Source organism: Providencia sp. PROV268 (assembly GCF_028477805.1).
Classification (GTDB): domain Bacteria; phylum Pseudomonadota; class Gammaproteobacteria; order Enterobacterales; family Enterobacteriaceae; genus Providencia; species Providencia stuartii.
In genome coordinates this window covers 1-57,671 of record NZ_JAMPLW010000025.1, presented here as the reverse complement: position 1 = coordinate 57,671, position 57,671 = coordinate 1, and the positions used below count along the sequence as shown (strand labels likewise).

Below are 57,671 nucleotides of genomic sequence, written 5' to 3'. Positions count from 1 at the left end.
GACTATGTAATAATCCTATATCATTGACAATACTCGGAAAATTCTCATGCGCAATTGCTTCTCCACCAAGCATAATAATAAATGTTTTGCCGCGGTGGGCATTGATATAAGGAACCGAATGGCGAAACTCATCTACCAATTCGGTGCTGCGCTCTTTCATAACCACCCTCTTAACTGAATTTTTATTCGCTATTAATGTATTTTTATTCTTTTTAGCGATAAATATCAAGCAAAATATAGGATAAGACTTGTAACATTTTTATTATTTGGGTTTACATATCTCTATATTTAAATGTGTATTCTTGATGACAGTATGCGAATGATTCGCTAGAGTTTATGTTTCTGGCCTCTATTTGGCTTTTGTTCTAAAATCACCTGATATTCAGTTTTAGGTTCGGAATTATTGATGAGTCACCCAGATCACTGTCCATCTAAACGCCGCCTTTTACAAGGAGCGGCAGCGGTTATGTTGCTTAGTGTCAGCCCATTTGGCTTTGCTGCGAATACAAATGTGATCGCAGTACGTATCTGGCCTGCATCAAGTTATACGCGCGTGACGCTAGAATCGAGTGCTCCATTAAAATATCGCCAGTTGGTACTGCATAACCCTGAACGCATCGTTATCGATTTGGAAGGGGTACAGCTGAACAACATTCTGAAGCAGATGGGAACTCAAATCCAATCTCGCGACCCGCATTTAAAATTAGTACGGGTCGGGCAGTTTGATCCAAAAACAGTGCGTCTTGTTTTTGAAGTCAAAAATAAAGTCAGCCCACAGATTTTTACTATCGCGCCCGTTGCTGAATTTAAAAACCGTTTGGTGTTAGATTTCTATCCGGGTAAAGGGGTAGAAACATCGGACGATCCATTGCTTGCCTTATTGGAAGATTATAATAAAGGCGATTTAGAAGAGAAAATGCCTGCTCAGGCGAAGAAACCGGGTAAAGCAGGTCGAGATCGCCCCATTATTATTATGATTGACCCAGGGCATGGGGGGGAAGATCCCGGCGCAATGGGGAAATACAAAACGCGAGAAAAAGATGTGGTTTTACAAATCGCTCGCCGTTTGAAAGCGTTAATCGATAAAGATCCCAAAATGCGTGCCTATATGACTCGTAACGAGGATGTATTTATTCCATTGAAGGTTAGGGTCGCTAAGGCTCGAAAAATGCAGGCAGACTTGTTTGTTTCGATTCACGCTGATGCCTTTACCAATCGCTCAGCTCACGGTTCATCTGTGTTTGCCTTATCGACTAAAGGTGCCACCAGTAATACCGCTCGTTACCTCGCTCAGACACAGAACGAGGCTGACTTAATTGGTGGGGTGAGCAAAAGTGGTGATGTTTACCTTGACCATACCATGCTTGATTTAGTGCAAACAGCAACCATTAATGACAGCCTCAAATTTGGTGATGAGGTTTTAAAGCGCATGGGCAAAGTCAATCGGCTACATAAAAATAAAGTTGATCAGGCAGGCTTTGCGGTATTGAAGGCGCCGGAGATCCCTTCAATCTTGGTTGAAACAGCCTTTATCAGTAACTTAGAAGAAGAGCGTAAATTGAAAACCGCGAAGTTCCAGCAGCAGATGGCGGAATCTATCTTCCAAGGGATTAAAGCCTATTTTCGTAATGGCGGCGAATTAGCGATTAGAAATTAGCCGCTAGAATAAAATCGATAAATTAGAAAAGGTGACTGGCTGAAAAGTGAGTTGCCTTTTTTATTATTGCATTGATTTAATAGGAAAAATAAGAATTGGTTGCGGGGGCCGGATTTGAACCAACGACCTTCGGGTTATGAGCCCGACGAGCTACCAAGCTGCTCCACCCCGCGACTGAAGAGGTAAATATAACAGGGGATATTGGTTGCGGGAGCCGGATTTGAACCGACGACCTTCGGGTTATGAGCCCGACGAGCTACCAGGCTGCTCCATCCCGCGCCTGAAATATTTTTGATACTAATTTGAAGATTGGTTGCGGGGGCCGGATTTGAACCGACGACCTTCGGGTTATGAGCCCGACGAGCTACCAAGCTGCTCCACCCCGCGTCCGATAGCGGGCACTATACTCGGGATGAGATCTGATGCAAGTTTTTTTGTGTATTTTTTTCAAATTTCCGCATAGATAGAACAAAATATACACTTAGTGGTCAAATATTAATCATTTTAATGGGGCGGTGAGATTGATTAACAGGCAATAGGCTAAATCCTTTTTTTAGAGTCGATGATAAAAAATAAATGTGAATTATCCATTGCGGGGAAAAATAATAACCAGTAATAAGTCCACAATTTGTACGGCGATAGGAGAGTAAGTATTTTTAGCCGTTTCATTCTTTATGTGGGTTTGCTATTGTGCGCTTCATATTGGATTGGAGTGGGCGATATAACATGAAATTATGGCAAAAATGGTGTGTAGCAGGTGCGTTTGTATCTTTACTTGTTGGCTGTCAATCTCACCCGACAGATCAAGGGCAGCAGTATAAAGATGGACGTTTAAAGCAAGATCTTCAGCAAGTAAGCCAAGTAAATGTTCAAGGGCGCCCAATCAATTCACAAGATTTTTATCGGCAAGTTAATGAAATCAAGAATGCGTCACCGCGTTTGTTTCAAGGTAACAATGATACCTATCATGCGATTGAAAACTGGCTAGTTGCAGGGGGAGATCCTAAAAAACTGGCGAGTTTCAACTTAACCGCCTTTCAAATGGAAGGGGTGGATAATTATGGTAACGTACAATTTACTGGGTATTACACGCCGGTTATCCAAGCTCGCCGTACCAAACAGGGGGAATTTCAGCACCCACTTTATGCAATGCCACCTAAAGGGAAAAAACGCCTCCCCAGCCGAGCCGCGATATACAATGGTGCTTTAAGCGATAAACTCATTCTAGCCTACAGTAACTCCGCCATGGATAACTTTATGATGGAAGTTCAAGGTAGCGGCTATGTGGATTTTGGTGATGGTAGCCCGCTGAATTTCTTTGGTTATGCGGGGAAAAATGGGCATGCTTATAAGAGCATAGGTAAAGTGCTTGTCGATCGTGGTGAAGTGCCGTTAGAGAAAATGTCACTGCAAGCGATCCACGATTGGGCGAATAGCCATAGCGAACAAGAAGTGCGCGAATTACTCGAACAAAATGCTTCCTTTGTTTTCTTCAAACCACAATCATTTGTTCCTGTCAGAGGCGCTAGTGCAGTACCGTTAATTGCTAAAGCATCAGTCGCATCGGATAAAACACTTATTCCGCCAGGCACAGCGCTATTAGCAGAAATACCTGTACTTGATAATGCAGGGAAATTTACGGGACGCTATGAAATGCGTATGATGATTGCCCTAGATGTTGGTGGTGCAATTAAAGGACATCATTTCGATATCTATCATGGAACAGGTCATGAAGCAGGTAGAATGGCCGGTTTTTATAATCATTACGGAAGAGTGTGGGTGTTGAAAAAGAGCCAGCCACTTTTCGGTCATATGTAGTTATTAAGGTTACTATTTACTATGCAAACTAAGCTTTCAGATGCTTGGATGCAGCGTTTTGCTGGGATCGGACGTCTTTATGGACAGCAAGCGCTATCACTTTTTGCTCGTTCTCATATTTGTGTTATTGGGATTGGGGGCGTCGGCGTTTGGGCTGCGGAAGCACTCGCACGGACGGGAATAGGGCAGATTACCCTGATTGATATGGATGATATCTGTATCACTAATACCAATCGTCAGTTACATGCACTTAAATCCACAGTGGGTCAGCCAAAAGTTGAAGTCATGAAAGCACGGATTTTAGAAATAAATCCTGAATGCGTTGTGAATATCGTGGATGATTTTGTGAGCGTAGATAATGTGGCTGAGCTGCTCTCTACGGGGTTTGATTATGTTATTGATGCCATCGATAGTGTCAGGCCGAAGGCGGCTCTGTTGGCCTACTGTCGGCGTTATAAAATCCCCGTTGTAACGACAGGGGGCGCAGGAGGGCAAATCGACCCAACTCAGATCCAAGTAACAGACTTAGCGAAAACGATCCAAGATCCCCTTGCCGCAAAATTACGTGAGCGCCTGAAATCCGATTTTAATGTTGTTAAAAATAGCAAAGGTAAATTAGGCATAGACTGCGTATTTTCAACAGAGCAATTAGTTTATCCGCAAAGTGATGGCTCCGTCTGTGCGGCTAAAAGTACCGCTGACGGCTCTAAAAGAATGGATTGCGCTTCAGGCTTTGGGGCGGCAACGATGGTGACAGCAAGTTTTGGTTTTATTGCAGTATCACATGCTCTGAAGAAGATGGTCGCAAAATTAGAGCGGGAAAATTCGCTCAAAAGCTGAGGCTATTTTCATAGCCTCTAGTACATTATTCGGCAGGTGTCATTTCGCTGGCAAAGTTGCGAATAGTCGTTATTAATGCGGCTATTCCATTTTGTCGTGATTCACTGAGTTGGCCAGATAACCCAGTTCTATTCAAAATATCCTCAAAATCGACAGCGAGGATCGCTTGGCTATTTTTTTGTTCCACTGCGGCTAATAAAATCGCAAATAGCCCTTTAACAACGCGTCCTTCACTATCGCCATAAAAATGAAATGTTTGGTCATCGTTGAGTCTTGCACCAATCCACACTCTGTTTTCGCAACCTTTCACTTCCTGAGTCTGCTGCTTTTGCTCATCAGTCAGAGTCGGTAGTTGACGAGCGAGTTGGATAAGCAAGCGATATTTATCTTCCCACGCTTTTTGTGCTGAAAATTGTTCAATAATCTCTTCAATTTTCAGCGTCGTACCGAAAGGGTGTGGAACAAATGTCGATATTATTGAAGTCATTCGGCTTCCTTATTCATCATTCAGTATTGAGAGTGCAAATTTTACTGCGTTAATAAATTTATCAATATCTTGCTGATCATTGTAAGGCATGACAGAGATGCGTAAGCAGCCTGTAATAGCAATTGCATCCATTAATGGTTGCGTACAATGTTGCCCATAGCGTAATGCAATTTTTTGTTCAGTCAACAATAGGCCCAAATCGCTATGATGTATGCCAGCGAAATTAAAGGAAAGTAGCGGAGTATTAGGCTGGCTATAGCAGATAAACCCCTCTAATTTGCTGAGTTCTTCGTATGCGTAGTGGATGAGTGAACAACAATAGGCCTCAGATTGGTGTAAATCGATGTGAGATAACCAGTCAAGAGTGGCCGAAAAGGCAATGACGCCAGCGATATTTGGTGTGCCAGCTTCAAAACAATAAGGAACAGGAGCGGGAGTAAAGCCCTCAAAATTAACTTCTGATAACATTTTACCGCCACCATGCCATGGTGACATCGCAGCCAACAACTGTGGTTTGCCATAGCAAACGCCAAGCCCAGTTGGGCCATATAATTTATGGGCGGAGAAAGCATAAAAATCGATATTCAAAGCGGTGACATCAATTGGGGCATGTACCACACCTTGTGCGCCATCAACGACAACGAGCGCCCCAGCCGCATGAGCTAGTGACGTTACTGCTGCTAAATTTGGTTGATAGCCAGTTACGTTTGACATCTGGGTGATAGCGATCACTTTGCTACGTGGATTAAGTAGCGGCTTAAGGCTTTCAATATCGAGGGTGTAGTGTTGAGTGACAGGCCATTTGACAATTTTTGCACCAGTTTGCTGTGCAAGAATCAGCCAAGGTAATAAATTAGAGTGGTGTTCTAATTCGCTAACAATAATTTCATCATTTGCTGTTAAATGATTTCTAAAATAACTTTGGGCAATAAGGTTAATGGACTCGGTGGTTCCTCGGGTCCAAATAATGGTATTTTCACTCTCTGCATTAATCAATTTCGCGACACGTTTCCTGCCTTGTTCATAATTTTCAGTAATTCGTAACGACTCTGGAGATTGACCTCGATAAACTGAACTGCCAGAGTGACGGTAATAGTTATCTGCGGCTTCAATCATTGAGTTTGGTTTTAAGGCTGTTGCTGCACTATCAAGATGAATCGTTTGAGAATTGATAGCTGGAAATTGTTTTCGAAATTGTGTTGCAGAAAAATGGTACATTATATGTGTTCTTTATCTAAATATTTGGCGTTTGGTTTGTAATCATAATTATTGATGATATTCTCGATTTATTCATCGAAATCTTTTGTTACATTTAATTTTACCGCTGGTTTTTATTAGAGCTTTAGAAAAAATTAGGGAAATGATTATGCCTTTTACTGCATATTGCAATCATTTTTCTTTTGTCTTTTCGGTGATCTCATCTTTGGATGGGGAAAATTCAAGAATTATCTTAAATATTTAACTGATAATATTTTTTGTAAACTGGTTAAAACCTGTCTTGAAAATGTTATTTGCAATTGTTAGGCAAAAAAAAGCACCGCAATTAAAGCGGTGCATCATAAAATCACTATGGACAGACAGGGTAAATGTACAGGAAGTGAAAAAAAACAGTAGCTAAAGCTACAAAGTCTGGCATTCCCAGACAACTTGCAAACACAACATCACAACCACAAAGCCAAAAGTTTCAAAGTAACTAAACTCTGTAACTTTTCGTTCCGGCTTAGGAAGTGTGCATACTATAGGTATTTACTGGCGTATCCTCAATGGACAATTTATAATGCTTCGGATGAGAAAAACTAATGCGTATAACCCTATCAAGTAGAAGTGATTATGTCTAAAAGATTACCGCCACTTAATGCGTTAAGAGTGTTTGATGCTGCCGCTCGTCATTTAAGTTTTACTAAAGCGGCGGAAGAGTTGTTTGTGACCCAAGCCGCTGTGAGTCACCAAATGAAAAGTTTGGAAGATTTCCTCGGGTTAAAGTTATTTCGTCGGCGCAATCGTTCTTTGCTGTTAACAGAAGAAGGTCAAAGTTATTATCTTGATATTAAAGAAATATTTTCTTCTATTAATGAGGCGACAAGGAAATTACAGGCGCGAAGTGCTAAGGGAGCATTAACGGTTAGTTTATCCCCTAGTTTTGCAATACAGTGGCTTGTCCCGCGTCTTTCTAGCTTTAACCAAGCTTATCCGGGGATTGATGTTCGTATTCAGGCCGTTGATAGGGAAGAAGATAAATTAGCGGATGATGTTGATGTGGCTATTTTCTATGGGCGAGGAAATTGGTCTGGTCTAAGGACGGATAGGCTGTATGCTGAATATTTAATGCCAGTTTGTTCTCCGTTATTATTAACGGGGGCGCATCAATTAAAGCAGCCTGAAGACTTAGTCAATCATACGTTATTACATGATTCTTCTCGTCGGGATTGGCAAGCTTATATTCGCCAATTAGAATTGCACAATATTATCAATGTACAACAAGGCCCTATTTTTAGTCATAGTGCTATGGTCATTCAAGCCGCAGTACATGGTCAGGGTGTCGCTTTAACAAATAATGTTATGGCAAAAAATGAAATTGATGCAGGTCGTTTGGTTTGCCCATTCAACGAGGTATTGGTGAGTAAAAACGCGTTTTACCTTGTTTGTCAGGAAAACCAAGCTGATTTGGGAAAAATAGCTGCATTTCGTCAATGGATCTTGACTCAAGCAGCAAGCGAGCAAGAAAAACTGGGGTTTATTACGGGTGACCAAGATATGGCGCTTATTCAGTAATCATATATACCCGTTATTTTTCAAGTTGCAGTTGGTTGCATAGATAGGTAAAACGGCACTCAGTTTATCGTGTTTATCGGGATTTTAAATTAACCCCTTGATGCAACTGGGATTATTTAGGGTATGGTTAATAAAAGGTGTTACTGTGAATAGTCGTTTGATGTTAATTTTTGCTGGGATTAGTGGCTTTTTTACTGTGGCTTTTGGTGCCATTGGCTCTCATGCGCTTTCGTCGATTATGAGTGCTCATCAGATGGAATGGATTGAAATCGGTTTGCGGTATCAGATGCTACATACAGTAGCTTTAATGGTGCTAGGGGCGATTTTATTGCGTAAAGTGGTTCTATGGTTTTACTGGTGTGGCGTTTTTTTCGCCGTAGGCATACTTCTTTTCAGTGGTAGCCTTTATTGTATGGCCTTGTTACAGGTAAAATACTTTTCCTATTTTACGCCAATAGGGGGAGTTTGTTTTCTTATTGGCTGGCTGTTGGTCGTTATCGGCGCTATGCGTCTAAGGAAACCGGCGTTACGCCATGAGTAATAAAATTGCATTATATTGCCGTCCAGGCTTTGAAAAAGAGTGTGCGGCCGAAATTACAGATAAAGCTGGGCAAAAAGAGGTTTATGGTTTTGCGCGCGTCAAAGAAAATAGCGGTTATGTTATTTTTGAATGCTATCAAGCTGAAGATGCCGATAAACTTGCCCGCGAGCTACCTTTTCGTGAGCTGATTTTTGCTCGTCAAATGTTTGTGGTTGGGGAACTGCTTAAAGATTTACCTCCAGAAGATCGTGTTACCCCCATTGTGAATGCGCTGAGCCAGCAGGTTGAACGAGCAGGCGATCTTCGCGTTGAAGTTGCTGATACTAATGAAAGCAAAGAGTTGATGAAATTTTGCCGTAAATTTACGGTGCCTTTGCGTAATGCTTTACGACAAGAAAAAGTTTTACTGGCTAAAGAGAATTTCAAACGTCCGGTTATCCATGTTTTCTTTATTGCTTCAGGCTGTTGTTATACCGGATATTCTTACAGTTCGAATAGCTCGCCATTTTATATGGGGATCCCTCGGCTTAAGTTTCCATCGGATGCACCTAGTCGCTCAACATTGAAATTAGAAGAGGCATTTCACATATTTATCCCTTACGATGAGTGGGATGAGCGGCTAGCAAGCGGTATGAATGCGGTGGATCTTGGTGCATGTCCGGGGGGATGGACCTACCAATTAGTTAAGCGCAGTATGATGGTTCATGCCGTGGATAATGGTCCGATGGCGCAAAGCTTGATGGACACGGGGCAAGTTAGGCACCATCAAGTCGATGGTTTTAAATTCGAGCCAAATACGAAAAATATTACTTGGTTGGTGTGTGATATGGTTGAAAAACCGGCGAAAGTCGCTGCGTTAATCACGGAGTGGCTATTGCATGGGTGGTGCCGTGAAACCATTTTCAACTTAAAGCTACCGATGAAAAAGCGCTATGAGGAAGTGTCTCATATCCTTGAAAAGATGCGTACACAATTGGCAGAAAATGGCATCAATGTGCGGATCCAAGCGAAACAGCTGTACCATGACCGCGAAGAAATTACCGTTCATGTACAACGTATTTGGTCTGCTTATGCACCAATACGCGACTAAATCTGATATTTAGTAAGAACATATCATATAGCAAAAACTGCTTCCTAAACGCTGGTTAACAGTGAATGAAGAGGCAGTTTTTTATTGCTTATGGTTTGGGGTGATAGCGCAATTGGTTCAGGTTCCCTTGCAACTGAATATCTGTTCTTAAGGTTGCAATATCGCGGCAAACTTTTGCTATATCAAACTGACCAATAAGCTTTTTTCTCCATTTTTCATCAACGCTATCTAAATGAGCAAATAAGTTCTCAATGGAGTGGTATTGTTGTAGCAGTTGTGTGGCACTTTTAGCACCAATTCCCGCGACACCAGGCACTTTACTGCTGCTGATCCCCGCTAACCCCCAGTAATCAGGTAATTGGCAAGGTTTTACGCCAAATTCTTTTTCGATAAAAGGCACATCTAACCAGCGTTTTTGAAAATAGTCGCGAATACGAATTGAAGGCGACAGTAGTTGGCAATAGCCTTTATCAGTAGAAACGATAGTGACAGTTTGCCCTGCATCGGCGATTTTCTTGGCTAAAGTTGCCGCTAAATCATCCGCTTCGTCACCACTTGATTGCCAGCAGTGGACGCCTTTTGCATCGAATTGTTTGACTAATGAAGGTAGCTCAGCATATAAATTTTCAGGCATGGGCTGACGGCCTGCTTTATAGTCAGGCAGTTTTTCATGCCGCCAGCTATTGTGCCTACCTTCCTCATCGAATACTGCAACAATATGGGTCGGTGAGGTGTGAGAGATAAGCTGTGCTACCGCAGATAAGCAGGCATCGCCGCAAGGACTGCCTTGTACGGCGTGTATGCGGCGAATTAAATTAAGTGCATCAATTATCAGTAAGTGGATCATAAAATTTACGCCATCCTTGGCCTCATTATATTATTTCACTATTTCGTAGCAAGGCTCATAGGCTGTTCCACCCGGCAGTTTCATTCGATGTTGGTCGACAAAACCGCGCAGTAGAATATCCATGCGTTGCATAATTTCTTTATCACCATGAATTTTAAACGGGCCATACTGTTCAATAGCCTTCATACCGACTTCTTTCACGTTACCCGCAACGATACCAGAGAAGGCTCTTCTAAGATCAGAGGCCAGTTTTTCTGGTGATTGACCTGGATACAGATTCAGTGACGCCATATTTTCATGAGTCGGCTCGAAAGGATGCTGTAATTCAGGGTTGATCTTAATTGACCAGTTAAAGCTATAAGCATCGCCTGTGCTACGACGGTTGTCTTTCACCAATGGCATGTGTTTTTTCATTACACGAGCGACTTCTTGGGGATCATCAATGATGATTTGATAGTGTTTGCTGGCTTCTTCACCAAGTGTATGACGAATAAAATCATCTAACACAGAGAAGTACTCGGCACTTTCTTTTGGCCCCGTTAAAACCAATGGCAATACTTGTTCGCTATTTTCAGGATCCATCAAAATGCCTAGCAAATAGAGAAGCTCTTCTGCTGTACCGACGCCCCCAGGGAAAATAATGATCCCATGCGCTAAGCGAACGAACGCTTCAAGGCGCTTTTCGATATCAGGCATGATGATAAGCTCATTGACTAAAGGGTTAGGTGGCTCAGCAGCAATGATAGATGGCTCTGTTAGGCCGATAAAACGGCTATTTTTATAGCGTTGTTGAGCATGGCCAACAGCCGCCCCTTTCATTGGGGCTTCCATGGCTCCGGGGCCACAACCTGTGCAGATATTTAGCTCTCTTAAACCAAGCTCATTACCGACTTTACGGCCATATAGGTACTCGGTTTCGTTGATAGAGTGACCACCCCAGCAAACAATCATGCTTGGATCTTCATCAAGATGCAGTGTACGCGCGTTACGTAATATAGAGAAAATGACGTTAGTTAGGTGAGTGCCATTTCCCAGATCTAAATGCATTTTTTGCTCTGCATTGATGATTTGAGCATGAACAAAGAGGATATCACGCAGTACCGCAAACAGGTTTGCTTGTATAGAACGGATGATTTTACCATCGACAAAAGCATCTTGAGGTGGGTTAATTAGCTCAAGTTTGACACCGCGCTCACGTCGTAATACGTTGATATCGAAGTCAGTATGCTTATCCAATAAATCTTTACTGTTGTCTGTTAAGCTCCCTGAATTTAAAACCGCTAATGAGCAGTTTCTGAACAAGCGATACAAATGACTGCTTGCGGTACGCTTTAACATATCAACTTCAAGTTGAGATAAGAGATCCATGGATCCTAATGGACTTATATGAGTAATCAAGTAACTCTCCTTTATCCCAAAGGGATCTTGATATACTCGCCATACTTCAAGTTACGGCGTCATTGACTCAGTTTACTTTCGCACTATAGGCATCGTTATTTCTGCCTTGCTACGACTGGTCTACCGGTCGCCTTGCTGTACCTCGAACTATTTAGAGTATATAAAATTATATCAATTAACTTAATTAAGGTGCTTATTGCCGTGCTAAACGTCCTATTTCAGGCGTAAATTGGGTATTACTACGCCATGGATTGATATCAAGACCACCACGGCGCGTATAGCGTGCGTAAACACTGAGTTGTTCAGGCTTACACAGTTGTGTTATATCATTAAAAATACGTTCGACGCATTGTTCATGGAATTCGTTATGATGACGGAAAGAGACCAAATAGCGCAGCAGTGCTTCACGGTTGATCTTCGGGCCACGATAACGAATTTGTACTGACCCCCAATCGGGTTGGTTAGTAATCAAACAATTCGACTTTAATAAATGGCTAACTAGTGTTTCTTCTACGTTTTCATTTTCCGTGCTATTTGCGAGATAATCACGACTAAATTCATATTGATTGATCTCGATATCCTGTTCATCAATACAAATCCCTTCAAATTGGCAAATCGCTTGCTGTGAAAACTCATCAAGTTTATGGAGTGTAACGCTAACTTTTCCATTAGCACAATTGCTTAAGTCGTTTTGCAAAACACTTCGCACATTTTCCCATGAATCATAGCGAGTTTGGTTAAAACTATTTAGGTAGAGTTTAAAACTTTTTGATTCGATCAAGTTTTCACTTTGTGCATCGACATGGACTGAACCAATAGCGACTTGCGGAACACCTTTCTTGTTGAGCCAAGATAGCTCGTATAAGGTCCAAATATCAGCCCCATGAAACGGTAGGTTATCAGCGTGAATATCTAACGGATCTCTATTTAAGCTGCGCGGAACGGCTTGGAGTAGCCTTGGGTCATATTGATCATAATATGCCGTTTTTTTTCCTAGTGTGAGATTATCCAAAGCAGGGTTATTTTGATAGTGTGACATAGTGATCCTTAAACTTCATGTACTAAAAGCACGCGATACCATAAAACGGCTGAAAATGAGAGCAATTCATTCATCGGTTAACTTCTGTCATAATATCATTTATTAATGATATTGCCGCCATTTCAGTTCACTCAATCTAAAGTTATTAAATCATTATGAATACAACCGTTTCTGAAGCGCTTACTCAATTTACTCAACAATATGTGACCAAATGGAAGGAGCAAACAGGTCTATCGCCTGCTTCCTGTGACCTATATGGCATTCCGTCTCCTTGTGTCATTCGGACGGGGGAAAATTGGGTTTATTGGGAGCCACAAGCCTTCCCAATAGCAGATAAAAACTTAAATAAAGTAGCGACAGCATTGGATATTGAATTACAGCCGATGATCCATCCTTTTTATACCACTCAGCTTGCGGGGGATATGAAGGCTCAATTTGAAGGTCATCTATTGAATTTGGTTCAAGTGTGGAGCGAAGAGGATTTTATCCGTTTGCAAGAAAATTTAATTGGTCATCTAGTTACCCAAAAGCGTTTAAAACTATCACCAACATTATTTATAGCAACATTAGAATCTGATTTAGAAATGATTTCGTTATGTAATTTAACGGGAGAAATTATTTTAGAAAAATTTGGTAGTAAGGAAAAACGCGTGTTAGCGCCTAATCTTATCCATTTTATTCAAGAGTTAACCCCAGTAGTAGAACCGCTTGAGTAAGATATTGCTGATAGAAGCTGTAGGAAATAGCTTACAAATCAATTAAGAAATAAACCTTAATTTTCTTAATTTATCTAAGTGAGCATTATTTAACATTTAATTTCATGTAGTTACTATCAATCTCTTAAATTGAAGGTTTAAGGCTGTTTTTAAGTTTATTGCACTAGGTTGTTTCATTAGTGTTTTTAATACATTCTTAAACGACTGAATGAGGGAGCAGTGAGTTTGCTGCTTTATCAGTAAACAGAGGTCATGGATGGCAAAGTGGCGCATGTCGCTGACTTTAATCTGTTTATTAGCGACAGGATGTCGAACGGCAGGAGGTCGTTTTTGCAGGATGCTTTAACACCCTTTAAAACATGAGATAAGCCAGTCAACCCTCTTGTTGGCTGGCTTCTTTTTCACTTAGTGTTGCGTTCGTGTCTTTTGATGTGGGTCGGTAGAATATTGCGTTAATGCGTTTAACACACTTTGATACATGGCTTCTCTTAGAGACTCACGCTTACGGAACGCAGAGCGGTGTTGGCTTTTGACCGATTCGATATTACGAACAGGCTCTGTTAAAGGCAAGTGATACCAGCCATCCGCGGAAACCGTACCATTACACTCTTGCCAAAAATTATCGTAGCTTGATTTCAAATGTTGGCGCTTAATATGGCAATGGTTTGAAATACCCATAATAGATGTACAGTGGAAAAAAGCGGCAACTGCATAAATAGATGACATCAATAAATTTTTAGGTCGCATCCCATGCATTTGCTTCGTAATGGACTTCACTTGTTCGGTACTTTGTTCAGTAGCAGGCCCCTGTAAAGAACAGATATAAAGTTGGCCCTCAGTACCAAACGAAAAGCTCATTAAATAGATATCATCCCCTGTTTCGTTTAGCAGGTGTAAGGTGAGGTCACCTTCGCGTGGATATTGGGAGTAAACAAGCCTTAATTGCGCATAATCTCCCGATTTTAATTCGATATCTGCAACTTTTAACCCTTGGCGATCAATAGAAAACATTGCTTTGATAGCATCCGTCGAAAATGTTTTTTCGATGAGTTCTAGGGTGTGACTCGCGGTGAGTAATTTTTGTTTTCCGTTCCACTCGCGATGCAAATACTTATTTAAGGGGCGTTCAGCAAAATCAGGAATATTATTTAATTCCTTAGACATGCGGGCACTGGTGTAGCTTTCACACATGGATTGAAATTGCTGATAAGGTTTAGACGGGAGTTTGGCAATACGGACTTGTCGTTTTAAATGGTCATAGCTGTTGTTAATAGACTGCCAAAATTTATTTTGTTTACGCCACTGCTTTAATAATCCCATATATAAACCATACTTGATTGTTGAGTGTTTTTTATTCAGTAAAGTGAAAAGCGTCTGATATTACTCTTATTAACTACAACAAAAGGTAAATAAACTTTAAATAAACTTATAAAAGTGCTTGCGGCAAGATGGATTACGTGAAAGTAACTAGGATTTTGTGTGGGAAATTATTTTGGTTGTTCTACACCCCATATTTACGACAGAATTAATGAAGGATATGCCGTATATTTCGAATTAAGTTTATTAAGTAGGTTTTTATATGAATATTGAACAGCGCATCATGGAAAAGCTTCGTCATATTGAAGAGGAAATGAGAGCGAAGGCACTTTGGCGTGAATTACCACCTAGCCCTGAAGCTTTTGAAAGTACAGAGCCTTTTTCAATTGATACGATGGAAGCAACAGAGTGGTTACAATGGGTACTTATCCCTCGTTTACAAGCACTCATTGAGCAAGGCGCTGTTTTACCCGGAGCTTTTGCTATAGCCCCTTATTTTGAAGAAGTTTATAAGAATGATGAGGAAGGGCAATATCATTTATTGTTGATTCACCTTCGTGAATTAGATGATTTTTTCAGTACTCAGTTGGGTAGGTAGCTCATTGATGTTAGAGATTATTTATCAAGATGAGTATATGGTTGCTGTTAATAAGCCTGCCGGTATGTTGGTGCATCGCAGCTGGTTAGACAGCAAGGAAACTGTGTTTGTTATGCAAACATTACGAGACCAAATTGGTCAATTTGTTTATCCAATCCATCGTCTTGATAGGCCAACATCGGGTGTGTTGTTGTTTGCACTATCCAGTGATGTGGCGAGGCAATTAGCGGCGCAGTTTGAATCTCATCAAATAGAAAAAATCTACCATGCGGTGGTTCGTGGCTATGTTGAAGCGCCTCAAACCATTGATTATCCATTACTTGAGCAGTTGGACAAAATTGCGGATAAACATGCGACCAGAGAGCCAGCATTGCAAGAGTGTGTTACACATTGCCAGCCAATCGCTCAAGTTGAGTGCTCAGTCGCAATTGGGCGTTATCCAACATCTCGGTTTAGTTTACTAGAATTGAAACCAGAAACAGGGCGCAAACATCAGTTACGACGTCATATGTCGCACATTCGTCACCCCATTATTGGCGATAGTAAACACGGTGATTTACGTCAAAACCGCGGTGTAAGCCAACATTTTGCCGTTTCACGGCTAATGTTGCATGCCAGCCAGCTAGTATTAGATCATCCCATTTCAGGGGAGCGTATCTCTCTGATTGCACAATGGGATGAGTCATGGTTGTCATTGGTAAATCAGTTTGGGTGGCAGCATATCGCCAGCAAATTGGGGATGGGAGAATTCAATTCATCACTGTAGTTGGGTCAATAGGAGGTGTTCGTGTCAAAAATTGGTATTTTTGTGGGAACAGTTTATGGTAATTCCTTAGCGGTGGCTGAATCTGCTCAGGAAATATTGGAGCAACTCGGCCATGAGGTCACGATTTTTGATGAGCCAATGCTCAGTGACTGGCAGCAATATAATGCGGGTGAAGGGGGCGCCTTAGTCATCACTTCCTCTACAGGGCAAGGGGATTTACCCGATACGATTGCTCCACTATTTTATGAAATTCAAGATGTTGTTGGTTATCAACCTGAATTACGTTACGGGTTAATCGCTTTAGGTGATAGCAGCTACGAAAATTTTTGTGGGGCAGGAAAGCGTTTTGATGAGTTATTAACTGAACAATCGGGAACACGGATTGGTGAGGTTTTGTTCATTGACGCGATAGAAGAAGATGTACCCGAAGAATATGCGAAGCCTTGGATACAATCTTGGGGTGAGCAACTGTAAATTTCTGCACCGTGAATAGGATTCGCGGTGCAGTAAAGAAAATAAGAGCGGTATTTTAAAACTATTTACGGGTTAATTTTTCAAGGTCAGCTTCAATTTCAGCGATTTTGTTTGAGACCACATGCTCAAGATGACGTAGGTCATCCAAAATTTTGTGTTTCAAATCAATATCACTTGTATCGTTTTGGCAAATTTGATCTAGTTCTTCAATAGCGTAACGTAGGTTGGAGTTGATCTCATTAATTTCTTTGAAATTATTGCTACCATCTGCCGCGGCTACAGTTTTGCGTTGGCGTGGATATTTAAATTTTACACTTTTCGCAAAGAATTCCCCTTTATCTTTGCGAAAATAGATTTTTAAAATATCGTTATTTGCTTCTTGGCGTAGCGTATAACGGTCAATATCTTGAGGGTTGCTAATACCTAAACTTTTTAGATTATCGTACATGTTGTTCACCGAGTTATAGGAAACCGAAATTTGTAGAGGCACAGAGCCGTTAGCATATGCCAGCAGAAACAGTATTATTCTATTTTTGGCAGGAATTAAAAACACGCGCATTAAAGCGAATAACACTTAGCGATGCTATTAATCTGTGTTTTAAAAAGGCAAAAAATAAAATCATACAGTTTATATTCTCGAAAGCCCGACAATAGCTAAACTTATATATTATGCGCGAAATGAGGAAATTGACAAACCCCTCATCATAAGAAAAAGAGGTCTATCATTTTTAGATTGGGTAGAGAACGTGTTTTATCTCTAGCCGAGCGAGGATGTGGGATTAGTCAATGCTTCTTAATAGCTCATTAATACCGACTTTTCCACGGGTTTTGTCATCGACCTTTTTAACAATCACGGCACAATAAAGGCTGTAGCTACCGTCTTTCGATGGCAGATTACCCGATACAACCACAGAGCCCGCTGGCACACGTCCATAGTGGATCTCACCAGTTTCGCGGTCATAAATTTTTGTGCTTTGACCAATATAAACCCCCATTGAAATGACAGACCCTTCTTCAATAATAACGCCTTCAACAATTTCTGAACGGGCGCCAATAAAGCAGTTGTCTTCAATGATGGTTGGGTTAGCTTGTAGTGGTTCAAGTACGCCACCAATACCAACTCCGCCGGATAAATGCACATTTTTACCGATTTGGGCACAAGAGCCTACCGTCGCCCATGTGTCTACCATGGTGCCTTCATCAATATAAGCACCAATGTTGACATAAGAAGGCATCAAAACACTGTTTTTAGCGATATATGCCCCTTGGCGAACAGCCGCGGGTGGAACAACACGGAAGCCTTCGCGTTCAAAGCGAGCCTGATCGTAATCCGCAAATTTCATGGGAACTTTATCAAAATAACGGCTTTCAGCCCCTTCGATTAACTGATTATCGTGAATGCGGAAGGAGAGTAATACTGCTTTTTTCAACCATTGATGTGTTACCCAAACCCCTGAAATTTTTTCAGCAACACGCAGTTTACCACTATCAAGTAGGGTAATGGTTTCTGTCACTGCTTGGCGAACGGCGGGGGTCACTGTGGATGGTGTGATAGCCGCTCTATCTTCAAATGCTTGTTCAATGATGGCTTGTAATTGCTGCATTGATTAATTTTCCCCTTTAAGGACCAGTAATAATATTGCTTATAAAACCTAACATTTATCCTTCGAGTTGAGGGTTTCTGTCAACCTTTCTGATAACTCTTGTTGCATTTTTTTATCGAGCGCTTTGTGATTTTTATCTGCAAGGACGAAAAAATCTTCCACTTTCTCGCCAATTGTGGTGATCCGTGCACCATGTAACGAGATTTCCATCTGAGCGAGCACATGCCCAACCCGTGCTAATAACCCCGGTTGATCGAGAGCAAAGAGCTCCATATAGCTACGGCGCTCATTGGTTGAGCGTAAAAAATTCACTTTGGTAGGAACGGTAAAATGGCGTAGTTTTGACGGTAGGGTGCGAGCCTGAGGAAGTGAGATCGCAGGTTGTTGTACCGCGTGTAGCAGGCTATGGCGGATCTGCTCATATCTATCTTTTGATAATGGCGTGCCATTCGGTTCTAACACCACAAAGGTATCCATTGCCATGTTGTCTTTGTTGGTGAAAATCTGTGCACTGTGGATACTCAGGTTGCGCCTATCAAGCTCCCCAGCCACGGCCGCAAATAAGTGTGGCTTATCGGGGCACCAAATAAAAATTTCGGTTCCACCGTGTTTTGGCTGTGTGCTGATCAACACGAGAGGCTGCTCAAGATCATGTTTTAATAGGTTACAGGCATGCCAAGCTAATTGAGAAGGCGTGTGACGCAAAAAATAGTCTGCATGACAGCGAGACCATAATTGGTTTAATTTTTCTTCATTGATTGAAGATTGGCGTAATAACGCTAACGCTTGGTGGCGATGATGGCGGATACGTTCTCGTAAATCAGGAGTACTTTGCATTCCTTGGTTGAGTTGATGTTCAGTAGATAAAAACAGTTCTCGAATTAGGCTCTGCTTCCAACTATTCCAAAGCGTACTGTTAGTTGCACAAATATCGGCAACAGTTAAACACATCAAATAGTTTAGCCGCGTCACTGTTTTGACCTCGAGGGCAAATTGTTTGATGACATCGGGGTCTTGAATGTCGCGACGTTGTGCCGTAACTGACATTAATAAATGGCTTTTTACTAACCAAGAGGCTAACTCAGCTTCCTTGAGCGGCAAATCATGTTGCAGAGCAAACTCATACACAAATTCAGCCCCTAAATCAGAATGATCTCCCGAACGCCCTTTCGCAATATCGTGGAATAATGCGGCAAGCCTTAATGTTTCTGGATGCAACAGCTTAGGGTAAACGCTAACACAGAGTGGATGGTCGCGGCGATTTTCTTCATGAGTAAAGCTATCTATTTTTTGTAGCACTCGGATGGTGTGCTCATCGACCGTATACGCATGAAAAAGGTCAAACTGCATTTGACCAACGATATTGCTCCAATAAGGGGTATAAGCACTTAATACACTGTGCAGATGCATGGGAACGAAAGCCCCTTTAATGGCTCTAGGGTGACGTAATATTTTGATAAAAAGCCGCCTAGCTTCAGGGAGTTCGCATAAAGGAGTAGTTAAATTACGTCGCGCAAAGCGCAGTTGGCGCAAGGTCGTTGAGTAGATCCCCGTGATATTGGGGTATCGAGCCATTAAATAGAACATTTTTAAAATGGCGGCGGGTTGCTTAACGAACAGCATATCATCAATAACATCGATTAATGGCCCCCGCAACTGAAATTGTTCATCTAGTGGACGAGGTTTTTCATCAGGATTGAGAGTAAGAATAGCGTCATCAAACAGTTGTAATAACATCTGATTGAGTTCACGAACGCGGCGTGTCACACGATAAAAATCCTTCATCATCAGTTCAACGGGCTGGTTTTTTTCCCCTTGGTAGCCGAGTAAGCGAGCGACACTAAATTGGCGATCAAATAAAAGGCGATTGTCATAGCGTTTGACAACTAAGTGTAAAGCGAAGCGGATTTTCCATAAAAAAGTGAGACACTCTTTTAGCTCTTGGCGCTCTTCTTCAGTAAGAAAACCAAACCCGACCATTTCATCGACGGTGGTGGCTCCAAAGTGCCGCCGAACGACCCAAAGTAGCGTATGGATATCGCGTAACCCTCCAGGGCTACTTTTTATATCTGGCTCTAAGTTATAGCTAGTACTGTGATAGCGATGATGGCGATCTTGCTGCTCTTCGAGTTTTGCGGCAAAAAAGGTTGCTGAAGGCCAAAAACTATCACTAAAAATGGTTTTTTGTAAGCGTAAGAATAGGGCGATATCACCACAAATTAGGCGCGATTCAATAAGGTTTGTCGCAACGGTTAAATCGGCGATACCCGCATCAATACACTCTTGCAATGTGCGAACACTATGGCCGATATCAAATTTAAGATCCCACAATAGAGTAATAAACTGGCCTATTTTTGAGGCTATCTGTTCAGAAAGAGGCTCTGCACTTAACACTAAAATATCAATGTCTGATAAGGGATGCAGCTCATGTCGCCCGTATCCACCTACAGCAATTAAAGACATATTGGGTTGTCGGTCAAATTGATACTCTTTCCATAAACGCGTGAGTAGGGCATCTAAGTAATCACTGCGCGCATGGACTAAATCAATCACGGACTCGTTTTGCTTGAATGCGGCTTCTAAGTGGTTATGGAAAGATTCGACATGCTGCTTGAGGCGAAGCAGTTCGAGGTCAGAAGATTGAAATAAAGTGGGTGATAAAAACGCTACAGAGGATGGTGTCATCATTATCTTTCCGCATCGATAGGCTGAACACAATAGTGAACAGCTTACTGGGGATTTTCATGGATGAACAGCCGCAAATTAAATTATTTCGAGTAAAAAAAGAGAAGGGAAGCCTTAAGTATGCGGCATGTTACGAAAGTTGTTTCCTCTAACAGGTAACATGCCACATAAGAGCCGCGTGCTAAAAATTAATCGTTAACCAGCACCGCTGAGATATATGGCTCTTCTTCTTTACGTAATGTCATGATTTCACACCCGTTGTCGGTGACAACTAGCGTATGCTCATATTGAGCCGACCAGCTTCTATCTTTGGTTTTTACGGTCCAACCATCATTCATAGTACGGATGCGGTAATCACCGACGTTGACCATCGGTTCGATAGTAAAAGCCATGCCTTTTTGTAATACAACACCGCTGTCATCGGCATCATAATGAAGGACTTGTGGCTCTTCATGGAAACCTTCACCGATACCATGACCACAATATTCACGTACAACAGAGAAGTCATGTTTCTCGACAAATTGTTGAATCGCTTTGCCCAAGGTGCGTAGGCGGATACCCGGTTTTACCATACGTAACGCTAAATAGAGGCTCTCTTGGGTAATATGGCACAGGCGTTCGCCTTGGATGGTTGGCTTACCAACAATGAACATTTTTGAGGTATCGCCATGAAAACCCTCTTTAATCACGGTAACATCGATATTCACAACGTCGCCGTCTTTTAGAATCTTATCATCACTAGGGATACCATGGCAGATAACATCATTGACTGAAATACAGACTGATTTAGGGAAGCCATGATAATTTAAGCAAGCAGGTATCGCTTGTTGTACATCGACAATGTGCTGATGACAAATGCGATCCAACTCCCCCGTGCTAACGCCCGGTTTTACATGGGGAGCAATAATTTCTAACACTTCGGCTGCTAAACGACCAGCAACGCGCATTTTCTGAATATCTTCTTCAGTTTTGATAATAATAGCCATGAATTCAGTCCATTTATGTCAGTAACGACTCTGTGACATAGTTTGTATGAAAAGGGTTTAATAGATGAGCGATAGCACCATCTATATCAACATGATGATGTTTATGGTATCAGCCACTGCATTTTCTGCCAACTAGGCATTGATGCTTCTTAGCCTTTAGAGTGAAATATCAGGCTGGAATGTACGCCATTAAATAAAAGGTATTGAGAGAAAATACACTTTGGGTCTGATATTATGGATAGTGAAAAACGAGTATTTGTCGTTGAAGATTTTTTTATCAAATAATAAAAAGAAAAAACGCTATCCATACGCCGTGTATAAAACGCTCAATGATGCTTACCAAGGCGATTTCGCCTCGTTTTAATGAAGAGATTCAAGCCATTTGATGGTGTTTTTTCACCCCGTAAAAAAACAACAAAAGTTGGCTTATTGATCCATTTTATGGTATAAAGCGCGCCGGCGATCCATATTATCTCTTCGAAAAAATCGTTTTGCTACCCTGTTAAAGCGTATTCGATTGGCATTATGGATTAGCGAAAACTAAACTCAATTGTGTATAACACACACGGGTCGACACATGCACCGGGGTGCTCTTATGCGTTTTAGCGCAGCTTTGGAGTCGGTGTTATGGGATCCGTGGAGGCATAACCCCAATTACTTAAAATACAGAGGTATTAAATGGCAACTGTTTCCATGCGCGATATGCTACAAGCGGGCGTACACTTTGGTCACCAGACTCGTTACTGGAACCCTAAAATGAAACCTTTCATTTTCGGCGCTCGTAACAAAGTACATATCATTAACTTGGAAAAAACCGTTCCAATGTTCAACGAAGCTCTGGCTGAGTTGACTAAAATTGCTTCTCGTAAAGGCAAGATTCTGTTTGTTGGTACTAAACGTGCAGCAAGCGAAGCCGTTCAAGAAGCTGCTAATAGCTGTGACCAGTATTTCGTTAACCACCGTTGGTTAGGTGGTATGCTGACTAACTGGAAAACTGTTCGTCAGTCAATCAAACGTCTGAAAGATCTGGAAGTTCAGTCACAAGACGGTACTTTCGACAAACTGACCAAAAAAGAAGCGCTGATGCGTTCTCGTGAACTTGGTAAGTTAGAAAACAGCTTAGGCGGTATCAAAGATATGGGCGGTTTACCTGACGCTCTGTTCGTTATCGATGCAGAACACGAACACATTGCTATCAAAGAAGCAAACAACCTGGGTATCCCAGTATTTGCTATCGTTGATACTAACTCTGATCCAGACGGTATCGACTTCGTTATCCCTGGTAACGACGACGCAATCCGTGCAATCAAATTGTATCTGAGCGCTGTAGCAACTTCCGTTCGTGAAGGTCGTTCTCAGGATCTGGCTGTTCAAGCAGAAGAAGGCTTAGTAGAAGCTGAATAATAAGGCCTGCTCTAATAAAGAGCCCTTATAAACCAGGTATTGCTATATGGTTAGAAGGGGGCCTATATGGCCCCTTTTATCTATCTGAATCAGAATGACCCTTGTAGGGAGCCCCCTACGAGGTATATCGAGGAATAAATCACATGTCTGGAATTACCGCTGCATTGGTAAAAGAACTGCGCGAACGTACTGGCGCAGGTATGATGGAATGTAAAAAAGCACTAGTTGAAGCTAATGGTGATATCGAATTAGCAATCGACAACATGCGTAAATCAGGTCAAGCTAAAGCTGCTAAGAAAGCAGGCCGTGTTGCTGCTGAAGGTGTTATCCTTGCAGAAGTTTTTGCTGATGGCAAAAGCGGTGCTCTGATCGAACTGAACTGTGAAACTGACTTCGTTGCTAAAGATGCTGGTTTCTTGGCATTTGGTAAAGAAGTTATGGCTTCTGTTATCGCTGATAGAAATACTGATATCGAAGCAGTTAAAGCGAAATTCGAAGATGCACGTACTGCTCTGGTCGCTAAAATCGGTGAAAACATCAACATTCGTCGCGTCGCAATCCTAGACGGTGCACAAGTAGGTAGCTACCTGCACGGTGCGCGTATCGGTGTTTTGGTTGCGGCTGAAGGCGCTGATGAAGAGCTGCTAAAACACATTGCAATGCACATTGCAGCAAGCAAGCCTGAATATGTTACTCCAGACGATGTACCAGCGGACGTTGTTGCTCACGAGCACCAAATCCAATTAGACATCGCTATGCAGTCAGGTAAACCACGCGAAATCGCAGAGAAAATGGTTACTGGCCGTATGAACAAATTTACTGGCGAAATCTCTCTGACTGGCCAGCCTTTCGTGATGGATCCAAGCAAATCTGTTGGTGATCTGCTGAAAGAGAAAAATGCGAAAGTCACTAACTTTATCCGTTTCGAAGTGGGTGAAGGTATTGAGAAAGTTGAAACTGACTTTGCAGCTGAAGTTGCTGCAATGAGCAAATAAGTCGTCAGTTTTACAAGGAGCCGCCGATTGGCGGCTCTGTTTTAATATACATTGTAGTAATACAACGAATTCAATAATTAAGGTACGTAGAATCCACCTTTAAGTATTCTGCGTGTGTTACCCCAATAAATTATCTGTGTAGGACAGAACACCATGGCAACCAATGCAAAACCCGTTTATCAGCGTATCCTGCTTAAGCTCAGTGGCGAAGCCTTACAAGGCGCAGAAGGTTTTGGAATCGATGCTAGCGTTTTAGATCGTATGGCTCAGGAAATCAAAGAACTTATAGAGCTGGGTGTACAGGTCGGTGTCGTTATTGGCGGTGGTAACCTGTTTCGTGGTGCTGGTTTGGCACAGGCGGGGATGAACCGTGTGGTCGGTGACCATATGGGAATGCTAGCCACTGTGATGAACGGGCTAGCGATGCGTGATGCATTGCATCGTGCTTACGTGAATGCAAGACTGATGTCTGCTATTCCTCTTAACGGCGTGTGTGATAACTATAGCTGGGCTGAAGCTATCAGTCTGTTACGCCATGGTCGTGTTGTGATTTTTTCTGCTGGAACAGGTAACCCATTCTTTACAACTGACTCTGCCGCGTGTTTACGTGGTATTGAGATTGAAGCGGATGTTGTATTGAAAGCAACAAAAGTTGATGGTGTTTATTCAGCGGATCCTGCAAAGAACCCAGATGCCGTACTTTATGAAACGCTGACTTATCAAGAGGTGCTTGAGCGTGAATTGAAAGTGATGGATTTGGCAGCGTTTACGTTAGCACGTGATCATAACTTGCCTATTCGTGTTTTCAATATGAATAAACCTGGCGCTCTACGTCGTGTTGTAATGGGTGAAAATGAAGGAACTCTGATTTCTCACAATTAATACTCAGAGACATCAACCGCGTTTAACTGTATTATCTAATATAAGTTCAGACAATTTAAGCGAGGCTGCATTGCGGCCTTTAATAACCAGTTCTTAAGGGTTGAAAACGTGATTAATGAAATCAAAAAAGATGCTCAAGACCGTATGGAAAAGAGTGTTGAAGCACTAAAAAACCAAATCAGTAAAGTTCGTACAGGCCGTGCGTCACCAAGCCTACTTGATGGCATCATGGTTGACTATTATGGCGCCGCAACGCCTTTGCGCCAACTTGCTAACGTAACTGTTGAAGATGCGCGTACTTTAGCGATTTCAGTCTTTGATCGCTCAATGTCTCCCGCGATTGAAAAAGCGATTATGGCGTCTGATTTAGGTTTAAACCCATCTTCTGCCGGTACTGTTATCCGTGTTCCACTTCCTCCACTGACAGAAGAGCGCCGTAAAGACCTGATCAAAGTTGTTAGAGCGGAAGCTGAGCAAGGTCGTGTTGCTGTTCGTAACATTCGTCGTGATGCGAACGATAAAATTAAAGCCCTGCTGAAAGATAAAGAGATCAGTGAAGACGAAGAACGTCGTTCACAAGATGACATCCAAAAACTGACTGATGGCTACATTAAGAAAGTTGATGAAGCATTAGCGCAGAAAGAAGCTGAATTGATGGAATTCTAATCTATCAAGTAGCGAATAAAGCCATCTAGAGGGAAATCTCTGATGGCTTTATTCATTCATATCTAATAAAAATCCTTTCTTCCCTTTCAAGCTGATATAATCTCAGTATTGAGTAAATACAGAGCATCCGCATAATGAAACGTCTTACTATTCTAGGATCAACAGGTTCAATTGGTAAAAGCACACTTTCTGTTGTCAGAAATAACCGTGATAAATTTCAAATTGTCGCTTTAGTTGCTGGTCGCAATGTGGCGGAATTAGCAAACCAATGCCTTGAATTTCAACCTCAATACGCCTCTATGGCTGATGAATCTTCTGCTCAAGCATTACGGGCAATTTTGTCTGAAAATAATTGCAAAACAGAAGTTTTATCAGGAACAGATGCCGCCATTCAACTTGCAGGCTTGGATGATGCGGACCAAGTGATGTCCGCTATTACTGGTGTTGCTGGACTACTTCCTACCTTAGCCGCAATTCGCAAGGGCAAACGAATTTTATTAGCGAATAAAGAATCGCTGATCACGAGCGGTCGTCTATTCTTTAATGCGATTCGTGAGCACGGTGCGACAGTCTTTCCTATCGATAGCGAACATAATGCGATTTTCCAAAGTTTACCTGAAAACATTCAACTCAACTTGGGTTTTGCCGATTTATCGGCCTCGGGAATTTCAAGCATTATTTTGACAGGTTCTGGTGGTCCTTTTAGGGATACTCCGTTGTCGCACCTAGATAATGTGACGCCGGACGAAGCATGCAACCATCCAAATTGGTCTATGGGGCGTAAGATTTCTGTTGATTCAGCGACGATGATGAATAAGGGGCTTGAATATATTGAGGCTTGTTATTTCTTTAATGCCAATCAACAACAAATGGAAGTGATTATTCACCCTCAATCCGTTATCCATTCTATGGTGCGTTATCGTGATGGTAGCGTGATAGCTCAGCTAGGTACGCCTGATATGTGCACCCCAATTTCATACAGCATGGCTTATCCGCAGCGTATTTCTTCTGGTGTCGAACCGTTAGATTTTACAACATTGTCATCATTAACCTTTGTACAGCCAGATTATCAACGTTACCCTTGTTTAAAATTGGCTATCGATGCCTGCCATGCTGGGCAAGCAGCCACAACTATTCTAAATGGCGCTAATGAAATCGCTGTCGCTGCATTCTTGGACGGTAAAATACGCTTTACAGATATTGCAAAAATTAACCTAAGTACATTAGAAAAATTGCATTTATCTGAACCAGTTTCGATTGATGAGGTCTTAGACATCGACAATCAAGCTCGTCGAGAAGCTGCACAACTAATCAAACATACATTTTCAGTCTAGTATGTGATTTATTTAGTTGCTGATAAGTATAATAAGTCTTTAATATGTGACGCTTATAAGAACGAAAGATAATATCAGTATTTAGCGGAGAATTAAGGATGTGTCTTATCAGCAAACTCAACAATAGCGGTTATGATAATGCTGAATTCTCGACGCTATGCATACAAGGATTACTATTTAATGAACTCTAGTGGTGAAAATCTCTCTCATTCAGCCTTGCCAAAACATGTTGCGATTATCATGGATGGCAATGGGCGTTGGGCAAAGCAGAGAGGAAAACTAAGAATAACAGGGCACAAGGCTGGCGTTGAGTCTGTGCGTAATGCAGTACGTTTTGCAGTAAAAAACAAGATTAGCTCACTGACGCTGTATGCATTTAGTAGTGAAAACTGGAGAAGACCAGAAAAAGAAGTCAGTTCACTGATGGAGCTATTTGTTTTTGCGTTAGATAATGAAGTCAAGAATCTACATAAAAATAATGTGAAATTATTGGTTATTGGTGATATTAGTCGATTTAGTGAGCGTCTTCAAAAACGTATTCAAAAAGCAGAAAAATTAACTGCAAATAACACGGGCTTAAAACTCAATATTGCGGCGAATTATGGTGGTCGTTGGGATATTGCTAATAGTATGAAGCAAATCTTTGCGCGCGTACAAAGTGGGCAACTTTCTCTTGACGATATCAATGAAAATACCATTGACCATTATGTTTGTATGCATGATCAAGAAAATGTTGATTTGGTTATCAGAACTGGTGGAGAACACCGTATCAGTAACTTTTTATTATGGCAGGTTGCTTATGCGGAATTCTATTTCACCAATGTACTGTGGCCAGATTTTGATGAAATGGTGTTTCAGAATGCAATTGATGCTTTTAGTCAACGCGAGCGGCGTTATGGTGGAGCTGAGTCTGATGATGAGCTCGTTAAATAAAAGGGGTAAATTGTGCTGAAATATCGTTTAATGACAGCGATTGTATTAATACCGCTGGTTATTGCTGCGCTTTTTTTGCTTTCACCTGCCGCTTTTGGTTATGTGGTGATTGCCGTATGTGCCTTAGGGGCTTGGGAATGGGCGCAATTTGCAGGTTGGCACACACAAGCTAAGCGAATTGGTCTTGCGGTGGTTTTTGCCGTCATACTGCTAGCCATGCAGTTCTCTTTTGCTGATATCACAATGTTAAAGAATGAGCCGCTTATTTTATATGGTTTATGGGCCGGTCTTATTTGGTGGATAGTGGCAATTTTACTTGTGATTACTTTCCCAGCATCGGCAAAAGCATGGGGGCAATCGGCGTTAGTACGTGTACTGTTTGGGCTGTTAACTATCATTCCTTTTTATTGCGGTATGATGGTGCTTCGAACCATTGGTTACCATAGTGACACCTTTTTTGGTGCTTGGTGGTTGCTATATGTTATGTTGCTGGTGTGGGGTGCTGATTCAGGTGCTTATGCCTTTGGTCGTACAATGGGGCGCCATAAGATGGCACCTAAGGTTTCCCCCGGTAAAACCTGGGAAGGCCTTGTTGGTGGGTTGATCACCGCAGGTATTATTTCTTGGCTATTTAGTTCATTTGCGCCAATCCCAGTAATGCCTGATTATTTGCTGGTTACATCAATTATTGTTGTTGTAGTATCTGTGTTCGGTGATTTGACGGAAAGTATGTTTAAACGCCAGTCAGGAATTAAAGACAGTAGCCATTTAATTCCTGGTCACGGTGGAATTCTTGATCGAATTGACAGTCTAACAGCGGCAATACCTGTATTTGCAGGGTTAAATTTGTTAGTTTTTAACGGGTTCGGTCTCTAGGATAAGACATGGGATTTTTTTGGAGTCTAGCGGCATTTATCATCGCCATTGGGGTGTTAATTACCGTACATGAATTTGGTCACTTTTGGGTTGCACGTCGCTGCGGTGTTTATGTAGAACGTTTTTCTATCGGCTTTGGGAAAACGTTATGGCGCAAGGTGGATCGACAAGGAACCGAATTTGTTATTGCCCTGATCCCGCTAGGCGGTTATGTCAAAATGCTTGATGAGCGCGTCGGTGATGTGTCACCTGAACGCCGTCATTTAGCGTTTAACAATAAAACGGTTGGTCAGAGAGCCGCCATCATTAGTGCTGGCCCAATTGCGAACTTTTTACTTGCAATTGTTGTCTACTGGGTGGTGTTCATGATGGGGATTCCATCAGTACGCCCTGTGATTGAAGATGTGAAACCTGGCTCCGTTGCCGCTAGTGCAAATATTTTGCCGGGAATGGAACTAAAATCGATTGATGGTATCGAAACGCCTGACTGGAATTCAATTCGATTAGCCTTAGTTGGCAAAATTGGCGACAGTGAACTCACTGTGTCCGTATTGCCTCAAGGGTTTAGTGAACCAGTGACTAAAACGATAGATTTAACCGCATGGCAATTTGATCCTGAAAAGCAAGATCCCGTTCTTTCCATGGGAATTATGCCGGTTTCCGCTAGAATTGATCCTGTGATATCGAAAGTTTCACCGGGTTTAGCTGGTGAGCGAGCAGGTTTGCAACCCGGAGATAGAATTGTTAGCGTAAATGGCGAAACATTAGATTTGTGGAATCCGGTAACTCGGTTGATTCGTAATAGTCCGAATCAACCGTTGAAGTTAGCTGTTGAAAGAAATAATCAGATCATCTCACTCACATTGACGCCTGATAGTCAAAATGGAAAGGGTGGCGAGCAAATTGGATTTGCGGGAGTTGAACTTTCAGTGTTACCGTTAGCAGATGAATATAGAATGGTGCAGCAATATGGGCCATTTTCTGCCATCTATCAAGCTAGCGATAAAACGTGGCAGTTGATGAAACTGACCGTGAATATGATGGGCAAACTCGTTGTTGGGGATGTCAAACTTAACAACTTGAGTGGACCGATATCTATTGCGAAAGGTGCAGGGGTATCGGCAGAGTCAGGCTTGGTATATTATTTGATGTTCATTGCGCTGATAAGCGTAAACTTGGGCATTATCAATTTGTTTCCATTGCCTGTATTAGATGGGGGGCACTTGCTCTTCCTGTTAATTGAGAAAATTAAAGGAAGTCCAGTGTCTGAGCGAGTACAAGACTTTAGTTATCGGATAGGTGCAATGGCATTGATTCTGTTAATGGGACTTGCACTTTTTAATGATTTCTCTCGCTTCTAACAAGTAAGCTGGGGACCAGTAAGGAATACGCATAACAACGATGGCGATGAAAAAGTTGCTCATAGCGTCGCTGCTATTTGGCAGCGCGACTGCATACGGTTCAGACGGATTCGTAGTTAAGGACATTCGTTTCGAAGGTCTACAACGCGTCGCCGTTGGTGCAGCATTATTGAACATGCCTGTCAGGGTAGGTGACTCGATTGATAACGAAGATATTAGCCGTTCAATTCGATCTCTATTCTCTACTGGCAACTTCGAAGATGTTAGGGTCCTGCGTGATGGAAACACGCTGATCGTTCAAGTTAAAGAGCGACCAACCATCGCGAGTATCACTTTTACAGGCAATAAATCTGTTAAAGATGATATGCTCAAACAAAACTTGGAAGCATCAAACATTCGTGTTGGTGAGGCTTTGGACCGCACGAAAATAGCGAATATCGAGAAAGGTCTGGAAGACTTTTACTATAGTGTTGGTAAATACAATGCGACAGTAAAAGCAGTGGCTACGCCACTGCCTCGTAACCGTGTAGATTTAAAATTTGTGTTCTCTGAGGGCGTGTCTGCAAAAATTCAGCAGATTAACGTCGTAGGAAACAAAAATTACACGACGGCTGAATTGGTTAATAAATTCCAATTGCGTGATGATGTGCCATGGTGGAACCTAGCGGCAGACCAAAAATATCAAAAACAAAAACTGGCTGGTGATTTAGAAACTCTTCGTAGCTTCTATCTTGACCGTGGCTATGCGCGTTTCAATATTGATTCCACTCAAGTCAGTTTGACGCCAGACAAAAAAGATATCTACATTACAATTAATGTCACTGAAGGCGATCAATATAAGATCTCTGGTGTGGAAATTAATGGTAATACCGCAGATCATCTGACTGAAATTCAAGAACTCATTACGATCACCCCAGGCGAGCTGTATAACGGCACGCAGGTGACGAGTATGGAAAACAAAATCAAGGATCTTCTTGGTCGTTATGGTTATGCCTATCCTCGTGTAATGACACAACCTGAAATTAATGATGAAGATAAAACGGTCAAACTGCATGTCAATATCGATGCAGGTAACCGCTTCTATGTTCGTCAAATCCGTTTCCAAGGTAATGACACAAGTAAAGACTCCGTCCTCCGTCGTGAAATGCGCCAGATGGAAGGGGCTTGGCTTGGTAATGATTTAGTCGAATTAGGCAAAGAGCGTCTTAACCGTACGGGTTTCTTTGAAACTGTTGATGTCGAAACGCAACGGGTACCGGGTAGCCCAGACCAAGTCGATGTGGTCTACAAAGTTAAAGAGCGTAATACAGGCTCCATGAACTTTGGTGTCGGTTTCGGTACTGAAAGTGGCGTGAGTTTCCAAGTCGGTGTAAGTCAAGACAACTGGTTAGGAACCGGTAATGCGGTTGGGATCAACGCAAGTAAAAACGATTACTCAACCAACGTTGAAATGTCGTTTACGGATCCTTACTTCACCGTTAATGGTGTGAGCTTAGGCGGGCGTGTTTTCTATAATGATTTCCGTGCGAAAGATGCTGACTTGTCTGGCTATACCAATAAAACCTATGGTTTAGATACGTTCTTAAGCTTCCCATTCAACGAGAATAACTCATTCCGTGTTGGTGCAGGTTACGTTCATAACTCATTGTCTGATATGCGTCCGCAAGCAGCAATGTGGGATTACCTCTATTCTATGGGCGATAAGCCTCCAATTAATGATGATGGTCGCAATAAAGAGAAATTTAATGCGGATGACTTCACCGTTAACTTAGGTTGGACTTATAATTCCTTGAACCGTGGTTTCTTCCCGACATCGGGTAATAAAACCAGTGTTTCAGGTAAAATCACCGTTCCAGGCTCTGATAACGAGTACTACAAACTGCGTTTTGATACAGCACAGTACTACCCAATCAATGAAGATGAGACTTGGGTTATCTTAGGTCGTGCACAAGCAGGTTACGGGGATGGCCTTGGCAGCAAGCAAATGCCATTCTATGAAAACTTCTATGCTGGTGGTTCAAGTACGCTGCGTGGTTTCCGTTCTAACAATATCGGGCCAAAAGCGGTTTATCTGAAAAATGTTAATGGTAAAGGTGAGCCTGAACCGGGTAGCCCATCAAGCGATGCGGTAGGTGGTAATGCGATGTATGCGGCGTCCTTTGAGCTGATTACACCAACACCATTTATCGATGAGAAATACTCAAATACAGTTCGTACATCGTTATTTGTTGATGCGGGTACAGTATGGGATACCAACTGGAACAGTATCAATGCAGATTGGCGTAAAGGCATGCCAGATTATGGTAAAGCAACAAACGTCCGTGTTTCTACGGGGGTTGCTCTACAGTGGATGTCACCGCTTGGGCCTCTGGTCTTCTCCTATGCGCAACCTATTAAGGATTACGAAGGGGATAAATCAGAACAGTTCCAATTTAATATTGGTAGAACGTGGTAATCTAGAACGTCTCTATCTAAGGAAAGCCCTTGCATATATTGTGAGGGTGACCAAAATTTCCAGCCATAAATATGGGTTAAGGAGTTTCGTGTGAAAAAATTGTTGTGTGCGGCGGGTGTCACTCTGGCTTTGGCGATGTCAGCAGGTGCTTATGCAGATAAAATTGCAGTCGTGAACGTTGGCGAAATTTTCCAAAAAATGCCAGCGCGCGAAGCTGTAGCTAAACAGCTTGAAAGTGAATTCAAAAGCCGTGCGACAGAGTTGCAAAATTTAGAAAAAGACCTTCAATCACGCGTAGAAAAATTACGTCGTGATGGTGCAACAATGAAGCAAAGCGAACGTGAAAAACAAGAAAAAGAGCTGATGGCTAAACGTGATCAGTTCGCAGAAAAAGCGCAAAAATTTGAAGAAGACAACCGTCGTCGTCAAATGGAAGAGCGTAACAAAATCCTAAGTCGTATTCAGGATTCTATTAAATCTGTTGCAGCCAAAGAAGGTTATGATGTGGTTATCGATGCAAATGCTGTTGCATATGCCAAAGATAGCGTAGACATCACGAGTAAGGTTCAAAAACAGGTTAAATAATAGATGTCCTCAATTCGATTGGCTGACCTCGCTCAGCAGTTGAATGCACAGTTACACGGTGATGGCGATATCGTCATCACCGGTATTGCACCGATGTATTCAGCAAATAATCAGCAAATTACATTCCTATCAGATAGTCGCTACAGCGACAAACTCGCTGAGTGTCAGGCTGCCGCTGTGGTATTAACAGCGAAAGATCTTGATGCTTGTAAAGTGGCGGCGCTGGTAGTCGATAACCCTTATCTTGCCTATGCTCGCATGGCACAAATCATGGATACAACGCCAAGCCCAGCAGAGAATATCCATTCGTCAGCCGTTATCGATAAAGGGGCGAAGTTAGGAAACAACGTGGCGATTGGGGCGAATGCCGTGATTGAAAGCGGCGTTGTGTTAGGCGATAACGTTGTTATTGGCGCAGGTTGTTTTGTTGGTAAAAATACTCGTATCGGGGCTGGTACGCGTTTATGGGCGAATGTTAGCGTTTACCATAATGTTGAAATTGGTGAACACTGCTTGATCCAATCAGGAGCTGTAATCGGTTCTGATGGTTTTGGCTACGCGAATGATCGTGGCAATTGGGTCAAAATTCCTCAGCTAGGTACAGTTATTATTGGCGATCGCGTAGAAATTGGCGCTTGTACAACAATTGATCGTGGTGCGCTAGATAATACAGTTATTGGTAATGGTGTTATTATTGATAACCAATGTCAGATAGCACACAACGTAACCATCGGTGATAATACCGCCGTAGCAGGTGGCGTTATCATGGCGGGTAGCTTGAAAATTGGTCGCTACTGCATGATTGGTGGTGCGAGTGTTATTAACGGTCACATGGAAATTTGCGATAAGGTGACTGTCACAGGGATGGGAATGGTTATGAGACCAATCACTGAACCTGGTGTATACTCTTCTGGTATTCCTTTACAGCCTAATAAAGTTTGGCGTAAAACAGCAGCTTTGGTTTTGAATATCAATGAGATGAATAAGCGCTTAAAAGCTGTTGAGCGTGAATTAGATAGTCAAACTCAAAAAAATCAGTAATCATTTCGTAATTCAGGTTAAAATAATCGACTGAGTTACGTTTTTCCGGCCTGCCAGTTAACCTAACTTTATGGTTAAAGCAGGCCGATTCGTTAATTAAATTGTATTAATAGACAGGAAGAGTATTTCGATGAGTGATAATCATACTCTGAATATTGAAGAGATTTTAGAATTACTTCCACACCGTTACCCATTCCTTTTGGTTGACCGTGTACTGGATTTTGAAAAAGGAAAATCTCTGCGCGCAGTAAAAAATGTGTCATTCAATGAACCCTTTTTCCAAGGCCACTTTCCGGGCAAACCTATTTTTCCAGGTGTGTTGATCCTAGAAGCAATGGCTCAAGCAACAGGTATCCTAGCATTTAAGAGCGTTGGTAAACTAGAACCGGGTGAATTGTACTATTTTGCAGCGATTGATAATGCTCGTTTCAAGCGCCCAGTGTTGCCGGGAGATCAGATGATCCTCGAAGTCGAGTTTATTAAAGAACGTCGCGGTGTTGCACGTTTTAAAGGTGTTGCAAAAGTTGATGGAGAAGTGGCCTGCGAAGCTGAAATGATGTGCGCCCGTCGCCGTGAGGTCTGATATGATTGATAAAACAGCCTGTATTCATCCCTCATCGATTGTCGAAGATGGAGCTATTATTGGTGCCAATGTTCGTATTGGCCCTTTTTGTTATATTGGTGCTAACGTTGAAATCGGCGAAGGCACTGAGCTCAAATCGCACATTGTTGTTAATGGCCACACCAAAATTGGCCGTGACAATGTGATCTTCCAGTTCGCATCGATTGGTGAAATCAACCAAGACCTGAAATACCAAGGTGAACCAACACGAGTCGAGATCGGTGACAGAAACCGTATAAGAGAAAGTGTCACTATCCATCGCGGAACGATCCAAGGCGGTAGTTTAACCAAAGTGGGTGACGATAACCTATTTATGGTGAATGTGCATATTGCCCACGATTGTATTATTGGTAACCGCTGCATCATTGCAAACAACGGTACACTGGGTGGTCATGTTATTTTAGGTGACTTCGCAATTATTGGCGGAATGACTGCTGTTCATCAATTTTGCCAAATTGGTGCTCATGTTATGGTTGGCGGTTGTTCAGGTGTGGCGCAAGATGTTCCACCTTACGTCATTGCGCAAGGTAACCATGCAACGCCTTATGGCCTGAATATTGAAGGCTTGAAGCGTCGCGGTTTTGATAAAGAGTCTCTACATGCGATTCGTAATGCTTACAAAGTCCTTTACCGTTCAGGTAAATCACTAGAGGAAGCACGTAGCGAAATCGCTCAACTTGCACAAGCTAACCCGCATGTGAAAGTGTTCAGCGAGTTCCTTGAGAACTCCGCAGAGTCTAATCGTGGTATTATTCGTTAGTCGGTAGTTAAGATAACGAAGTCAGGGCCTTTATTAAGGAGATCATTTTGGCGAATCATCACCGCCCACTTACTATTGGCCTTGTTGCTGGGGAAACATCCGGCGATATACTCGGCGCAGGGCTTATCCGAGCACTCAAAGCACAAGTACCTGATGCACGTTTTGTAGGTGTCGCAGGGCCTTTAATGCAAGCAGAAGGCTGTGAAGCTTTGTATGAGATGGAAGAGTTAGCGGTAATGGGGATTGTTGAAGTGCTTGGCAGGCTTCCTCGGTTACTCGCTATTCGCAAAGATCTTACCGAACGCTTTACACAATTACAGCCAGATATCTTTGTTGGTATTGATGCACCTGATTTTAATATCACCCTTGAAGGGAAGTTAAAATCAAAAGGCATTAAAACCATTCATTACGTCAGCCCTTCTGTGTGGGCATGGCGGCAGAAACGCGTCTTCAAAATTGGTCGAGCAACAAATTTAGTGCTTGCCTTTTTGCCGTTTGAAAAAGCCTTCTATGATCGTTTTAATGTTCCGTGTCGCTTTATTGGGCACACAATGGCAGATGCTATCCCGCTTCATGTCGATAAAACAGCGGCAAGGCAACGCATTGGTATACCTGAAGAAGGGAAGTGTTTAGCCCTCTTACCGGGCAGCCGTCACTCAGAAGTTGAAATGCTAAGTGCTGATTTTTTGAAAACAGCGAAAATTTTACAACAGCATTTTACGGATCTTCACATTGTCGTGCCTTTGGTCAACCAAAAACGGCGTGAACAGTTTGAAGCGATCCGTCAACAAGTCGCTCCTGAGCTAGCTGTCCATATGTTAGATGGCCAAGGCAGAGATGCGATGATCGCGGCGGATGCGACGTTGCTCGCATCGGGAACGGCGGCTCTTGAATGTATGCTAGCGAAATGTCCAATGGTAGTGGGTTATCGTATGAAACCATTTACTTTTTGGTTGGCAAAACGTTTAGTAAAGACACCCTATGTTTCATTGCCTAATTTGTTAGCTGAAAAAGAGATAGTCAAAGAGTTACTACAGGAAGAGTGCCAACCTGAAAAGTTAGCTCAGCAGCTAATTCCCTTACTGGAAGGCGGCGAACAGGTAGAACAATTAAAAGCAACATTTTTACAGCTCCATCAATTGATCCGCTGTGATGCAGATAAACAAGCGGCTGAAGCTGTATTGGATTTGGTTCGAAATTAATGGATTTTATATACCCAAATGCCAACTTAATTGCTGGCGTAGATGAAGTTGGGCGCGGCCCCCTTGTTGGTGCGGTGGTGACCGCCGCTGTAATATTGGATCCTAAAAATCCAATCATTGGCTTGACTGACTCAAAAAAACTCACCGAGAAAAAACGCGAAAAACTCTTTGTTGAGATCCAAGAAAAAGCCTTGTGCTGGTGTATTGGGCGAGCTGAACCTGAAGAAATTGATGAAATCAATATCCTGCATGCCACCATGCTTGCGATGCAACGTGCTGTTGCTGGTTTAAGCATAACACCTGATTTTGTTTTAGTGGATGGTAACCGTTGCCCAACCTTATCAATGCCTTCACAAGCGGTGATTAAAGGTGATAGTTTAGTGCAGGAAATAAGCGCGGCATCAATTTTAGCCAAAGTGGTTAGAGACCGAGAAATGGTTGAGCTAGATAAAGCTTATCCAGAATATGGTTTTGCAAAACATAAGGGCTATCCGACGGCTTATCATTTAGAAAAACTGGCACAGTTTGGCGCAACAAAATTTCATCGCAAGAGTTTTGCTCCTGTGCGCCGTGCATTAGAAGCGAAAGATTGAGTATAAATTAGATGGCTGAACCTCGTTTTATTCACTTACGCGTTCACAGCGACTATTCAATGATTGATGGTCTGGCAAAAACCGGTCCATTAGTTAAAAAAGTGGCAGCAATGGGCATGCCAGCATTTGCGATCACTGATTTCACTAACTTATGTGGTTTGGTGAAGTTCTATGGAGCAGCGCACGGTGCTGGTATTAAACCTATTATTGGCGCTGACTTTTTTGTTGAAAGCGAGCAATTGGGTGATGAAATTGCTCACTTAACCGTACTAGCTCGTAATAACGAAGGCTACCAAAACCTGACGCTGTTGATCTCAGAAGCCTATCAAAAAGGCTATGGGGCGATAGGGCCAACGATCCATCGCGATTGGCTTGTTAAGCATAAAGAAGGTTTGATACTGCTTTCAGGTGGCCGCCAAGGGGATGTAGGGCAATTTTTATTGCGCGGTAATCAAGCTCTCGTTGATGAATGCTTGGCATTTTACGAAACCCACTTTCCCGGTTGCTACTATTTAGAACTCATTCGTACAGGAAGGCCTGACGAAGAGAGTTATTTACATGCGGCGGTAGAGCTTGCAACGCAGCGTGGTTTACCTGTTGTTGCGACTAATGATGTACGTTTTATTGAAAGTAGCGACTTTGATGCGCATGAAATACGTGTCGCTATCCATGATGGTTTTACCTTATCTGATCCTAAAAGGCCTAAAAAATATAGCCCTCAGCAATATTTACGATCTGAAGAAGAGATGTGTGAGCTGTTTGCCGACATCCCTGAAGCACTTGAAAATAGTGTAGAGATTGCTAAGCGTTGTAACGTAACCATTCGTCTTGGTGAGTACTTCCTTCCCCAATTCCCAACAGGGGATATGAAAACGGAAGACTTTTTGGTTATGCGGTCAAAAGAGGGATTAGAGGAGCGCCTGAAGTTCCTTTTTCCTGATGAGAAAGTGAGAGCCGAAAGACGTCCTGAATATGATGAACGGCTAGAAGTCGAGCTAAACGTTATTAACCAAATGGGGTTCCCTGGTTATTTCTTGATCGTGATGGAGTTTATTCAATGGTCAAAAGATAACGGTGTACCAGTAGGGCCTGGTCGTGGCTCCGGTGCAGGCTCTTTGGTTGCCTACGCTCTAAAAATTACGGACTTAGATCCGTTAGAGTTCGATCTCCTTTTTGAACGTTTCTTAAACCCTGAACGGGTTTCTATGCCTGACTTTGACGTTGACTTCTGTATGGAAAAACGCGATCAAGTGATTGATCACGTTGCTCAAATGTATGGACGAGATGCGGTTTCACAGATCATCACGTTCGGTACGATGGCGGCGAAGGCGGTTATCCGCGACGTAGGCCGTGTATTAGGCCACCCATACGGTTTTGTCGATCGGATCTCGAAACTGGTTCCCCCTGATCCGGGAATGACATTAGAGAAAGCATTTGAGGCCGAGCCGCAACTGCCTGAAATTTACGAAGCCGATGAAGAGGTGAAAGCACTCATCGATATGGCGCGTAAACTTGAAGGGGTCACACGTAACGCCGGGAAACATGCTGGGGGCGTGGTTATTGCGCCTACCAAAATTACCGATTTTGCCCCTCTGTATTGCGATGCGGAAGGGAATAACCCAGTCACCCAATTTGATAAAAACGACGTTGAATATGCGGGATTGGTGAAGTTCGACTTTTTGGGATTACGTACGCTCACGATCATTAATTGGGCGTTAGAGATGATCAACGCAAGGCGGGCTAAGAAAAACCTTGAGCCAGTGGATATTGCGGCAATACCATTGGATGATCAAAAAAGTTTCGACATGTTGCAGCGTTCAGAAACAACGGCGGTATTCCAGCTTGAATCCCGAGGGATGAAGGATTTGATCAAGCGCCTGCGTCCTGACTGCTTTGAAGATATGATTGCATTGGTGGCATTGTTTCGCCCTGGTCCATTGCAATCAGGGATGGTGGATAACTTTATCGACCGTAAGCATGGGCGTGAAGAGATTTCATACCCTGATGTGCAGTGGCAACATGAATCATTAAAACCTGTTCTAGAGCCGACGTATGGCATTATCTTATACCAGGAACAGGTGATGCAGATTGCACAGGTACTCGCTGGTTATACTCTCGGCGGCGCGGATATGTTACGTCGTGCGATGGGGAAAAAGAAACCGGAGGAGATGGCAAAACAGCGTTCCGTCTTTGAGGAAGGAGCCATCAAAAACGGTATCGATGGTGAGCTATCGATGAAAATCTTTGACTTGGTAGAAAAATTTGCCGGTTACGGATTTAACAAATCTCACTCCGCCGCTTATGCGCTCGTTTCATACCAGACATTATGGCTTAAAGCGCATTATCCGGCTGAATTTATGGCGGCTGTTATGACCGCGGATATGGATAACACCGAGAAAGTCGTCGGCCTCGTCGATGAATGTTGGCGAATGGGGTTAAAAGTATTACCTCCTGATATTAATAGTGGGCTATATCATTTTCACGTTAACGATGAAGGTGAAATTGTTTACGGTATCGGTGCGATTAAAGGTGTCGGTGAAGGCCCAATTGAGGCGATTATAGAAGCTCGCCAAAAAGGTGGCATCTTTAAGGAAATTTTTGATCTTTGTGCGCGTGTTGATCTTAAAAAAATTAATCGTCGCGTCATGGAAAAACTGATCATGGCGGGGGCGTTCGATCATTTAGGGCCTCACCGCGCAGCCTTAATGTCTTCACTGGAAGATGCGCTGAAAGCGGCGGATCAGCACGCCAAAGCAGAGGCTATAGGGCAAACTGATATGTTTGGTGTGCTTGCAGAAGCCCCTGAACAAGTGGAAAGCTCATACGCGAGCGTACCAAAATGGCCAGATCAAGTTGTTTTGGACGGTGAAAGGGAAACGCTGGGTCTTTATTTGACAGGGCACCCGATAACGCGTTATTTAAATGAAATAGAACGTTATACTAATGGTCTGAGATTGAAAGATGTGAACCCTACCCCTCGTGGTCAAGTGACAACTGTGGTAGGTTTAGTACTTTCAGCCAAAGTTATTACTACCAAGCGTGGCAATCGAATTGGTATTTGTACGCTTGATGATCGTTCCGGTCGTCTGGATATTATGTTATTTTCAGATGCACTAGATAAATACCAGCACTTGCTGGAAAAAGACAGTATCCTGATTGCCACCGGTCAGGTCAGCTTTGATGATTTCAACGGTGGTAATAAAATGACAGTGCGGGAGTTAATGGATATTAGTGAAGCAAGGGAAAAATATGCGCGAGGACTTGCAATTTCACTGTCAGACAAACAAATTAATGATCAGTTACTGAACCGACTTCGCAGCACTCTTGAACCCCATCGTTCAGGAACGATTCCGGTTCATTTGTATTATCAGAAGGATGATGCCAGAGCAAAGCTTAAATTTGGTGTTGTTTGGCGCGTAACACCCGTTGATGACCTTCTGAATTCTCTGCGAACTCTGCTGGGTAATGAGCAGGTAGAATTAGAATTTGACTAAAATAGGAATATTATGAGTCTGGATTTTCTTGATTTTGAACAGCCAATTGCTGAATTGGAAGCGAAAATTGATTCGCTGACTGCAGTTAGCCGTCAAGACAACAATTTAGAAGTCAACCTAGATGACGAGGTTGCTCGTTTACGTGAAAAAAGTGTTGAACTGACGCGTAAGATTTTCTCTGATCTGGGTGCATGGCAAATTGCTAAACTTGCTCGTCATCCACGCCGTCCTTATACATTAGATTATATTTCTCGTATATTTACTGACTTCCAAGAACTCGCTGGTGATCGTGCTTATGCCGATGATAAAGCTATTGTTGGCGGTATTGCACGTTTGGACGGTCGTCCTGTTATGGTTATTGGCCATCAAAAAGGGCGTGAGACAAAAGAAAAAATTCGCCGTAACTTTGGTATGCCAGCACCAGAAGGCTATCGTAAGGCATTACGCTTGATGGAAATGGCCGATCGTTTCAACTTACCTATTATTACCTTTATTGATACTCCGGGGGCTTACCCAGGTGTTGGCGCGGAAGAGCGTGGTCAGTCGGAAGCCATTGCACGTAACTTGCGTGAAATGTCTCGCTTATCAGTGCCAGTTATCTGTACCGTTATTGGTGAAGGTGGGTCTGGTGGCGCGCTGGCTATCGGCGTAGGTGATAAAGTGAATATGCTGCAATACAGCACCTATTCCGTTATCTCTCCAGAAGGTTGTGCATCTATTCTGTGGAAAAGCGCTGATAAAGCGCCATTAGCGGCAGAAGCAATGGGGATCACCGCATCTCGTCTTAAAGAGTTGAAACTTATTGATAATGTGGTCACTGAGCCGTTAGGTGGCGCACACCGCAGTTACGATGAAGTTGCGGCGTCTTTAAAAGCACGTATCGTCGAAGATTTAGACGAATTGCTTGAGCTAGATGAAGAAGCATTAAAAAATCGTCGCTACCAGCGTTTAATGGAATATGGCTATTGCTAATTAAGACCTATTAGCAAAGTAAAAACGGGAGTTTGGGATAGCCAGCTCCCGTTTTTTATTCGTGCATCTCGCTCTTTGAGTCGTGAAATCTAGTTAAGCTGGTGATTAATTGGTAACTTTGATAGGGTAGTTAACCACATAAGCACTTTATTGTTTTTGCTAAAATAATGAATATAGGCAGCGACGGTCGTTCCAAAGTTGATGTCACTTTTCCGATTAAAAACTGACATAAATAAGAGATAAGAATGAGGCAATATAACTACTTAATTTACGCCTTGATGTGTGTATTAATATGGAGTTTTATCCCAATTGTTTCTCGGTTTGGGCAAAATGGTTTAGATAGCTTTCAATTTTTATTTTGGTCTAATCTTATTTCAGCGATGTCAGTAATACTGGTTGCACTGATCGCGGGTTATAAGCCAACCAAATTGTTTATTCTTCCTCGTGATATCCTCCTTAAAGTCTTTGTGCTTGGCTTTTTAGATTGCTTATTTTATTTGCTTCTTTATTACGGTTACGCCATTGAAAATGGTATTGCAGTATTAGTGATCCAGTATAGTTGGCCTTTAATCATTATCTTGCTGTCGGTCTTTTTATTAAAAGATAAGCTAGCTGGCAGGCAAATTGTGGGCGTGATTATCGGGTTTATTGCAGTGATTATCACTTTTACCAAAGGGCATATTACTCAACTACAGGTTGAGGATCCGGTGGCTCTGTTATTCGTATTTAGTGGTGCATTTTGTTTCGCACTGATGTCGGTGTTCTCACGGCAATATTCGATTGACCCTTATATTAGTACAGTTTGGTTATTTATCTTTTCAACGTTAACTTCATTGGTGTTACTACTGTCATTTAGTGAACTACAATTACCTTCCAAAGCTGCATTTTGGCCGACGGTAATCAACGGGGTGCTCATTAACGGTGTTTCTTACATTTTATGGTTTAAGGCGATGAATACGGGACATTCTGCAAAAATTGCCTCCATCGTATTTTTATCCCCAGTATTATCCGTACTTTGGTTGGTGGTCATTTTAAGTGATCCGTTTGAAATCGCTTATATCATCGGTGTATTGCTAGTTATCGTTTCTGGTGTGTTATGTGTTGGTCAGAAGAGAAAGCAATCATATTAGCGTAAAGAAGGGCAGATTCATGGCGCTACAGCCGCAAGCAATTATAGAGCAGGTGCTCAACAAAATAGGTCATTTTCGAAAAATACTGGTGGGATTTAGCGGGGGCGTAGATTCAACCGTATTGCTGCATGCACTTTACCAAATCAAAAAATATCAGCTTCCCTCGTTAGAGATCCGGGCTATTCACATTCATCATGGGCTTAACGTTAGGGCCGACGATTGGGAAGCTCACTGCCAACACTTGTGTGAACAGTGGCATATTCCCTTTGTCTGCACGCATGTTACAGTTGATCCTTCAAATCGTGGTATTGAAGCGGCTGCTCGTGAGGCGCGTTATCAGGCTTACCGAAACGAGTTGGCAGAGGGGGAAATCATAGCCACCGCTCAGCACCTTGATGACCAAGCAGAAACCTTTATGTTGGCATTAAAGCGTGGCAGTGGACCTGCTGGGCTTTCGTCAATGCCCGAATTGTCACCATTTTATGCAGAAAAAGGGGAAACGTGGTTACTACGTCCGTTATTAGCAATATCTCGCGGCGATCTGGAAAATTATGCACGTGAATGCCCGTTAACGTGGGTCGAAGATGACAGTAATCAAGACGATCGTTATGATCGCAATTTCCTTCGGTTACATATTATGCCGACTTTAACTGAGCGTTGGCCTCATTTTGCCGCCGCAGTTTCGCGTAGTGCATCCTTATGTGCTGAACAGGAATCGCTGCTTGATGAGCTATTACAAGATGCGCTGGATGAAATGATGGATTATCGCGGTGGTCTATTTATTGATAACTTGCATGATTGCAGCCCAGCGAAACGTAACGCGCTACTTAGGCGTTGGGTTGGTCTACACCGCTTGCCAATGCCACCTTACCATCAACTACAACGCATTTGGCAAGAAGTGGCGCTAGCCCGTCAGGATGCTGAGCCGATTTGTCAGTTAGGCCATGTCGATATTCGTCGATACCAAGGCGCATTATGGATTGTACGTCGTATCAACCCGTTATTAGGGCAACAATTTTGCTGGGATTATCCCCAACCTTTTATTTTGCCTGAAGGATTAGGGCGACTTGAGATTATTGCCGATGAAGGGCAAATTCGCCCGCCTCTGCCAACAGAAAAAGTGACCGTTCGTTTTGGCTTACAAGGCACATTGAACATTGTGGGTAGGACGCATTCAAGAAGTAGCAAAAAAATCTGGCAAGAGCTTGGTATCTCTCCTTGGATGCGAGAAAGAACCCCACTAGTTTATTATGATGAACAATTAATTACCGCCATTGGGTGCTTTATCACTCCTGAAGGCCTCGTTGCAGATGAGGAAATTGGGGTTGCCTTCCATTGGGATAAGTTCGATGAATATCAAATAGAGGTGTAAATAAAATAGAGAGCCCCTTATGACAGTGACCATTCATAAGGGGCGTAGAGGGGCTCAATGGAGTATGAGCTTTAGTGAGAGCAATCGACAACGATAGTGCCGATCTCAGGATGACTGAAGGTGTTGATATGATCCAAACGAAGCTCTTTTGTTCCATCTTGAGTCTCTAAGATTAGGTACTCAACTTTTTTACGCAAGAGCAAGTCGCTGGCCTTCCCCTCAATGATTTCGCCGCCATGAAGTTTAATTTCCAGTTTCAATTGGCGTTGGCACGCGATTTCAAGATATTCGTAATCATCACAATTGATAGGTTGATATTCAGTATCTGTAGACATATTCCCTCACCACTATGTTAGTGGCGGTTATTGCCGCCTTGACTATTTTTTACCAAGCATCATGTGCTTCATAGGATAATAGCACAGTAATTTTAATAACAATAATCAGCAATAGATGAAAACGTAAATTCATGATTAACGTATGTGGTAAAAAATGAACTAATATCAGTAAAGTCCGAAATATAATAATCTCGCCATTTTTCTCTGCATAAAATGTTATGATTAGATATAGACTAAAAATATAAGAATTGAACTGTTAGGAGATAAAGGTAATGAAAAAGTCACTATTCTTAGCATTAATGGCGACCGGTGTGATGACATTAGTGGGTTGCCAAACAGCCGTTAAACAACCTAGCGTAACTTATATTGATAGAGCATATACAGGCATTTTACCGTGTGCGGATTGTTCTGGAATTGAGGCCACTCTACTGGTTAACCAAGATGGTACATACGTAGAGCAATTAGTATATTTAGGGTCTCGCGATGGTGACCAAACATTTTATGAAACGGGCACATGGGCAAAAGATGGCGATAAATTACGCATGACGAATGCAAATGGTGAGCGCGCGTACTTTGCACCATCGGCAGATGATAAATCAATGGTCTTGCTTGATCAGGAAGGCAACAAAATTCAATCACAACTGAATTATACGCTAACGCAAGTCGCACCAAGCAAAAAAACAGGTGAATACCGCTACTTTGCTGATGCAGCAACATTTACCGAATGTAAAACAGGCCGTACTTATACTGCAACAGGGATAGAGCTTGAGAAAGGTTATAGTGCAACAGGTGTGACAGGTGGAACGCCTGTTTATGCTGAAATTGAAGGTTACTATACGGTAAGGCCATCAATGGAAGACGGTAAATTTGATCCTGCGTTAGTGCAAACAGGTGATATTATGTTTGATAAATCGAGCGCATGTAAATAAATAGATTTAATCTATTATTAAAATAATAAATATCGGCTCAATTTGAGCCGATATTTTTTTTGATAAGTGGATAAAAATAGAAAATTTAAATTATTACTTAATTTATAATAATAAAAATATGATTAATTGATATTTTTTATCAATAATATATTTATATGAAATGTGAAGAACGTCATAACGATTAGTCAATCAGAAACAATTCACTGTAACCCTGAAATATTCATTACAAGGGATATTACGTATAATGTCTTCAACTAAAAGCAACTCGCGAATGACGCAAGCTGAATTTAGATAACAAAAAAACGTAAAAATATCTGATGCGAGAGGTAGGTATTTTAAGTGAACGATATGATTGAGAGGATTACTGTGGAAAAGAAGCTTATTTACTTGTTTTGTTCCGCTGGGATGTCAACCTCACTACTTGTCTCTAAAATGAGGCAACAAGCTGAAAAGTATGAGGTTCCCGTTGTTATAGAAGCTTTTTCTGAAACGCTTGTCCTCCAAAAAGGGAATGATGCTGATCTCGTTTTACTTGGTCCTCAAATTGCTTGGAAGCATTCCGAAATCCAGCGTTTACTGCCAACTAAAAATGTTGAAGTTATTGATTCGGTTTTATATGGAAAAGTTGATGGCTTAGGTGTTTTAAAAGCAGCGGTCGCATCAATAAAAAATAAATCACGTTAATCAATTATAGTTTGTTACAACTTCAGTTATTTATCTATTTGCTATGGTCGTCTTATGCATACAAACAAGATATGTGATTAAAGTATCTAAGGATATTCTATGGATCATATGCTCTCTTCTCTTGAAAAAGTATTGCTTCCGATCGCATTAAAATTGGGTAATCAACCTCATATCAATGCAATAAAAAATGGTTTTATTAGATTAATGCCATTAGTGTTAATTGGGGCAATGTTTGTTTTGATTAATAACGTTTTTCTGAGTTTTAATGAAGGGTCGTTTTTCTATTCATTAGGTGTTCGTCTATCACCAGAAACAATAGAGTTCATTAATAAGTTTAAAGGCATCGGCGGTAATGTATATAACGGTACATTAGGGATTATGTCTTTAATGACGCCTTTTTTTATTGCTATGGCTCTCGCTGAAGAACGCAAAGTGGACTCTATAGCGGCAGGAATTATTGCGATAGCAGCCTTTGTGGCTGTTACACCATTTGATGTGAATGGAGCCTATGCTATCGGTGCGAATTGGCTAGGTGGCGCAAATATTATTTCAGGTATTATCATTGGCTTAGTTATTGCTGAAGCTTTTACCTTTATTGTCCGCCGTAACTGGGTAATTACATTACCGGATACAGTACCGCCAGCAGTTAGCCGCTCCTTTTCTGCATTAGTGCCAGGTTTCCTGATACTATTAGTGGTAGGGATTATTGCATGGGTGCTAGCAGGGCAAGCGACTCACTTCCATCAATTTATTATGGATACTATCTCAACCCCATTAGCTTCTCTGGGAGGGGTTGTCGGTTGGGCGTATACGATTTTCACCTCACTATTATGGTTCTTTGGTATTCATGGTGCTTTGGCTCTTACAGCACTAGACTCAGGGATTATGACGCCTTGGGCGCTAGAAAATGTCGCGTTATATAATCAATATGGTTCGGTTAATGATGCGATTGAGGCGGGTCAGACATTTCATCTGTGGGCAAAACCTTTATTAGACTCCTATGTTTTCCTTGGTGGAACAGGCGCTACGCTTGGATTAATTATTGCCATATTTATAGCCTCACGGCGAGCAGATTATCGGCAGGTCGCTAAATTAGGGTTACCAGCGGGGATATTTCAAATTAATGAACCAATTATATTTGGGATCCCTGTGATCATGAACCCAATCCTTTTTATTCCATTTATCATTATTCAACCTCTGTTAGCCGCAATCACGGTGATTGCCTATTATGTAGGTATTATTCCGCCGATTACGAATATAGGTCCATGGACTATGCCAACAGGATTAGGCGCATTCTTTAACACAAATGGTAATATTTCTGCTTTATTTTTAGCACTGTTTAACCTTGGTATTTCTGTTCTTGTTTATTTACCTTTCGTTATTATTTCTAATAAGGCGCAAACTATTGCAAATAATACGGAAAGTGAAGAAGAGATCAAAAATGCATTGAAGTTTTAAATATATTAAAAATGAATAATAAATGGGGAAGTTATGATTGACATAGATAGTAATGGAACACTCTCTGCTGACAGTCTGGAAGAAGTAGTGATGGGGTTAATCATTAATTCTGGTAGGGCAAGAAGCCTCGCTTATAAAGCGTTAACTTATGCCAAGGAAGGCAAGTTTGTTGAGGCGATGGAGCTAATGGAAGATTCAAAAGAAGCCTTAACTGAAGCCCATAAAGTGCAGACAAAAATGATAGAGACGGATATGGGGGAAGGCAAAATTAAAGTGAGTTTAATACTTGTTCATGCTCAAGATCACTTAATGAATACGATACTTGCTCGTGAATTGATCACGGAGTTAATCGAAGTCCATAAAAAAATAAATTAAATAAAGGGGATGATGATGCAGCCGACACTAAATGTTAATAACTCAAATATAGAGATTAAAATGGTCTATGAGAATGATATATTTAATGACAAGGATTTCCATGTTGTTATTTATAATAAAACAGAAAGTGCAACAGGGCTGCATCAGCATGATTATTATGAATATACGATTGTCCTAACAGGGCGTTATTATCAAAAAATTAATGGCAGAAAAGTATTGCTTGAACGAGGGAATTTTGTTTTTCTGCCAATTGGCTCTCATCATGAAAGTTTCTATGACTTTGGAGCAACAAGAATTTTAAATGTTGGTATAAGAAAGTCATTCTTCGAAAAATATTTTTCACCCTTATTACCATCATTTTTTGTTGCCTCTCAAGCCTACCCATTAAAAAATGAATTTATGGCTTATATAGAATCAGTGATTGCGTCATTAAACTTTCGTGATAGTGAATTTAATGAGTTTATTGAGGTAGTAACCTTTAATGTGGTCAATAGACTACGTCATTATAGAGAAAGCAAAGTCTATGATGATACGCCACAATGGCTAAAAAACACGATTGAAGAAATGCATGAAATTGCAATGTTTAATGAAAATGCGTTAGAAAATATGGTGACAATAACAGGGAAGTCACAAGAGTATTTAACTCGTGCCACAAAGCGCTATTGCGGAAAAACGCCAATGCAAATCATTAATGAAATTAGAATTAATTTTGCTAAAAAACAGCTAGAAATTACAAATTATTCAATCACTGATATTGCATTTGAATCAGGTTACAGTAGCCCTAGTTTATTTGTGAAAAAATTTAAAGAGGCGACATCATTAACACCAAGTGAATATAGAAAAAGCCTACAGTCAAATTTTTATTAAAGATATCCAGTGAAAATGATAGCCAATGTTTATTAATAAAATAGGTAGGTGTTAATATGGTGCATAAATTAAAAGTCGTCACTATTGGTGGTGGAAGCAGTTACACTCCTGAATTAATAGATGGTTTTATTAAACGTTATCATGAACTACCGATTAGTGAACTTTGGCTGGTTGATATTGAAGAAGGAAAAGAAAAACTCGATATCATTTATGAGCTAGGGTTGCGCATGATAAAAAATGCCAATATACCGTTAAAACTCTATAAAACATTAGACCGCAAAGCTGCACTAAAGGATGCTGATTTTGTGACGACACAGCTACGTGTCGGGTTATTAAAAGCGAGAGAGAAAGATGAAGTAATACCATTACAATATGGATACTTAGGGCAAGAAACGAATGGAGTGGGAGGCTTATTTAAAGGGTTACGTACCATTCCGGTAATTTTTGAGATCCTTAAAGATATTGAAGCTCTCTGCCCCCAAGCCTGGGTGATTAATTTTACCAATCCAGCAGGAATGATAACCGAAGCAGTATACCGGCATACGCAATTTAGACGTTTTATAGGCGTTTGTAATATTCCAATTGGCCTGAAAATGTTTATTACGGATGTGCTCGGTTTAACAAAAAAAAATAATTTGTCGATAACGCTTTTTGGTTTAAATCATATGGTATTTATCAAAGATATTTTTGTCGACGGCGTGTCTCGCTTTGATGAAGTACTTAATGGCATTATTTCGAAAGCTTATAAAGCAAGCTCGGTAAAAAATATTACAGGTTTACCCTTTGATAGTGGGTTATTGAAGGCCTTGAAATTAATTCCATGCTCATACTTACAGTACTATTTTAAGTATAAAGAAATGCTCGCGATTGAAATGGCGGAATTCTATAAAGAAGGCACCAGAGCGCAAGTTGTACAAAAAATTGAAAAAGAGCTTTTTGAATTATACCAAGATCCCGAATTAAAAATTAAACCAAAACAGCTTGAATTGCGGGGGGGAGCTTATTATTCAGATGCCGCCTGTGAAGTGATAAATGCACTGTATAATGACAAGCAGACCGAGCATTATGTGAATATTCCCCATAACGGCCATATTAGTAATATCCCTGCAAATTGGGTTGTCGAAATGACCTGTAAATTAGGGCGTAATGGCGTTACACCGCACGAAAGAGTGACTCAGTTCGATGAAAAAGTTCTCGGCTTAATTTATAGCATCAAAGAATTTGAAATAGCCGCGAGCCAAGCGGCAGTGAGTGGCGATTTTAATGAGCTTTTATTAGCAATGAACTTAAATCCTTTAGTTCATTCAGACAATGATGCTCGGGATATGGCTAAAGCACTTCTTTTAGCCCATAAACATTATTTACCGAATTTTTCTAAGGTAATTAAATATCTTGAAGAAGAGGGGAGTGCGAATAAACCCCATCTTAATGGCATTGCAGTATGACGAGTTTACTTATTGTGAACGCAGATGATTTTGGCTTATGTAAGTCAGTCAATTATGGGATCTTAGAGGCTCATCGAAATGGTATTGTGACATCAACTACGGCCATGGTAAATATGCCTAGTATCCAACATGCGGCACAATTAGCCACAGAGCAGCCATTATTGGCTGTAGGAATGCATTTTGTCCTTACAATGGGGAAACCGTGTTCACCAATGCCTTCGCTTGTGCGTAACGGTATATTAGGGAAGTGGATATGGGAGATGGAAAAATCAGATCAACTTCCTATAGCCGAAATAGTGCAAGAGCTACACTGCCAATATAATCAGTTTATTGATATTTTTGGTAAACCCCCCAGCCACATTGATAGCCATCATCATGTACATATGATGGCGTCCCTTTATCCTTTAATGGTCGATTTCGCCAATCAAAAAGGGATAGCATTACGGGTCGGTTACCACAATAAAATAAAAAATACTCAAGTACGTACAACAGATGCGTTTTCCGCTGACTTTTATGGGGAGCCAAATAGCATATCAGAGTCGCTTTTTTTAGAAATACTCCATAAGGCAAAGCAACGAGGGGAGCGTTCACTCGAAATAATGTGCCATCCCGCATTTATTGATAATGAATTATTAAATAGCGGCTATGTGTATTCCCGAGTAAAAGAGTTAGACGTTTTAACGTCAAAAAACTTAAAAGCGGCTATTGCTGAGAAGGGGTTTTTACTTGGTTCGTATTTAGATTTATCATAAATATGCCCAACCTATCAGGTAATAGGTTGGGCAGGAAGGATTAGCGCACAGTATTTGCGAGCTTCTCTTTTAAGAAACTGACAACATTATCAAGACCGATAAGGGCTTTTTCATCATTACGGCGAGCTTTATACTCAACTTGATTATTGTCTAAGTTACGGTCGCCAATAACAATGGTGTATGGAACACCGATAAGCTCCATATCAGCAAACATAACGCCTGGGCGCTCCTTACGGTCATCAAAAATAACGTCAATACCTTGTGCTTTTAAGTCAGCATACAGTTTTTCCGCGACTTCTTTGACTCGATAAGATTTGTGCATATTCATCGGCAGGATCGCAACATGGAATGGCGCAATCGCATCTGGCCAAATGATACCACGCTCATCGTGGCTCTGTTCAATTGCCGCTGCAACAATACGCGTAACACCAATACCATAGCAACCCATGGTTACGATTTGATTATGACCTTCTTCGTTTTGTACTGAAGCTTTCATCGCTTCTGAATACTTAGTCCCCAGTTGGAAGATATGCCCTACTTCAATACCACGCTTAATCAGCAATGTGCCTTTGCCGTCTGGGCTTGGATCCCCTTCAACAACATTGCGTAAATCGAACGTTTCAGGTTGTGCTAAATCACGTTCCCAGTTGATACCAAAGTAGTGTTTGCCATCGATATTGGCACCTGCACTAAAGTCACTCATTACGGCAACACTACGGTCAATCACCATTGGCAGAGGCATATTGACAGGGCCTAATGAGCCCGGCGCTGCTTTAACTGCCGCTTTGATTTCTTCTTCAGATGCAAACTCTAATGGGCTAGAGATCCATGGGTGTTTTTCCGCTTTAACTTCGTTTAATTCATGATCGCCACGAATTAATAAGGCAACTAATGTGTGCCCAGACTCTTTTTTAGCTCTAACAATGAGTGTCTTAACGGTTTTTTCGATAGGCAAACCGAATTGCTCCACCAACTCCGCAATAGTTTTTGCGTTTGGTGTATCGACAAGGCGCATTTCTTCTGTTGGCGCTGAACGTGGTGTTAGCGGAGTGATGGCTTCAGCCAGCTCAATATTTGCTGCGAAATCAGAGCCTGTAGAGAATACGATATCGTCTTCACCGCTTTGCGCAAGCACTTGGAATTCGTGAGAAGCACTGCCCCCAATTGAGCCTGTGTCAGCTTGTACAGCACGGAAATCAAAACCGATACGAGTAAAGATTTTGCTGTAGGCTTCATACATTGCATCATAGGTTTCTTGCAATGATTCTTGCGATGTATGGAAAGAGTAAGCATCTTTCATAATAAATTCACGTGAGCGCATGATACCGAAACGTGGGCGCACTTCATCACGGAATTTTGTCTGAATTTGGAATAAATTCAGTGGTAGCTGTTTGTATGAAGTAATTTCATTACGCACTAAATCAGTAATGACTTCTTCATGGGTTGGACCTAAAACGAAAGGGCGCTCGCCACGATCAGCGAAACGCAGTAATTCAGGACCATACTGCTCCCAGCGACCACTCTCTTGCCACAAATCAGCGGGTTGAACAACGGGCAAAGACACTTCAATTGAGCCCGCATTTTCCATTTCTTCACGGACAATGTTTTCGACTTTACGCAGAACACGGACACCAGTCGGTAACCAGTCATAAAGGCCAGATGCAAGTTTACGGATCATTCCTGCACGAAGCATCAATTGGTGACTGATCACTTCGGCATCTGCAGGAGTCTCTTTTAGTGTTGAGAGCAGATATTTGCTAGTACGCATTGTATAGGTTCCATTAGAACAACGGGTGATGGCAAAAAATGTTCTTGCCAACTTAATCTAGGCTGCAAAAGCAGCATGATAAAACAGCTAGTCTACCAGCGACCGTGCTTTGCCAAAAGGGGTTAGTCGATTTTTTCATAAGGTTCGATGGCGAACACTTCTGTTATATTATTGAGCACTCTCCAACGCACATTAAAATCGAGTAAATGCACAGCATAGTCACGCTCTTCAGTCATAGCCTGTTTCTTGTAGGCTGGACGTGGATCTTGCATGAGAACTTGCTGTATAAATTGCGCGATCCCAGGGTAGCTTGTTTGGTATTTTAATAAATCTTGCTGAACTTGGGGATGAAAAATCACTTGCATATCATCCGCCGGGGCATCTTGAGCAAAACCAGCCTGCGCTGTAGGGATAGCTTCAGCAAAAGGTAAGTATGGTTTGATATCAATGACTGGAGTGCCATCAACTAAATCTAAACTCCCTAACTCCAAAATAATTTGATTATTATTTTGGCTTATTCCTTTTAATTCAATTAATGACATGCCAATTGGGTTTGGTCTAAAGGTTGAGCGTGTAGCGAAAACGCCCATTTTCTCATTACCACCAAGCCGAGGAGGGCGCACTAGTGGTTTCCACCCCCCTTGCATGGTTTGGTGGAAAACAAATAGTACCCAAATATGGCTGAACTGGTCTAAACCTCTAATCGAATTAGGATCATTATAGGGAGGATGCAAATGCAATCGCCCCGAGCCACCTGGAACAAGTCCAGGTTGGCGTGGGATGGCAAATTTTTCCTTATAGGGGGATTCAATATGCCCAATTACATTACATTCGAACGATTTCATTAGGTATTTATTCGACAATTTTTATCGCACTACCTTCACAAATCGTTGCTTGGTAGCAACCAGGAGAAGCCATTGTTTGACATTGATGCAATACAACAGCATCGGCGGCGATATACGCTGCTTTGGTTAACATACTTTTCTTCGCAGTATTCAGATTTGCTGGTGGGCTTTGAAGGCTTTCACGACATGATTGACCTGAAACAACACCTAAATCTTTAAATGGCATTCCCAATAGCTCTTCAGGGCTGTTCATGAGTTTTACATTTGTCGTGCTAGGTTTGGTGTCTGTTTTTGGTACTGGTTTTGAAAGCTTCATACTTGTGAAGCCTTTATTTGGACCCTGATGAATGTATTGATTCATTCCACACCCAGCGAGAACAAAAGTTGCTAGGGTGAGCAATAACAATCTCATAAGTTTTTCCTTTTTTAATCTTATAGTCTTATAGGTATTGGGAAAATGATATTTGCTATGTGTTGTCTTTATATAATACAAAAAATACTAGGTGGCACTGACCACCTAGTATATTAATCGCTTTTTTACTAATAAAAAAGATTACCAGCCTTTAACTGCACCACCATCAAAGACTTCATCTGCCTTCTTAGCAACTTCATCTGATTGATATGCTTGAACAAACTTCTTCACATTCTCATTATCTTTATTATCGTCACGAGTCACAATAATGTTGACATAAGGAGAATCTTTATCTTCTACAAATAAACCATCTTTTGCTGGCGTTAGTTTAGGCGTTGCGCTGCTCGCCCAAGTTGTGTTGATGATGGCCAGAGCAATTTTTTTATCATCCAATGCACGTGGCAATTGTGGTGCTTCTAATTCAACAAATTTCAAGTTCTTAGGGTTTTCGACCACATCCAAAGCGGTCGGCATTAAACCAGTACCTTCTTTCAGTTTAATTAAGCCTTGTTTTTCTAGCAGAAGTAGTGAACGACCTAAGTTAGTTGGATCGTTAGGCAACGCAATTTGTGAGCCATCGGCAAGTTCATCAACTGATTTAATTTGTTTAGAGTATGCCGCGATTGGGTAGATAAATGTATTACCTACAGGCACTAATTTATAGTTACGATCTTTAATTTGCTGATCAAGATACGGTTTGTGTTGGAATGCGTTGGCATCAAGATCACCTTTGCTTAAGGTTTCGTTTGGTAGAACAAAGTCATTAAACGCAACCAGTTCGACATTCAAACCATATTTTTCTTTTGCTACTTTTTGTGCAACTTCAGCAACTTCTAGCTCTTTCCCCATAATAACACCGACTTTGATGCTATTGGGATCTTTTTCTTTTTCGCCACAACCCACTAGAACTAATGATCCTAATAGCGCGCCGACAACTGCGATAGATTTCAACTTAATAGACATAGATATACCCCTTAAATGCTTTTCTTTATAGCACCTTAATAACGGCGCTGCTATTTTACGGACTATTTATGTGACACTTTTTTCATTAAGTATTCACCAGTAAATTGAATGGCGAAAACTAAGATGACTAACAGGACAAGTACGGTATTCATCACTAATGGATTATAACTGTAATAACCATACTGCATTGCTATTTGGCCTAGGCCACCTGAACCGACAGCACCGCCCATTGCAGAATACCCAACCAGCATAATTAAGGTGATCGTTGCAGCGTTGATGATCCCAGGTAAAGACTCAGGTAATAGAACCTTTTGAATAATTTGCAGTGGTGTAGCGCCCATGGCTCTGGATGCTTCAATCAAACCACTTGGTACTTCTAATAAGGTATTTTCAACCATACGAGCAATAAAAGGGATTGCACCAACAGTAAGGGGAACAATAGCACCTTCAATGCCGATTGCTGAGCCGACTAAAAACTTGGTAAATGGGCTTATCCAGACTAATAGAATAATAAATGGTATTGAACGGAAAATGTTCACTATAGCCGAGATCACCGCATAAAGAGCCGTATTTTCCATGACTTGCCCTCGGCGAGTCACATAGAGTAGAACCCCTGTAGGTACGCCCATGATAAAACCGAGGATCGCCGAAACGAAAGTCATAATAATAGTATCAATCGTTCCCGATATAAGCAGTGAAATCATTCCATCAGACATAACCCAAAACCTCTACTTTGACATGATGCTCTTTCAAAAATTCAATGGTTGCTTCAACACCGCCATTAACCCCATGTAATTCAGCGAGCATGACGCCAAATTTTACGCCACCGGCATAGTCAATTTGTGAACTTAATATATTGATATCGATGTCAAATTTACGAACAGCCATAGAAATTAGTGGTGCATCAACAGATTGCCCTGTGAATTCTAGCTTCAATAAAGGCGATAAATCTGCTGCTGGTTCATTTTTGAGTCGTTCTTTATAGTCATCAGGAATATCAATGACCAACGTTGATTTAATAAACTCTTGTGCTACAGGCGTTTTAGGATGAGAGAAAACTTCACTCACTTTATCTTGTTCAATCAACTGACCGCCACTAATGACAGCGACTTGGTCACAAATATTCTTCACCACATCCATTTCATGGGTGATTAAGAGAATAGTTAGCCCTAAACGGCGGTTTATATCTTTGAGTAACTCTAAGATGGAGCGTGTTGTCGCAGGATCCAGTGCACTCGTAGCTTCATCACATAATAAAACTTTTGGCGAGTTGGCTAATGCACGCGCGATTGCTACACGCTGCTTTTGCCCTCCCGAAAGATTCGCGGGATAAGCATCTTTTTTCTCTGTTAGGCCAACAAGATCCAGTAATTCGCTAACACGCGCTTTAATTTTATCTTTAGGCGTATTATCTAGCTCAAGTGGCAGTGCCACGTTATCAAATACGTTCCTAGAAGATAGCAAATTAAAATGTTGAAAGATCATGCCAATACCACGACGTGCTCTCGTCAAAGATTTTTCAGGTAAAGCCGTTAAATCTTGACCGTCAACGATAACTTGCCCAGAGGTTGGGCGTTCAAGCATGTTTACACAACGGATTAGCGTACTTTTACCCGCGCCAGAAGCACCGATAACACCATAGATCTGTCCAGCAGGAACATGCAGGCTAATATCTGTAAGTGCCTGAATGTTACGGCTTCCTTGCTGGAAAACTTTATTAATATTTGAGAGCTTTATCATTTATTTCTTCTAAGTATATAGGAATCAATTTTTAGATGTCTAAATCTAATATGGTTGGATGTTAAGGCGTCTAGACGTCTAAGTCAACAAGGTTTGGTTTATTTATTCTATTCTCATTTATTTTCTTTTCATGAGATACTTAAAACTCATTTAGTTTGAGGAGTAAATCGGTGAGTAAAGGCATACCTGCAATCTTTTTAGATAGAGACGGTACAATCAATATTGATCACGGCTATGTACACAAAATAGATGACTTTCAATTTATTGAAGGTGCCATTGAAGCCATGGCTGAGTTAAAGAAAATGGGTTACGCGCTTGTCGTAGTGACGAACCAATCAGGCATCGGTAGAGGGATCTATTCTGAAGATAGTTTTATGCAACTGACAGAATGGATGGATTGGTCATTAGCCGACCGCGGTGTTGATCTGGATGGCATCTATTTTTGCCCTCATCACCCAGAAGCTAAAGATAAAGAGTATCGTCAAGATTGCGATTGTCGTAAACCTAAACCCGGCATGCTGCTAGATGCTCAATCATTTCTTAATATAGATATGGCATCTTCTATAATGGTGGGAGATAAATTAGCAGACATGCAAGCAGGGAAAGCAGCAAAAGTGGGTACAACTATTCTAGTGAAAAGTGGTGAAGCGGTATCAGAAGAAGCGATTGCGAATGCCGATATGGTGATTGAAAGTATCGCAGAGCTACCAAAAGTAGTAAAAAGTATCAAAAAATAGGCTTTGTGAGTGATATTTGACCAAGTGATAATTTTTTTTCAAAAAACAC

Annotated in this window: 55 protein-coding genes and 3 tRNA genes (1 of these 58 running past the window's edge); 37 read left to right on the top strand and 21 right to left on the bottom strand. The window is 41.7% G+C overall.

The genetic code is table 11. From position 1 onward, the window contains the following. Nucleotides 1-160, bottom strand: partial view of an amino-acid N-acetyltransferase gene (argA, locus tag PR699_RS16895; protein WP_014657668.1) — the beginning only. 1,184 nt of this gene lie to the left of the window's left edge; 160 of the gene's 1,344 nt are visible here — the first part of the coding sequence; its start codon is at nt 158-160; the stop codon falls past the left edge of the window. Between the two features lie 246 nt (nt 161-406). On the opposite strand from argA, the gene amiC reads away from it, so the two are divergent. Continuing rightward, on the top strand, nt 407-1,657 hold the full coding sequence (gene amiC, locus PR699_RS16890; RefSeq protein ID WP_014657669.1) for an N-acetylmuramoyl-L-alanine amidase AmiC: 1,251 nt from the start codon (nt 407-409) through the stop codon (nt 1,655-1,657). A gap of 96 nt (nt 1,658-1,753) precedes the next feature. Here amiC and PR699_RS16885 read toward each other — a convergent pair. The 3 genes from PR699_RS16885 to PR699_RS16875 form a co-directional block, all read right to left on the bottom strand. Then, nucleotides 1,754-1,830 (bottom strand) — tRNA-Met (locus tag PR699_RS16885). Between the two features lie 29 nt (nt 1,831-1,859). Next, nucleotides 1,860-1,936 (bottom strand) — tRNA-Met (locus PR699_RS16880). 31 nt (nt 1,937-1,967) lie between these two features. After that, nucleotides 1,968-2,044 (bottom strand) — tRNA-Met (locus PR699_RS16875). A 339-nt stretch (nt 2,045-2,383) separates the two neighbouring features. Here PR699_RS16875 and mltA point away from each other — a divergent pair. Next, a complete protein-coding gene (mltA, locus tag PR699_RS16870) occupies nt 2,384-3,475 on the top strand; it encodes a murein transglycosylase A (protein ID WP_004924922.1) in 1,092 nt (363 codons plus the stop codon). A 21-nt stretch (nt 3,476-3,496) separates the two neighbouring features. Then, entirely contained in the window at nt 3,497-4,315 is an 819-nt protein-coding gene (gene tcdA, locus PR699_RS16865; RefSeq protein WP_014657670.1) for a tRNA cyclic N6-threonylcarbamoyladenosine(37) synthase TcdA, read from the top strand. 25 nt (nt 4,316-4,340) lie between these two features. Here the strand turns inward: tcdA and csdE are convergent, their stop codons facing one another. Next, entirely contained in the window at nt 4,341-4,802 is a 462-nt protein-coding gene (gene csdE, locus PR699_RS16860; protein ID WP_004924917.1) for a cysteine desulfurase sulfur acceptor subunit CsdE, read from the bottom strand. Nucleotides 4,803-4,811: 9 nt separating this feature from the next. After that, nucleotides 4,812-6,020: a cysteine desulfurase CsdA gene (gene csdA, locus PR699_RS16855; protein ID WP_014657672.1), complete on the bottom strand. Its 1,209-nt coding sequence runs from the start codon at nt 6,018-6,020 to the stop codon at nt 4,812-4,814. Nucleotides 6,021-6,632: 612 nt separating this feature from the next. On the opposite strand from csdA, the gene PR699_RS16850 reads away from it, so the two are divergent. From PR699_RS16850 to rlmM, 3 genes are all read left to right on the top strand, one after another. Next, nucleotides 6,633-7,574 (top strand): transcriptional regulator GcvA, encoded by a 942-nt coding sequence (locus tag PR699_RS16850; RefSeq protein ID WP_004916582.1) that lies wholly within the window; start codon nt 6,633-6,635, stop codon nt 7,572-7,574. A gap of 145 nt (nt 7,575-7,719) precedes the next feature. Further along, a complete protein-coding gene (locus PR699_RS16845; protein ID WP_014657673.1) occupies nt 7,720-8,115 on the top strand; it encodes a DUF423 domain-containing protein in 396 nt (131 codons plus the stop codon). Then, entirely contained in the window at nt 8,108-9,205 is a 1,098-nt protein-coding gene (rlmM, locus tag PR699_RS16840) for a 23S rRNA (cytidine(2498)-2'-O)-methyltransferase RlmM (RefSeq protein WP_004916579.1), read from the top strand. The genes PR699_RS16845 and rlmM overlap by 8 nt, the downstream gene beginning before the upstream one ends. Nucleotides 9,206-9,293: 88 nt before the next feature. Here the strand turns inward: rlmM and xni are convergent, their stop codons facing one another. From xni to queF, 3 genes are all read right to left on the bottom strand, one after another. After that, nucleotides 9,294-10,052: a flap endonuclease Xni gene (xni, locus tag PR699_RS16835; protein WP_014657674.1), complete on the bottom strand. Its 759-nt coding sequence runs from the start codon at nt 10,050-10,052 to the stop codon at nt 9,294-9,296. Between the two features lie 30 nt (nt 10,053-10,082). Further along, nucleotides 10,083-11,450, bottom strand: coding sequence for a nucleotide 5'-monophosphate nucleosidase PpnN (ppnN, locus tag PR699_RS16830; protein WP_014657675.1), 1,368 nt, complete (start codon nt 11,448-11,450; stop codon nt 10,083-10,085). A 193-nt stretch (nt 11,451-11,643) separates the two neighbouring features. Then, nucleotides 11,644-12,489, bottom strand: coding sequence for an NADPH-dependent 7-cyano-7-deazaguanine reductase QueF (gene queF, locus PR699_RS16825; protein WP_102781079.1), 846 nt, complete (start codon nt 12,487-12,489; stop codon nt 11,644-11,646). A 155-nt stretch (nt 12,490-12,644) separates the two neighbouring features. Here queF and syd point away from each other — a divergent pair, with 155 nt between their 5' ends. Beyond that, nucleotides 12,645-13,205, top strand: a complete 561-nt coding sequence (gene syd, locus PR699_RS16820) for a SecY-interacting protein (protein WP_004915359.1) — start codon at nt 12,645-12,647, stop codon at nt 13,203-13,205. 405 nt (nt 13,206-13,610) lie between these two features. Here syd and PR699_RS16815 read toward each other — a convergent pair whose 3' ends face one another. Further along, on the bottom strand, nt 13,611-14,525 hold the full coding sequence (locus PR699_RS16815) for a DUF535 family protein (protein ID WP_014657677.1): 915 nt from the start codon (nt 14,523-14,525) through the stop codon (nt 13,611-13,613). Nucleotides 14,526-14,784: 259 nt separating this feature from the next. On the opposite strand from PR699_RS16815, the gene PR699_RS16810 reads away from it, so the two are divergent. From PR699_RS16810 to PR699_RS16800, 3 genes are read left to right on the top strand one after another with little or no spacing between them, the layout of a single operon-like run. Next, on the top strand, nt 14,785-15,120 hold the full coding sequence (locus PR699_RS16810; protein WP_004916805.1) for a YqcC family protein: 336 nt from the start codon (nt 14,785-14,787) through the stop codon (nt 15,118-15,120). A gap of 7 nt (nt 15,121-15,127) precedes the next feature. Next, the gene (gene truC / locus PR699_RS16805) at nt 15,128-15,886 is read left to right on the top strand and encodes a tRNA pseudouridine(65) synthase TruC (RefSeq protein ID WP_004916802.1); all 759 of its coding nucleotides are present in this window, start codon (nt 15,128-15,130) and stop codon (nt 15,884-15,886) included. A 21-nt stretch (nt 15,887-15,907) separates the two neighbouring features. After that, nucleotides 15,908-16,360: a flavodoxin gene (locus PR699_RS16800; RefSeq protein WP_014657678.1), complete on the top strand. Its 453-nt coding sequence runs from the start codon at nt 15,908-15,910 to the stop codon at nt 16,358-16,360. A 61-nt stretch (nt 16,361-16,421) separates the two neighbouring features. On the opposite strand, the gene PR699_RS16795 is transcribed toward PR699_RS16800, so the two are convergent. The 4 genes from PR699_RS16795 to map form a co-directional block, all read right to left on the bottom strand. After that, nucleotides 16,422-16,808, bottom strand: a complete 387-nt coding sequence (locus PR699_RS16795) for a DUF3461 family protein (RefSeq protein ID WP_014657679.1) — start codon at nt 16,806-16,808, stop codon at nt 16,422-16,424. A 331-nt stretch (nt 16,809-17,139) separates the two neighbouring features. Further along, nucleotides 17,140-17,964, bottom strand: a complete 825-nt coding sequence (gene dapD, locus PR699_RS16790; RefSeq protein WP_014657680.1) for a 2,3,4,5-tetrahydropyridine-2,6-dicarboxylate N-succinyltransferase — start codon at nt 17,962-17,964, stop codon at nt 17,140-17,142. A gap of 48 nt (nt 17,965-18,012) precedes the next feature. Beyond that, nucleotides 18,013-20,652 (bottom strand): bifunctional uridylyltransferase/uridylyl-removing protein GlnD, encoded by a 2,640-nt coding sequence (gene glnD, locus PR699_RS16785; protein ID WP_014657681.1) that lies wholly within the window; start codon nt 20,650-20,652, stop codon nt 18,013-18,015. A 185-nt stretch (nt 20,653-20,837) separates the two neighbouring features. Next, nucleotides 20,838-21,635: a type I methionyl aminopeptidase gene (gene map / locus PR699_RS16780; RefSeq protein ID WP_004916796.1), complete on the bottom strand. Its 798-nt coding sequence runs from the start codon at nt 21,633-21,635 to the stop codon at nt 20,838-20,840. 678 nt (nt 21,636-22,313) lie between these two features. Here map and rpsB point away from each other — a divergent pair. The 19 genes from rpsB to tilS all read left to right on the top strand — a co-directional run bounded on the left by rpsB (nt 22,314) and on the right by tilS (nt 44,312). Then, nucleotides 22,314-23,039 (top strand): 30S ribosomal protein S2, encoded by a 726-nt coding sequence (gene rpsB, locus PR699_RS16775; protein ID WP_004916790.1) that lies wholly within the window; start codon nt 22,314-22,316, stop codon nt 23,037-23,039. Between the two features lie 143 nt (nt 23,040-23,182). Beyond that, complete coding sequence (gene tsf / locus PR699_RS16770) at nt 23,183-24,034, top strand: translation elongation factor Ts (RefSeq protein ID WP_004916787.1); 852 nt, start codon at nt 23,183-23,185, stop codon at nt 24,032-24,034. Between the two features lie 153 nt (nt 24,035-24,187). Further along, the gene (pyrH, locus tag PR699_RS16765) at nt 24,188-24,916 is read left to right on the top strand and encodes a UMP kinase (protein ID WP_004916784.1); all 729 of its coding nucleotides are present in this window, start codon (nt 24,188-24,190) and stop codon (nt 24,914-24,916) included. A 108-nt stretch (nt 24,917-25,024) separates the two neighbouring features. Further along, nucleotides 25,025-25,582 (top strand): ribosome recycling factor, encoded by a 558-nt coding sequence (gene frr, locus PR699_RS16760; RefSeq protein WP_004916781.1) that lies wholly within the window; start codon nt 25,025-25,027, stop codon nt 25,580-25,582. Between the two features lie 134 nt (nt 25,583-25,716). Then, nucleotides 25,717-26,916: a 1-deoxy-D-xylulose-5-phosphate reductoisomerase gene (ispC, locus tag PR699_RS16755; RefSeq protein WP_014657682.1), complete on the top strand. Its 1,200-nt coding sequence runs from the start codon at nt 25,717-25,719 to the stop codon at nt 26,914-26,916. Nucleotides 26,917-27,096: 180 nt separating this feature from the next. After that, entirely contained in the window at nt 27,097-27,849 is a 753-nt protein-coding gene (gene uppS, locus PR699_RS16750; RefSeq protein ID WP_004916773.1) for a polyprenyl diphosphate synthase, read from the top strand. Nucleotides 27,850-27,861: 12 nt separating this feature from the next. Beyond that, entirely contained in the window at nt 27,862-28,725 is an 864-nt protein-coding gene (cdsA, locus tag PR699_RS16745; RefSeq protein ID WP_014657683.1) for a phosphatidate cytidylyltransferase, read from the top strand. Between the two features lie 8 nt (nt 28,726-28,733). After that, on the top strand, nt 28,734-30,086 hold the full coding sequence (rseP, locus tag PR699_RS16740) for a sigma E protease regulator RseP (protein ID WP_014657684.1): 1,353 nt from the start codon (nt 28,734-28,736) through the stop codon (nt 30,084-30,086). A 40-nt stretch (nt 30,087-30,126) separates the two neighbouring features. Then, nucleotides 30,127-32,541, top strand: a complete 2,415-nt coding sequence (bamA, locus tag PR699_RS16735; protein WP_004916767.1) for an outer membrane protein assembly factor BamA — start codon at nt 30,127-30,129, stop codon at nt 32,539-32,541. A gap of 90 nt (nt 32,542-32,631) precedes the next feature. Continuing rightward, on the top strand, nt 32,632-33,126 hold the full coding sequence (gene skp / locus PR699_RS16730) for a molecular chaperone Skp (protein WP_004916764.1): 495 nt from the start codon (nt 32,632-32,634) through the stop codon (nt 33,124-33,126). A gap of 3 nt (nt 33,127-33,129) precedes the next feature. Further along, the gene (gene lpxD / locus PR699_RS16725; protein ID WP_014657685.1) at nt 33,130-34,167 is read left to right on the top strand and encodes a UDP-3-O-(3-hydroxymyristoyl)glucosamine N-acyltransferase; all 1,038 of its coding nucleotides are present in this window, start codon (nt 33,130-33,132) and stop codon (nt 34,165-34,167) included. A gap of 130 nt (nt 34,168-34,297) precedes the next feature. Beyond that, nucleotides 34,298-34,750, top strand: coding sequence for a 3-hydroxyacyl-ACP dehydratase FabZ (gene fabZ, locus PR699_RS16720; protein WP_004916757.1), 453 nt, complete (start codon nt 34,298-34,300; stop codon nt 34,748-34,750). Nucleotide 34,751: 1 nt separating this feature from the next. After that, entirely contained in the window at nt 34,752-35,549 is a 798-nt protein-coding gene (gene lpxA / locus PR699_RS16715; RefSeq protein ID WP_004916754.1) for an acyl-ACP--UDP-N-acetylglucosamine O-acyltransferase, read from the top strand. A 47-nt stretch (nt 35,550-35,596) separates the two neighbouring features. Beyond that, complete coding sequence (gene lpxB / locus PR699_RS16710) at nt 35,597-36,751, top strand: lipid-A-disaccharide synthase (protein ID WP_004916749.1); 1,155 nt, start codon at nt 35,597-35,599, stop codon at nt 36,749-36,751. Further along, nucleotides 36,751-37,344, top strand: coding sequence for a ribonuclease HII (rnhB, locus tag PR699_RS16705; RefSeq protein WP_014657686.1), 594 nt, complete (start codon nt 36,751-36,753; stop codon nt 37,342-37,344). Before lpxB ends, rnhB begins: the two co-directional genes overlap by 1 nt. Before the next feature lie 11 nt (nt 37,345-37,355). Then, nucleotides 37,356-40,838: a DNA polymerase III subunit alpha gene (gene dnaE / locus PR699_RS16700; protein ID WP_040132401.1), complete on the top strand. Its 3,483-nt coding sequence runs from the start codon at nt 37,356-37,358 to the stop codon at nt 40,836-40,838. A gap of 12 nt (nt 40,839-40,850) precedes the next feature. Then, nucleotides 40,851-41,810, top strand: a complete 960-nt coding sequence (accA, locus tag PR699_RS16695; RefSeq protein ID WP_004916741.1) for an acetyl-CoA carboxylase carboxyl transferase subunit alpha — start codon at nt 40,851-40,853, stop codon at nt 41,808-41,810. 245 nt (nt 41,811-42,055) lie between these two features. After that, entirely contained in the window at nt 42,056-42,940 is an 885-nt protein-coding gene (locus PR699_RS16690) for a DMT family transporter (protein WP_014657689.1), read from the top strand. Nucleotides 42,941-42,959: 19 nt separating this feature from the next. Further along, a complete protein-coding gene (gene tilS, locus PR699_RS16685) occupies nt 42,960-44,312 on the top strand; it encodes a tRNA lysidine(34) synthetase TilS (RefSeq protein WP_014657690.1) in 1,353 nt (450 codons plus the stop codon). Between the two features lie 71 nt (nt 44,313-44,383). On the opposite strand, the gene rof is transcribed toward tilS, so the two are convergent. Beyond that, complete coding sequence (gene rof / locus PR699_RS16680) at nt 44,384-44,647, bottom strand: Rho-binding antiterminator (RefSeq protein ID WP_004916733.1); 264 nt, start codon at nt 44,645-44,647, stop codon at nt 44,384-44,386. 272 nt (nt 44,648-44,919) lie between these two features. Between rof and nlpE the strand changes: the two genes are divergently transcribed. The 7 genes from nlpE (at nt 44,920) to chbG (ending at nt 51,157) form a co-directional block, all read left to right on the top strand. Continuing rightward, entirely contained in the window at nt 44,920-45,576 is a 657-nt protein-coding gene (nlpE, locus tag PR699_RS16675) for an envelope stress response activation lipoprotein NlpE (protein WP_004916731.1), read from the top strand. A gap of 366 nt (nt 45,577-45,942) precedes the next feature. Next, the gene (locus PR699_RS16670; protein ID WP_053110933.1) at nt 45,943-46,260 is read left to right on the top strand and encodes a PTS sugar transporter subunit IIB; all 318 of its coding nucleotides are present in this window, start codon (nt 45,943-45,945) and stop codon (nt 46,258-46,260) included. A 99-nt stretch (nt 46,261-46,359) separates the two neighbouring features. Beyond that, nucleotides 46,360-47,718, top strand: a complete 1,359-nt coding sequence (chbC, locus tag PR699_RS16665; protein ID WP_004916725.1) for a PTS N,N'-diacetylchitobiose transporter subunit IIC — start codon at nt 46,360-46,362, stop codon at nt 47,716-47,718. 33 nt (nt 47,719-47,751) lie between these two features. Further along, the gene (chbA, locus tag PR699_RS16660) at nt 47,752-48,093 is read left to right on the top strand and encodes a PTS N,N'-diacetylchitobiose transporter subunit IIA (protein WP_004916722.1); all 342 of its coding nucleotides are present in this window, start codon (nt 47,752-47,754) and stop codon (nt 48,091-48,093) included. 48 nt (nt 48,094-48,141) lie between these two features. Further along, complete coding sequence (gene chbR, locus PR699_RS16655) at nt 48,142-48,960, top strand: transcriptional regulator ChbR (RefSeq protein ID WP_040133363.1); 819 nt, start codon at nt 48,142-48,144, stop codon at nt 48,958-48,960. 56 nt (nt 48,961-49,016) lie between these two features. Beyond that, nucleotides 49,017-50,405, top strand: coding sequence for a 6-phospho-beta-glucosidase (locus tag PR699_RS16650; protein ID WP_053110900.1), 1,389 nt, complete (start codon nt 49,017-49,019; stop codon nt 50,403-50,405). Beyond that, a complete protein-coding gene (chbG, locus tag PR699_RS16645) occupies nt 50,402-51,157 on the top strand; it encodes a chitin disaccharide deacetylase (protein WP_072502894.1) in 756 nt (251 codons plus the stop codon). Before PR699_RS16650 ends, chbG begins: the two co-directional genes overlap by 4 nt. A gap of 40 nt (nt 51,158-51,197) precedes the next feature. Here the strand turns inward: chbG and proS are convergent, their stop codons facing one another. From proS to metN, 6 genes are all read right to left on the bottom strand, one after another. Further along, the gene (proS, locus tag PR699_RS16640; protein WP_004916715.1) at nt 51,198-52,925 is read right to left on the bottom strand and encodes a proline--tRNA ligase; all 1,728 of its coding nucleotides are present in this window, start codon (nt 52,923-52,925) and stop codon (nt 51,198-51,200) included. A gap of 122 nt (nt 52,926-53,047) precedes the next feature. Next, on the bottom strand, nt 53,048-53,770 hold the full coding sequence (gene tsaA, locus PR699_RS16635; protein WP_004916712.1) for a tRNA (N6-threonylcarbamoyladenosine(37)-N6)-methyltransferase TrmO: 723 nt from the start codon (nt 53,768-53,770) through the stop codon (nt 53,048-53,050). A gap of 7 nt (nt 53,771-53,777) precedes the next feature. Then, complete coding sequence (gene rcsF / locus PR699_RS16630; protein WP_004916709.1) at nt 53,778-54,182, bottom strand: Rcs stress response system protein RcsF; 405 nt, start codon at nt 54,180-54,182, stop codon at nt 53,778-53,780. A 141-nt stretch (nt 54,183-54,323) separates the two neighbouring features. Beyond that, on the bottom strand, nt 54,324-55,145 hold the full coding sequence (locus PR699_RS16625) for a MetQ/NlpA family lipoprotein (RefSeq protein ID WP_004916705.1): 822 nt from the start codon (nt 55,143-55,145) through the stop codon (nt 54,324-54,326). Between the two features lie 62 nt (nt 55,146-55,207). Next, a complete protein-coding gene (metI, locus tag PR699_RS16620) occupies nt 55,208-55,861 on the bottom strand; it encodes a methionine ABC transporter permease MetI (RefSeq protein ID WP_004916702.1) in 654 nt (217 codons plus the stop codon). Beyond that, entirely contained in the window at nt 55,854-56,885 is a 1,032-nt protein-coding gene (metN, locus tag PR699_RS16615) for a methionine ABC transporter ATP-binding protein MetN (protein ID WP_004916698.1), read from the bottom strand. The genes metI and metN overlap by 8 nt, the downstream gene beginning before the upstream one ends. 170 nt (nt 56,886-57,055) lie before the next feature. Between metN and gmhB the strand changes: the two genes are divergently transcribed. Next, on the top strand, nt 57,056-57,622 hold the full coding sequence (gene gmhB / locus PR699_RS16610; RefSeq protein WP_004916695.1) for a D-glycero-beta-D-manno-heptose 1,7-bisphosphate 7-phosphatase: 567 nt from the start codon (nt 57,056-57,058) through the stop codon (nt 57,620-57,622). The last annotated feature ends 49 nt before the right edge of the window (nt 57,623-57,671 follow it).

What these genes read in the sequence shown, in the direction of transcription:
- amiC (WP_014657669.1), top strand. Translation starts at nt 407, where the DNA reads ATGAGTCACCCAGATCACTGTCCATCTAAACGCCGCCTTTTACAAGGA.
- mltA (WP_004924922.1), top strand. Translation starts at nt 2,384, where the DNA reads ATGAAATTATGGCAAAAATGGTGTGTAGCAGGTGCGTTTGTATCTTTA.
- tcdA (WP_014657670.1), top strand. Translation starts at nt 3,497, where the DNA reads ATGCAAACTAAGCTTTCAGATGCTTGGATGCAGCGTTTTGCTGGGATC.
- csdE (WP_004924917.1), bottom strand. Translation starts at nt 4,802, where the DNA reads ATGACTTCAATAATATCGACATTTGTTCCACACCCTTTCGGTACGACG.
- csdA (WP_014657672.1), bottom strand. Translation starts at nt 6,020, where the DNA reads ATGTACCATTTTTCTGCAACACAATTTCGAAAACAATTTCCAGCTATC.
- PR699_RS16850 (WP_004916582.1), top strand. Translation starts at nt 6,633, where the DNA reads ATGTCTAAAAGATTACCGCCACTTAATGCGTTAAGAGTGTTTGATGCT.
- rlmM (WP_004916579.1), top strand. Translation starts at nt 8,108, where the DNA reads ATGAGTAATAAAATTGCATTATATTGCCGTCCAGGCTTTGAAAAAGAG.
- xni (WP_014657674.1), bottom strand. Translation starts at nt 10,052, where the DNA reads ATGATCCACTTACTGATAATTGATGCACTTAATTTAATTCGCCGCATA.
- queF (WP_102781079.1), bottom strand. Translation starts at nt 12,489, where the DNA reads ATGTCACACTATCAAAATAACCCTGCTTTGGATAATCTCACACTAGGA.
- syd (WP_004915359.1), top strand. Translation starts at nt 12,645, where the DNA reads ATGAATACAACCGTTTCTGAAGCGCTTACTCAATTTACTCAACAATAT.
- PR699_RS16815 (WP_014657677.1), bottom strand. Translation starts at nt 14,525, where the DNA reads ATGGGATTATTAAAGCAGTGGCGTAAACAAAATAAATTTTGGCAGTCT.
- PR699_RS16810 (WP_004916805.1), top strand. Translation starts at nt 14,785, where the DNA reads ATGAATATTGAACAGCGCATCATGGAAAAGCTTCGTCATATTGAAGAG.
- truC (WP_004916802.1), top strand. Translation starts at nt 15,128, where the DNA reads ATGTTAGAGATTATTTATCAAGATGAGTATATGGTTGCTGTTAATAAG.
- PR699_RS16795 (WP_014657679.1), bottom strand. Translation starts at nt 16,808, where the DNA reads ATGTACGATAATCTAAAAAGTTTAGGTATTAGCAACCCTCAAGATATT.
- dapD (WP_014657680.1), bottom strand. Translation starts at nt 17,964, where the DNA reads ATGCAGCAATTACAAGCCATCATTGAACAAGCATTTGAAGATAGAGCG.
- glnD (WP_014657681.1), bottom strand. Translation starts at nt 20,652, where the DNA reads ATGATGACACCATCCTCTGTAGCGTTTTTATCACCCACTTTATTTCAA.
- map (WP_004916796.1), bottom strand. Translation starts at nt 21,635, where the DNA reads ATGGCTATTATTATCAAAACTGAAGAAGATATTCAGAAAATGCGCGTT.
- rpsB (WP_004916790.1), top strand. Translation starts at nt 22,314, where the DNA reads ATGGCAACTGTTTCCATGCGCGATATGCTACAAGCGGGCGTACACTTT.
- tsf (WP_004916787.1), top strand. Translation starts at nt 23,183, where the DNA reads ATGTCTGGAATTACCGCTGCATTGGTAAAAGAACTGCGCGAACGTACT.
- pyrH (WP_004916784.1), top strand. Translation starts at nt 24,188, where the DNA reads ATGGCAACCAATGCAAAACCCGTTTATCAGCGTATCCTGCTTAAGCTC.
- ispC (WP_014657682.1), top strand. Translation starts at nt 25,717, where the DNA reads ATGAAACGTCTTACTATTCTAGGATCAACAGGTTCAATTGGTAAAAGC.
- uppS (WP_004916773.1), top strand. Translation starts at nt 27,097, where the DNA reads ATGAACTCTAGTGGTGAAAATCTCTCTCATTCAGCCTTGCCAAAACAT.
- rseP (WP_014657684.1), top strand. Translation starts at nt 28,734, where the DNA reads ATGGGATTTTTTTGGAGTCTAGCGGCATTTATCATCGCCATTGGGGTG.
- bamA (WP_004916767.1), top strand. Translation starts at nt 30,127, where the DNA reads ATGGCGATGAAAAAGTTGCTCATAGCGTCGCTGCTATTTGGCAGCGCG.
- lpxD (WP_014657685.1), top strand. Translation starts at nt 33,130, where the DNA reads ATGTCCTCAATTCGATTGGCTGACCTCGCTCAGCAGTTGAATGCACAG.
- fabZ (WP_004916757.1), top strand. Translation starts at nt 34,298, where the DNA reads ATGAGTGATAATCATACTCTGAATATTGAAGAGATTTTAGAATTACTT.
- lpxA (WP_004916754.1), top strand. Translation starts at nt 34,752, where the DNA reads ATGATTGATAAAACAGCCTGTATTCATCCCTCATCGATTGTCGAAGAT.
- rnhB (WP_014657686.1), top strand. Translation starts at nt 36,751, where the DNA reads ATGGATTTTATATACCCAAATGCCAACTTAATTGCTGGCGTAGATGAA.
- dnaE (WP_040132401.1), top strand. Translation starts at nt 37,356, where the DNA reads ATGGCTGAACCTCGTTTTATTCACTTACGCGTTCACAGCGACTATTCA.
- accA (WP_004916741.1), top strand. Translation starts at nt 40,851, where the DNA reads ATGAGTCTGGATTTTCTTGATTTTGAACAGCCAATTGCTGAATTGGAA.
- PR699_RS16690 (WP_014657689.1), top strand. Translation starts at nt 42,056, where the DNA reads ATGAGGCAATATAACTACTTAATTTACGCCTTGATGTGTGTATTAATA.
- tilS (WP_014657690.1), top strand. Translation starts at nt 42,960, where the DNA reads ATGGCGCTACAGCCGCAAGCAATTATAGAGCAGGTGCTCAACAAAATA.
- rof (WP_004916733.1), bottom strand. Translation starts at nt 44,647, where the DNA reads ATGTCTACAGATACTGAATATCAACCTATCAATTGTGATGATTACGAA.
- nlpE (WP_004916731.1), top strand. Translation starts at nt 44,920, where the DNA reads ATGAAAAAGTCACTATTCTTAGCATTAATGGCGACCGGTGTGATGACA.
- chbC (WP_004916725.1), top strand. Translation starts at nt 46,360, where the DNA reads ATGGATCATATGCTCTCTTCTCTTGAAAAAGTATTGCTTCCGATCGCA.
- chbA (WP_004916722.1), top strand. Translation starts at nt 47,752, where the DNA reads ATGATTGACATAGATAGTAATGGAACACTCTCTGCTGACAGTCTGGAA.
- PR699_RS16650 (WP_053110900.1), top strand. Translation starts at nt 49,017, where the DNA reads ATGGTGCATAAATTAAAAGTCGTCACTATTGGTGGTGGAAGCAGTTAC.
- chbG (WP_072502894.1), top strand. Translation starts at nt 50,402, where the DNA reads ATGACGAGTTTACTTATTGTGAACGCAGATGATTTTGGCTTATGTAAG.
- proS (WP_004916715.1), bottom strand. Translation starts at nt 52,925, where the DNA reads ATGCGTACTAGCAAATATCTGCTCTCAACACTAAAAGAGACTCCTGCA.
- tsaA (WP_004916712.1), bottom strand. Translation starts at nt 53,770, where the DNA reads ATGAAATCGTTCGAATGTAATGTAATTGGGCATATTGAATCCCCCTAT.
- rcsF (WP_004916709.1), bottom strand. Translation starts at nt 54,182, where the DNA reads ATGAGATTGTTATTGCTCACCCTAGCAACTTTTGTTCTCGCTGGGTGT.
- PR699_RS16625 (WP_004916705.1), bottom strand. Translation starts at nt 55,145, where the DNA reads ATGTCTATTAAGTTGAAATCTATCGCAGTTGTCGGCGCGCTATTAGGA.
- metI (WP_004916702.1), bottom strand. Translation starts at nt 55,861, where the DNA reads ATGTCTGATGGAATGATTTCACTGCTTATATCGGGAACGATTGATACT.
- metN (WP_004916698.1), bottom strand. Translation starts at nt 56,885, where the DNA reads ATGATAAAGCTCTCAAATATTAATAAAGTTTTCCAGCAAGGAAGCCGT.